48 protein-coding genes and 1 tRNA gene (2 of these 49 cut by a window edge) are annotated in these 57,671 nt (G+C 57.0%); 18 read left to right on the top strand and 31 right to left on the bottom strand.

The window, feature by feature from the left end; genetic code table 11:
* The 3 genes from ACAW74_RS17820 to pepT form a co-directional block, all read left to right on the top strand.
* Positions 1–401 carry the 3' portion of a MarC family protein gene (locus ACAW74_RS17820; RefSeq protein WP_015332793.1) on the top strand. The gene continues 181 nt to the left of window position 1, outside the view, so 401 of the gene's 582 nt are visible here — the last part of the coding sequence; its start codon lies beyond the left edge, outside the window; its stop codon occupies positions 399–401.
* A 111-nt stretch (positions 402–512) separates the two neighbouring features.
* Positions 513–980: a pyrophosphohydrolase domain-containing protein gene (locus ACAW74_RS17815; RefSeq protein ID WP_370699571.1), complete on the top strand. Its 468-nt coding sequence runs from the start codon at positions 513–515 to the stop codon at positions 978–980.
* Positions 981–1,177: 197 nt separating this feature from the next.
* Positions 1,178–2,437 carry a peptidase T gene (gene pepT / locus ACAW74_RS17810; protein WP_370699570.1) on the top strand — a complete coding sequence of 420 codons (1,260 nt, stop codon included), beginning with the start codon at positions 1,178–1,180 and terminating at the stop codon, positions 2,435–2,437.
* Positions 2,438–2,510: 73 nt separating this feature from the next.
* Here the strand turns inward: pepT and ACAW74_RS17805 are convergent, their stop codons facing one another.
* Positions 2,511–3,701: an ATP-binding protein gene (locus ACAW74_RS17805; protein ID WP_370699569.1), complete on the bottom strand. Its 1,191-nt coding sequence runs from the start codon at positions 3,699–3,701 to the stop codon at positions 2,511–2,513.
* Positions 3,702–3,900: 199 nt separating this feature from the next.
* On the opposite strand from ACAW74_RS17805, the gene ACAW74_RS17800 reads away from it, so the two are divergent.
* Positions 3,901–4,947 (top strand): DUF5700 domain-containing putative Zn-dependent protease, encoded by a 1,047-nt coding sequence (locus ACAW74_RS17800; protein WP_370699568.1) that lies wholly within the window; start codon positions 3,901–3,903, stop codon positions 4,945–4,947.
* A gap of 125 nt (positions 4,948–5,072) precedes the next feature.
* Positions 5,073–5,933 (top strand): M90 family metallopeptidase, encoded by an 861-nt coding sequence (locus ACAW74_RS17795; RefSeq protein WP_370699567.1) that lies wholly within the window; start codon positions 5,073–5,075, stop codon positions 5,931–5,933.
* A 2-nt stretch (positions 5,934–5,935) separates the two neighbouring features.
* Here the strand turns inward: ACAW74_RS17795 and ACAW74_RS17790 are convergent, their stop codons facing one another.
* Both ACAW74_RS17790 and ACAW74_RS17785 read right to left on the bottom strand, forming a co-directional pair.
* Positions 5,936–6,397 (bottom strand): hypothetical protein, encoded by a 462-nt coding sequence (locus ACAW74_RS17790; RefSeq protein WP_370699566.1) that lies wholly within the window; start codon positions 6,395–6,397, stop codon positions 5,936–5,938.
* Between the two features lie 213 nt (positions 6,398–6,610).
* Entirely contained in the window at positions 6,611–10,030 is a 3,420-nt protein-coding gene (locus ACAW74_RS17785) for a DUF7133 domain-containing protein (protein WP_370699565.1), read from the bottom strand.
* Positions 10,031–10,273: 243 nt separating this feature from the next.
* Here ACAW74_RS17785 and ACAW74_RS17780 point away from each other — a divergent pair, with 243 nt between their 5' ends.
* From ACAW74_RS17780 to ACAW74_RS17765, 4 genes are all read left to right on the top strand, one after another.
* Positions 10,274–11,452, top strand: coding sequence for a homogentisate 1,2-dioxygenase (locus ACAW74_RS17780; protein WP_370699564.1), 1,179 nt, complete (start codon positions 10,274–10,276; stop codon positions 11,450–11,452).
* A gap of 78 nt (positions 11,453–11,530) precedes the next feature.
* Positions 11,531–12,769, top strand: coding sequence for a fumarylacetoacetase (fahA, locus tag ACAW74_RS17775; RefSeq protein WP_370699563.1), 1,239 nt, complete (start codon positions 11,531–11,533; stop codon positions 12,767–12,769).
* A 117-nt stretch (positions 12,770–12,886) separates the two neighbouring features.
* Positions 12,887–15,259, top strand: coding sequence for a penicillin acylase family protein (locus ACAW74_RS17770; protein WP_370699562.1), 2,373 nt, complete (start codon positions 12,887–12,889; stop codon positions 15,257–15,259).
* A 125-nt stretch (positions 15,260–15,384) separates the two neighbouring features.
* On the top strand, positions 15,385–16,356 hold the full coding sequence (locus ACAW74_RS17765) for an ADP-ribosylglycohydrolase family protein (RefSeq protein ID WP_502918613.1): 972 nt from the start codon (positions 15,385–15,387) through the stop codon (positions 16,354–16,356).
* Positions 16,357–16,370: 14 nt separating this feature from the next.
* Here the strand turns inward: ACAW74_RS17765 and ACAW74_RS17760 are convergent, their stop codons facing one another.
* On the bottom strand, positions 16,371–19,106 hold the full coding sequence (locus ACAW74_RS17760) for a PAS domain S-box protein (RefSeq protein WP_370699560.1): 2,736 nt from the start codon (positions 19,104–19,106) through the stop codon (positions 16,371–16,373).
* A 337-nt stretch (positions 19,107–19,443) separates the two neighbouring features.
* Here ACAW74_RS17760 and ACAW74_RS17755 point away from each other — a divergent pair, with 337 nt between their 5' ends.
* Together ACAW74_RS17755 and ACAW74_RS17750 are read left to right on the top strand one after the other, a co-directional pair.
* Positions 19,444–21,141: a sodium:solute symporter family transporter gene (locus ACAW74_RS17755; RefSeq protein ID WP_370699559.1), complete on the top strand. Its 1,698-nt coding sequence runs from the start codon at positions 19,444–19,446 to the stop codon at positions 21,139–21,141.
* A gap of 120 nt (positions 21,142–21,261) precedes the next feature.
* The gene (locus ACAW74_RS17750; protein WP_370699558.1) at positions 21,262–22,194 is read left to right on the top strand and encodes a homoserine kinase; all 933 of its coding nucleotides are present in this window, start codon (positions 21,262–21,264) and stop codon (positions 22,192–22,194) included.
* Between the two features lie 80 nt (positions 22,195–22,274).
* Here ACAW74_RS17750 and ACAW74_RS17745 read toward each other — a convergent pair whose 3' ends face one another.
* The 5 genes from ACAW74_RS17745 to ACAW74_RS17725 all read right to left on the bottom strand — a co-directional run bounded on the left by ACAW74_RS17745 (position 22,275) and on the right by ACAW74_RS17725 (position 27,163).
* Positions 22,275–23,339: an SO2930 family diheme c-type cytochrome gene (locus tag ACAW74_RS17745; protein ID WP_370699557.1), complete on the bottom strand. Its 1,065-nt coding sequence runs from the start codon at positions 23,337–23,339 to the stop codon at positions 22,275–22,277.
* Positions 23,336–24,487 (bottom strand): FAD-dependent oxidoreductase, encoded by a 1,152-nt coding sequence (locus ACAW74_RS17740; RefSeq protein WP_370699556.1) that lies wholly within the window; start codon positions 24,485–24,487, stop codon positions 23,336–23,338. The genes ACAW74_RS17745 and ACAW74_RS17740 overlap by 4 nt, the downstream gene beginning before the upstream one ends.
* 30 nt (positions 24,488–24,517) lie before the next feature.
* Positions 24,518–25,279, bottom strand: a complete 762-nt coding sequence (locus ACAW74_RS17735) for a helix-turn-helix domain-containing protein (RefSeq protein ID WP_370699555.1) — start codon at positions 25,277–25,279, stop codon at positions 24,518–24,520.
* Positions 25,280–25,354: 75 nt separating this feature from the next.
* Positions 25,355–25,969, bottom strand: coding sequence for a DUF3267 domain-containing protein (locus ACAW74_RS17730; RefSeq protein ID WP_370699554.1), 615 nt, complete (start codon positions 25,967–25,969; stop codon positions 25,355–25,357).
* 15 nt (positions 25,970–25,984) lie between these two features.
* Entirely contained in the window at positions 25,985–27,163 is a 1,179-nt protein-coding gene (locus ACAW74_RS17725; protein ID WP_370699553.1) for a parallel beta-helix domain-containing protein, read from the bottom strand.
* A gap of 170 nt (positions 27,164–27,333) precedes the next feature.
* Between ACAW74_RS17725 and ACAW74_RS17720 the strand changes: the two genes are divergently transcribed.
* Positions 27,334–27,843, top strand: a complete 510-nt coding sequence (locus tag ACAW74_RS17720) for a DUF4385 domain-containing protein (protein ID WP_370699552.1) — start codon at positions 27,334–27,336, stop codon at positions 27,841–27,843.
* An 84-nt stretch (positions 27,844–27,927) separates the two neighbouring features.
* Here the strand turns inward: ACAW74_RS17720 and ACAW74_RS17715 are convergent, their stop codons facing one another.
* The 9 genes from ACAW74_RS17715 to folP form a co-directional block, all read right to left on the bottom strand.
* Positions 27,928–28,698 (bottom strand): YciE/YciF ferroxidase family protein, encoded by a 771-nt coding sequence (locus tag ACAW74_RS17715; RefSeq protein WP_370699551.1) that lies wholly within the window; start codon positions 28,696–28,698, stop codon positions 27,928–27,930.
* Positions 28,699–28,897: 199 nt separating this feature from the next.
* Positions 28,898–29,851, bottom strand: coding sequence for a glycosyltransferase (locus ACAW74_RS17710; RefSeq protein WP_370699550.1), 954 nt, complete (start codon positions 29,849–29,851; stop codon positions 28,898–28,900).
* A gap of 174 nt (positions 29,852–30,025) precedes the next feature.
* Positions 30,026–30,703, bottom strand: coding sequence for a glycosyltransferase family 9 protein (locus ACAW74_RS17705; RefSeq protein WP_370699549.1), 678 nt, complete (start codon positions 30,701–30,703; stop codon positions 30,026–30,028).
* The gene (locus tag ACAW74_RS17700) at positions 30,700–30,894 is read right to left on the bottom strand and encodes a hypothetical protein (protein WP_370699548.1); all 195 of its coding nucleotides are present in this window, start codon (positions 30,892–30,894) and stop codon (positions 30,700–30,702) included. The genes ACAW74_RS17705 and ACAW74_RS17700 overlap by 4 nt, the downstream gene beginning before the upstream one ends.
* Before the next feature lie 190 nt (positions 30,895–31,084).
* Entirely contained in the window at positions 31,085–32,095 is a 1,011-nt protein-coding gene (locus ACAW74_RS17695; RefSeq protein ID WP_370699547.1) for a type II toxin-antitoxin system HipA family toxin, read from the bottom strand.
* On the bottom strand, positions 32,092–32,421 hold the full coding sequence (locus tag ACAW74_RS17690) for a HipA N-terminal domain-containing protein (protein WP_370699546.1): 330 nt from the start codon (positions 32,419–32,421) through the stop codon (positions 32,092–32,094). Before ACAW74_RS17690 ends, ACAW74_RS17695 begins: the two co-directional genes overlap by 4 nt.
* 4 nt (positions 32,422–32,425) lie before the next feature.
* Positions 32,426–32,638 carry a helix-turn-helix transcriptional regulator gene (locus ACAW74_RS17685; RefSeq protein WP_370699545.1) on the bottom strand — a complete coding sequence of 71 codons (213 nt, stop codon included), beginning with the start codon at positions 32,636–32,638 and terminating at the stop codon, positions 32,426–32,428.
* Positions 32,639–32,934: 296 nt separating this feature from the next.
* A tRNA-Lys gene (locus ACAW74_RS17680) sits at positions 32,935–33,007 on the bottom strand.
* An 82-nt stretch (positions 33,008–33,089) separates the two neighbouring features.
* The gene (gene folP, locus ACAW74_RS17675) at positions 33,090–33,938 is read right to left on the bottom strand and encodes a dihydropteroate synthase (RefSeq protein WP_370699544.1); all 849 of its coding nucleotides are present in this window, start codon (positions 33,936–33,938) and stop codon (positions 33,090–33,092) included.
* A gap of 86 nt (positions 33,939–34,024) precedes the next feature.
* On the opposite strand from folP, the gene ACAW74_RS17670 reads away from it, so the two are divergent.
* The 3 genes from ACAW74_RS17670 (at position 34,025) to ACAW74_RS17660 (ending at position 36,509) form a co-directional block, all read left to right on the top strand.
* Complete coding sequence (locus ACAW74_RS17670; RefSeq protein WP_370699543.1) at positions 34,025–34,582, top strand: DUF1599 domain-containing protein; 558 nt, start codon at positions 34,025–34,027, stop codon at positions 34,580–34,582.
* A gap of 140 nt (positions 34,583–34,722) precedes the next feature.
* Complete coding sequence (locus ACAW74_RS17665; RefSeq protein ID WP_370699542.1) at positions 34,723–35,871, top strand: BT_3928 family protein; 1,149 nt, start codon at positions 34,723–34,725, stop codon at positions 35,869–35,871.
* 113 nt (positions 35,872–35,984) lie between these two features.
* Positions 35,985–36,509 carry a shikimate kinase gene (locus ACAW74_RS17660; RefSeq protein ID WP_370699541.1) on the top strand — a complete coding sequence of 175 codons (525 nt, stop codon included), beginning with the start codon at positions 35,985–35,987 and terminating at the stop codon, positions 36,507–36,509.
* 87 nt (positions 36,510–36,596) lie between these two features.
* Here the strand turns inward: ACAW74_RS17660 and ACAW74_RS17655 are convergent, their stop codons facing one another.
* Positions 36,597–37,277 carry an NUDIX hydrolase gene (locus ACAW74_RS17655; RefSeq protein WP_370699540.1) on the bottom strand — a complete coding sequence of 227 codons (681 nt, stop codon included), beginning with the start codon at positions 37,275–37,277 and terminating at the stop codon, positions 36,597–36,599.
* 112 nt (positions 37,278–37,389) lie between these two features.
* Between ACAW74_RS17655 and ACAW74_RS17650 the strand changes: the two genes are divergently transcribed.
* Genes ACAW74_RS17650 through ACAW74_RS17640 form a run of 3 tightly spaced genes read left to right on the top strand, consistent with a single transcriptional unit; the run spans position 37,390 to position 40,929 of the window.
* A complete protein-coding gene (locus ACAW74_RS17650) occupies positions 37,390–38,679 on the top strand; it encodes a hemolysin family protein (RefSeq protein ID WP_370699539.1) in 1,290 nt (429 codons plus the stop codon).
* A 37-nt stretch (positions 38,680–38,716) separates the two neighbouring features.
* Complete coding sequence (locus ACAW74_RS17645; RefSeq protein ID WP_370699538.1) at positions 38,717–39,859, top strand: hypothetical protein; 1,143 nt, start codon at positions 38,717–38,719, stop codon at positions 39,857–39,859.
* A gap of 29 nt (positions 39,860–39,888) precedes the next feature.
* Positions 39,889–40,929 carry a hypothetical protein gene (locus ACAW74_RS17640; protein WP_370699537.1) on the top strand — a complete coding sequence of 347 codons (1,041 nt, stop codon included), beginning with the start codon at positions 39,889–39,891 and terminating at the stop codon, positions 40,927–40,929.
* Between the two features lie 77 nt (positions 40,930–41,006).
* Here ACAW74_RS17640 and ACAW74_RS17635 read toward each other — a convergent pair whose 3' ends face one another.
* The 12 genes from ACAW74_RS17635 to ACAW74_RS17580 form a co-directional block, all read right to left on the bottom strand.
* A complete protein-coding gene (locus ACAW74_RS17635; protein ID WP_370699536.1) occupies positions 41,007–41,642 on the bottom strand; it encodes a Pycsar system effector family protein in 636 nt (211 codons plus the stop codon).
* Positions 41,643–41,713: 71 nt separating this feature from the next.
* On the bottom strand, positions 41,714–44,242 hold the full coding sequence (locus tag ACAW74_RS17630; protein WP_370699535.1) for an FdhF/YdeP family oxidoreductase: 2,529 nt from the start codon (positions 44,240–44,242) through the stop codon (positions 41,714–41,716).
* Between the two features lie 17 nt (positions 44,243–44,259).
* Positions 44,260–45,147 (bottom strand): formate dehydrogenase accessory sulfurtransferase FdhD, encoded by an 888-nt coding sequence (fdhD, locus tag ACAW74_RS17625; RefSeq protein WP_370699534.1) that lies wholly within the window; start codon positions 45,145–45,147, stop codon positions 44,260–44,262.
* A 132-nt stretch (positions 45,148–45,279) separates the two neighbouring features.
* Positions 45,280–46,080: a PepSY-like domain-containing protein gene (locus ACAW74_RS17620; protein ID WP_370699533.1), complete on the bottom strand. Its 801-nt coding sequence runs from the start codon at positions 46,078–46,080 to the stop codon at positions 45,280–45,282.
* A 237-nt stretch (positions 46,081–46,317) separates the two neighbouring features.
* Positions 46,318–48,105, bottom strand: coding sequence for a class I mannose-6-phosphate isomerase (locus ACAW74_RS17615; protein WP_370699532.1), 1,788 nt, complete (start codon positions 48,103–48,105; stop codon positions 46,318–46,320).
* Positions 48,102–49,052, bottom strand: a complete 951-nt coding sequence (locus ACAW74_RS17610) for an ROK family protein (RefSeq protein WP_370699531.1) — start codon at positions 49,050–49,052, stop codon at positions 48,102–48,104. The genes ACAW74_RS17615 and ACAW74_RS17610 overlap by 4 nt, the downstream gene beginning before the upstream one ends.
* 6 nt (positions 49,053–49,058) lie before the next feature.
* Positions 49,059–50,273 (bottom strand): glycoside hydrolase family 76 protein, encoded by a 1,215-nt coding sequence (locus ACAW74_RS17605; protein WP_370699530.1) that lies wholly within the window; start codon positions 50,271–50,273, stop codon positions 49,059–49,061.
* A gap of 45 nt (positions 50,274–50,318) precedes the next feature.
* Positions 50,319–52,679: a GH92 family glycosyl hydrolase gene (locus ACAW74_RS17600; protein WP_370699529.1), complete on the bottom strand. Its 2,361-nt coding sequence runs from the start codon at positions 52,677–52,679 to the stop codon at positions 50,319–50,321.
* Positions 52,680–52,713: 34 nt separating this feature from the next.
* Complete coding sequence (locus tag ACAW74_RS17595) at positions 52,714–53,925, bottom strand: glycoside hydrolase family 76 protein (RefSeq protein ID WP_370699528.1); 1,212 nt, start codon at positions 53,923–53,925, stop codon at positions 52,714–52,716.
* Between the two features lie 91 nt (positions 53,926–54,016).
* A complete protein-coding gene (locus tag ACAW74_RS17590) occupies positions 54,017–55,135 on the bottom strand; it encodes a SusE domain-containing protein (protein ID WP_370699527.1) in 1,119 nt (372 codons plus the stop codon).
* A gap of 18 nt (positions 55,136–55,153) precedes the next feature.
* On the bottom strand, positions 55,154–56,785 hold the full coding sequence (locus ACAW74_RS17585; protein ID WP_370699526.1) for a RagB/SusD family nutrient uptake outer membrane protein: 1,632 nt from the start codon (positions 56,783–56,785) through the stop codon (positions 55,154–55,156).
* 21 nt (positions 56,786–56,806) lie between these two features.
* Positions 56,807–57,671, bottom strand: partial view of a SusC/RagA family TonB-linked outer membrane protein gene (locus ACAW74_RS17580; RefSeq protein ID WP_370699525.1) — the end only. The gene runs 2,276 nt beyond the window's last position; only the last 865 of its 3,141 coding nucleotides appear in the window; the start codon falls outside the window, past its right edge; its stop codon occupies positions 56,807–56,809.

The following is a 57,671-nucleotide window of genomic DNA, read 5'->3' as shown; positions in this document are numbered from 1 at the left end:
TCCTGAAGCTGTTTGGCGTGGATGTGCAGTCGTTTGCCGTGGCTGGGGCGATCATCATCTTTCTGATCGGGCTGGAAATGATCCTGGGCCGGACCATCTTCAAGTCGGAAATCGAGGCCGACAGTGCGGCGCATATCGTGCCCATCGCCTTCCCGCTGATTGCCGGGGCGGGTACGCTGACGACGCTTATTTCGCTACGGGCCGAATACCAGATCGGCAATATCGTGGTGGGGGTGATTCTGAACCTGATCCTGATTTATATCGTGCTTAAATCGGCGGCCTGGCTCGAAGACCGGATCGGACCGGGTGGGCTGAATGTACTACGAAAGGTTTTCGGCATAATTTTGCTCGCCATTTCCATCAAACTGCTCAAGAGCAACCTGCTCCCAGCCAATTTTTAAGGAATGAACGCGAAGGGCGCGAAGGTTACGCAAAGGTCGCCAAGAGTTTAGATTAACGGCTTCGCGATCTTTGCGTAGCCTTTGCGCCCTTCGCGTTCAAAAATGTTACCTATGCAATCTCCTGATTCGCTTACTGCTGTCGCCGAGTTTCACCGCACGTTCCATGCGCCGGTGCTCGATACCCCCCAAATTCCCTCGGAAGCTCGCTGCGGCCTGCGTGTCGCCCTGCTGGCCGAAGAACTCGACGAACTGCGCGACGCTATTGCCGGGAAAGACATCGTGGCCGTGGCCGATGCTCTTTGCGATTTACAGTACGTCTTATCGGGCGCGGTGCTCGAATTTGGGCTGGGCGAGCACTTCAAAGCCCTGTTCGATGAGGTACAACGTTCCAACATGAGCAAAGCCTGCCTGACGGTCGACGAAGCCGAGGCGACGGTGGCACAATACACCGCCAAAGGCGTCGCCTGCCACTACGTCGAGTCGGACGGGAAGTTTCTCGTCTACCGCGACGCCGACCACAAAACCCTCAAAAGCGTCGGCTATTCTCCCGCCGATCTGGCCTCGCTGCTGGCTAAATAAGCCTTTTTCGTCATCCCGACCGGGGCGCGTAGCCGGCAGGAGGGATCTTACTGTGCCCTAACTCCCAAGTCATGATGCGTCAAGATCCCTCCTACCGGCTACGTGCCCCGGTCGGGATGACAAAAAAGGTACCCCAAACCGACTGTCCAGACTCCGGACTGATACTAATTCCGACTTCCCAGACTGCCATACGTTCCATGATCAACGCCCAGACCCTGACCGACCGATTTCTACGCTACGTGCAGATCGATACCCAATCGGACCCGCAATCGACGGCTAGCCCGACGACGGAAAAACAGAAAGACCTGGGCCGCGTGCTGGTGCAGGAACTGCACGAACTCGGTATCGCCGATGCCGAACTGGATGCCTTTGGGTACGTCTACGCGACCATTCCCGCCAACGTACCCAGCGACGTACCGGATCACCAGCTGCCTACCATCTGTTTCTGCGCGCACATGGACACCTCGCCCGACGTGACGGGGGCGGGCGTGAAGCCGATTATTCACCGACAGTGGGACGGTGCCGACATTGTATTGCCCGAACACGCCGACGCGCCCATCGTCATCAGTCAGCAGGATCACCCTGATCTGGCGCAGCAAATTGGCAACGACATCATCACGGCGAGTGGCGACACGCTGCTGGGTGCCGACAACAAAGCGGGCGTGGCGGCGATCATGGCGGCGGCCGACTACCTGATGGCCAACCCGGACGTACCCCACGGGCGCATCCGCATCCTGTTCACACCCGACGAAGAGGTGGGTAAGGGCACGGCCAATATCGACATGGCGAAGCTCGACGCCACCTACGGCTACACCATCGACGGCGAATCGCTGGGTACGTTGGAAGATGAGACGTTCTCTGCCGATGGTGTGCAGATCGTGATTCAGGGGGTGAGCACGCACCCCGGCTTTGCCAAAGGCAAGCTCGAAAACGCGCTGAAAATCGCGGGTGATATCCTGGCGGGGTTGCCCCGCACCGACTTGTCGCCCGAAACCACCGAGGGCATGCAGGGCTTCGTGCACCCGACCCACATGGAGGGCAATCAGGACCGCGTGGTGCTGCACTTCATCGTGCGTGATTTCACCACCGCCGGCCTGCACGAACACGAAGCACTCCTGCAATCGCTGGTCGATGAGGTGTTGGCCAACTACCCGCACTCATCGGCGACGCTGACCGTGCGGGAGCAATACCGCAACATGAAAGAAGTGCTCGACCAACACCCGGCCGTGGCCGAACACGCGCTGGAAGCCATCCGGCGGGCGGGCCTGTCGCCGCAGCGACGCAGCATCCGGGGCGGTACCGACGGGTCGCGGCTGTCATTTATGGGCTTGCCCTGCCCCAACATTTTTGCCGGTGAACACGCCTTTCACTCGCGGGAAGAGTGGGTATCGGTGCAGGACATGCAGAAAGCCGCCGAAGTGATCGTGCATCTGGCCCAGATTTGGGCGGGTAAGTGATTGGCTCTGGGTACGTCGGTATGGCCGAAAAGGGGCTGTTGTGGTGAACGCTTTGTTTACAGCAAGAGCTGAATTAACCAGGGAATAAAGCAGCTGGGTCGGCACGTAGAAAGTCTACCCAGGGTACCCCACTTTGGCCCACCAGCAGAACGCTGCTCGGACTTACCTTTTGTTGAAAACTAGCTATACCCGGGGCCTGTTGCTTCCGGCCACTTTTGACTTCCAGACCGACTACCTGCCTGCCTTTCTGAATAACAAAATCCACTTCGTCGTTGCCGTCTCGCCAGTAAAACAACTTGAGTTGATCCAGGTGGGCCGCCCGGCTTAGATGAACGCCAATAGCCGTTTCCACCCAGCGGCCCCACTCGGCAGGAGTAGCCCTGACCTGATCGAAGGAGTAAGGCGAAAAGACAGAAAACAAGGCGCTGTTTTGTACCTGCCATTTCGGAATCGAACTACGTTGCCGGGCTTTGTCTATCGTGTATTTATCCAGACTGCTCAACAGGCCTGCCGAGTCCAGTAGCTGAACATAGTGTGAGAGGGTCGTGGTATTACCCGCATCCTGAAGCTGCCCCAGCAGTTTGGTGTAAGACAGAATTTGGCCAGAGTAGCTACACCCCAACTCGAACAACTGTCGTAGCAGAGCAGGTTTGTCTACCCGGGTCATCATCAGAATGTCTTTCGAGACGGTGGTCTCGATCAAACTGTTGAGAATGTAGTCGCGCCAACGATCGGGATCATGAATCAAGGAGGCCGCCCCCGGATACCCACCATACCAGACGAACTCATCAGGCGTAAAACCAAAAGCGGTCTCCATTTCGGCCAGACTCCAATGCGTGAGTGGCATCGACTCGAAACGGCCAGCCAACGACTCCGTCAGTCCGCGCTGAATCAGCAAGCGGGCTGACCCCAACAGAATCACTTTCAACGGGATACTATTGAAGGTGTCCTGATCCCACTGCGCTTTGACTACTTCCGCCCAGTTATCGATTTTCTGGATTTCGTCGATAATGAGCAGCGCCTGAGTAGCTCCGCTGGTACGAAGTTGAAACCGGGCGGCTTCCCATTGTTGGGTAATCCAGACGGAGTTGGCTGCGCCTACTGCATCGGCCGACACATAAAAAGCGGGAAACTGTAACTGCCCTACCAACTGCCGAACCAGCGTGGTCTTGCCCACCTGACGCGGGCCAACTATCACTTGCAGGAATCGCCGTGGCTCGTATACGCGGGCTTTGAGCCGACTGAGTTCATTTCGTTCAAACATATTTTACTCAATGTATTGAGTAAAATTAAGAGATAAGGCACGTAAAATTAGAAACGCCGAGCGGTTTTGGTTAAAAAATCGGTAGTAAGGCGTTTGTGTAGATAGGTGCTTGTGCAGAACAGGCAGAAAGCTGCCGAGGGCATCCGACAACTGGCGCAAATTTGGTAATGGGCTAACAGTGAGATGAGGTGCTATTAGTATGAGTCGAAAGTTGCTGTTGAGTCTTTTAGGTGTGCTGATACAGAGCATTGTATACGCTCAGTCGTTCAACGCACAGCCCTGCTACGAGTACTGGAAACTGACCGATCAACTACGGAAAGGTATTCGTCCGGACGCACAGGATTGGGAACGGCTTCGTCAATTTGATGGGTATAAGCGAAAGAATACCACGAACTGGCAAGAGTTTGTCAGGCGGGTTAGTCTGGTTTATTGGCCGGGCAATGAAGCGCAAATCAGCGAGCAATTAAAAACCGATCTGGAACTGCGCTGGATTGTTCGGTATGCCCGCGAAGAGGCGAATCTGAAAAAATACCTGACCGAACTGGACCAGCTCCACCTGCTGGATAGTGCCCGTTCCCGCGCTCAGGCCTTTCTGCCTCCCAAATTCAAAAATTGCTCCCGGCTGCCTGTGGTCGACCTGATTCTGTATGATTACGATGCCAGCGGTACCAGTAATGGCATTGTGATGGATTTGCTGGTTTCATACGATACGGACCGCTACAAGCCCGGTGCGCTGCTGGGGCACGAATACATGCATTATGCGCTGGCCTATTGCCGCATCAAATTTCGCCATTTCAGGGAGATACGAGTGCCCGCGCACAGGGACCCTTTTCGGGCAATCAACGGCATCAGTGAAGAAGGAACCGCTGACCTGATCGACAAAGCCCATCTGGTGTTTGATAAACACTCGCTCTACATGCTACGCGATACGTTTTTAGTGCTCTATGACACAAAAACCGCAGCAAGCATCCGCAACCTGAATGACGTGTTCGAGAAACTGGCTGACGGTCAATCTGTGCCTATCGACTGGCCTTCAGTCATGCCCGTAAATGGCCATATTCCGGGCTTGTTCATGGGACAAACCATTCAGCAGCAAGGTCTGCAGGATAAGCTGATCAGGCGCATCGAGAACCCGTTCCAATTCTTTTACCTCTATAACAAAGCGGCTATTAAAGCGAATGCTCCCCAGTTCTCGCCGAAAGCGCTCAGTTTTATCAAGCTAATGGAGCGAAATTATTACCGATGAAACGGAAGGATACTGTCGAGTAAAGCTTACAATGTCAGGAGGTTATGATTCGGTCTAAGGACAGGCAGAGCGGACGAATCACTGGGAAAGCTTAACTATCTGTGTCGGTGCCGGTTGTAGGGGCTATGGATAATCTGTTTATTGCCCTTGGGCTGGTATTGGGGCTGGCGATTGCGGCGCTGCTCTGGTGGTTTCTCAACCGGAAGCGTCGGCCAACGACCGCTGAACCGGCCGCCCCGCTGCCGCCGAGTCTGGTGGAACTGTTGGCCGAGAATGTACCCTACTACGCCACCCTGCCCGCCGATCGGCAGTCGGTGTTTGCTGATCGGGTGAGTCAGTTTCTGGCCGAGGTACAGGTAGAAGGCGTCGATACCGAGGTCGATGATGTCGACCGGGTACTGGTGGCGAGCAGTGCCGTGATTCCCATGTTCGCTTTCGACGACTGGCAGTATCCCAACCTGACGACGGTGGTGCTGTACGAATCGACGTTCAACGAGGCCTATGAGACCGAAGGCGACGACCGGCGCATTATGGGGCAGGTCGGGACGGGTGGGGCCTTGCAGAGCACGATGGCCCTGTCGAAGTCGGCGCTGCGCAACGGGTTTATGAACAAAACCAGTAAGGAGAATACGGGCATCCACGAGTTTGTCCACCTGCTCGACAAGGTCGATGGTGAAATCGATGGCAGCCCGGATCTGCTGATGCCCAAAGAACACCTGCAACCCTGGCTGCGCCTCATTCACCAGACGATGCAGACCATGCAAACCGCCCACTCCGACATCAATCCCTACGGGCTGACCAACGAAGCCGAATTTTTCGCGGTGGTATCGGAGTATTTTTTCAAACGCCCCGATCTGCTGAAAACAAAGCACCCGGAGCTGTTTGCCCAACTCGAAGCGATTTTCCGCCAAAACCCATTGACCGACGAAAAAGTCGTGGATGAAACCGCCGAATCCACGGAAAACGAGGTGCCGGATAACCGGTAACGCTACTGGGAAGCCGACGTGTTACGCGCTTTTCCTTCTTCCGAAATGTGCCGCTGACGGGTCATGGATTTTATATACGCCACCCGCCGAAACCGCAACGCCGACCAGTCGCTGTCGATGGCGACCATCCGAACCGGCTCGAAACCTGCCTGACCAACTGTTTGCCAGCCGGTATCGCGGTTGAAGTCGCAGGTATAGTTTTTCGATGTGCCTTTGGGGTAAGCAAACCACAGCGTTGCATCGCCCTGAAGCCGCGACTCCAGTTGCGCGATGAGCGAATCGATCTGCGTTTGCTGCGTTACGAAGGCCAGTACGAACGAAACTGGCTGGTCAGTCTGACCGTCGGTCTGTACACGGCCGTCGGGTAACGCCTGTTGCAGCGCCTGTGCCAAAGCGGCGGGCGCATCGAGTAGCAAAAGCGGTTGCTGCCCGGTATAGTTCAATTTTTTGAGGAGGTCCTGCATGGGTAACTGTGGAACGAACAGGGTAGAGTGACGCTGAATAGCTGCCCTAACTTAACGGTTTTAGGCTTTGGGTAAGGGAATGATAAACGGACTTCAAAAAGAAGAAAAGACTAAACGGAACGCCCGGCTCTGGCCAGGCTGCATAGTAAACTCAATGAGTTGGTTTACAGTACAGCCCGGCTAGAGCCGGGCGTTACGGATTTAATCTGCCGGTCAGTGCTCGTCTTTCAGCGTCGAGAGGAAACTGACTACATCGCGGATTTCGCGTTTTGTGAGCAGGTATTTCATCTCCGGCATACTCGACGGATCGTTGGTGCGCTTGGCAATCTGATCTTTCGCGATGGTGTGGGCCGGGTCGTTGCCAATCTTGATCTGAAGCTCCTTGTCGGTCTCGCCCGCCAGAATACCCGACAATGATTTGCCATCTTTCAGCGTCACCGATACGGTGCCGTAACCGGGTGCGAGCCGGGCGCTGGGGTTGATAACCGCTTCGAGCAGTTGTTCGCGGGTGAGGCGGCCAGCTACTCCGTTGAGCCGTGGCCCTGCATTGCCACCCTGATCGTTGTACGAGTGGCAACGGATACACTGCGCCGTTGGGTGCCGGAAGAAAATGCGGCGGCCCTTGTCGGCCACCCCGCCCATTAGGCTTCCCTTGAAGGCATCGGCATCAGAAAGCTGCCCGCTGAGCGTTTTGTAGCGTGCCGTCAGGGCCGCCGATTTGCTGCTTTCGATGGCTTCTTCCAGTTCCAGATACAACTCGGGCGACAACGTACCGGCCTGCATCGAGCTAAGTAGCTTGTCAAAAACGGGTTGTGAGTTGGCAGCGGGCAACGTACCCAGCGTCAGCAGGGCGGCCTGTTTTTCCTCAATCGGGCCATTGTCGAGCACGTTGGTCAGCAGGCGCACCATCTGCTCTTTCGGCATGGCCGCTTTCCCAAGCAGATCAAGCCCCGCCACCCGGACCTCACGGGCTTTGTCAGCCAGCGCTGTTTCGATGGCGGCATTCAGTTGCGGGGCATTCAGCGCCGCCAGCCCGCGCAGGGCTGCTTCGCGAACAGCGGGGTCGGCATCCGTCGATACCAGTTTAGCCATCGCCTCGTCGGCCGATGAAATACCTAGTCGGCGAATGGCCGAAATGGCACTGAGACGTACCTGACGCTCCGATTGGGTCAGCGCGCCGGTATAGGCCGAAGCCGTCGCATTCCGAACAGGCGCCAGATCACGCTCGACAGCCCCCCGATAGCGCCCATCGACGCGGTCGAGCACCGACGGCTTGGCCCAGGTGCTGAGTGCATCCATTGCCTCGGCCCGCATGGCGGCTGGGTTGCCCGTGCTCTGGAAGTAGCCGATCAGCGTTTGCATGGCCTCGGGCGTACCCACGCGCATGTTGGCGTTGATGGCCCGGCGGATCAGCGCCTCATTAGTGAATTTGGTCGTTTGCAGCAATTTGGCCAACGCGGGTAGCGCAGCGGGAATCGAGAGGTCGTCGTTGATCCCACGGGCGGCTTCGGTGACCACAAACTCATCTTTGTCGTTCAGGAACGACGCAATACCGGGGCTTTGCATGCGGCGCAGGGCTACCACAGCCCCCACCCGAACGGCTTTCGACTTATGGTTGGCCAACGAAATAAGCGGATCGGCTTTCCCGATCCGGGCCAGCGCGAGGCTCGCCCCGTGGCGGAGATAGGCGTCTTCGTCGTTGTTGTCGTCGAGCAGTTTGATCAGCGGCTGAATGGCGGGTTCGTAGGCAATGCGACCCAGGGCTTCGGCGGCGAAGAACCGCGTGCGGCTGTTGTCGTCGGTGAGCAGGGGCAACAGGGCCGAACCCGCCTCGGCATAACGCACGTCGCCCAGCCAGCGGGCCGCCTGCGCCCGGATTTCGGGGTCGCTGTCGGTCAGCAGGGGTAGCAGCAGTTTCGCGTGCGTCTTGGTTTGGCGGGCCAGTTGGCTAATGCCCCAGATACCGTGAATGCGCGCTAGTTGGTTGGATTTCTGGCCAATGGCCTGCTGGAAAATGGGGAGGCTAGCGGCACCCCGGCGGGCCAGTTCAAACTGCGCTTTCTGACGTACCCGCATGTCGGGGTTGCTCAGCAACGTACCCAGGCTGGCGGCGGTGCGAGGCCGGAAATCGGCCGCCAGCAGCGCTTTCGTGCGTTGACGTTCCTCGGAAGCGGCACCGCCCTGCACATCCATCTTCCAGATGCGGCCATAGTTTTTGGTGTCCCAGCCGTTGATCCAGTCGGCCACGTAGAGCGAACCATCGGGCCCGAAGTCGATACCCGTCGCCAGTACACCGCCGACGATTTTCTTCGTTTCACCCAGTTCAAAACCGGCGCCTTTGGGCTTCAGCTTGAAGGCGTGAATGCCGGAGTTGGTGGGGCTGCCGATAAACTCGGCCAGAAAGAATGTGTTCTTGTACTGCGGCCCCAGCGCCGTGCCGGGGTTGTATTTCATGCCCGCTGGCCCACTTACGTAGTTGGCAATGGTGGGCGTGATGTAGGCCGCCTGCCCTTCAAATTTGGGCTTGAACATATTCTCGTCCATCCAGACTTTGTAGGTATTGTTGAGCGGATCGCGGTATTTGCCATACTGCCAGTTGCTCCGCCAGCCCGTGTCTGACCCGTCAACGATGTACACCAGTCGTTCTTTCTCGCCGGGGTGGTCGCCGTCGTTGTCTTCGCTGATGAGGTTACCGTATTCGTCAAACACAAACTCGTGCGTGTTCCGAACGCCGTAGGCAAACACTTCGAAGTCGGAGCCGTCGGGGTTGGCCCGCACAATCACGCCGCTGTTGGGGTGTTCCCACTTTTTGCCGTCGGGGCCTTTGCCGGAGAAACCGATGTCGCCGATCTGCCAGTAGATCTTGCCGTCGGGGCCCATCTCGATGCCCGACATACCGTGACCGCTGAAGCCAACGTGTACGCCGTAACCGTGCGAGATCGACGTTTTTTCGTCGGCAATGCCGTCGCCATTTTTATCGCGCAGTCGCCACAGGTCGGGCGCTACGGCTACATACACATCGTTGCCGTGGGCCATCACGCCGCCGGCCACGTCGGTGATTTCTTCGTGGAAATCGCTGGTTACCAGCTTCGACTGATCGGCCACGCCGTCGCCGTTGGTGTCTTCCAGCCGGAACACGTCTTCGCGCTCTACGGTCAGGTCGCGCCAGTCGTGCGAGCCGTCGCCGTTTACGTCTTTCAGCCACTCGTTTTTGGCGCTGTTGGCCGGGGCAAGCACTTTCCGCAGAAAGGCCCGCCGGTCTTCAACGGTCTGCAACCGGATCGACTCGATTTCCCAGTCCTGATGCCCGCGAATGTCGAACTCCGAGTTTTTCTGGCGGTTGGTTCTATTGTAATAAAGCCGCCCCTTGTCGTCGACGTCGATACCGATCGGGTCGGACACGAGCGAGTCGACGCCCCACAATTTGAGCGTGAGGCCCGGTGCCAGTTGGGGGGTGACGGTGGCTTCGATGGCTTTGGCCATACGAACGGCCTTCTCGGGCGCCAGTCGTTTAATACGCCGGTCGATGGGCGCTATGGACTGTTGGTAACCGGCCAGCCCCAGCAGCGTAACCAGACCCGCCGACCAAAGCGCTTGCTTGCGGGTAAAGACCCGTATGCGGTGTTGTTTCATGTAATGAACCCGTTAAGCAGTTAGCCATACGGACGGCGTATTGGTAACCGCCCGAGGCATTACAGGCTAAAGGCCGTAGAGGCCGCTTTTTACCAATGTATAAAAGGGCAGATAAACCCCGTTGCGCGGATTCATATAAAGAAGCTGATGGCCTGTTGATCGATTTATAACGCTGACTTGTTGTTCTATGACAAAACCGGGATAAATTTGTTGTCTTGACAACTAACTCATCAGCAAACCGCCATGCCGCTCTATCATCGACTGGGTACGTTGCCACCCAAACGGCACACTATCTTCAAGAGTCCAAGCGGGGCGTTCTATTATGAACAACTCTTTGGCACGGTAGGCTTCGATGGCATGTCGTCTCTACTGTATCATTTGCACCGGCCCACACAGGTAAAAGCGATACTCGATCCGGTCGATCTGCGCCCGCAGTTGGCCGTGGAGCACAACATCCTGTCGCGCAAGCTGATCGGGTTCGACGTACCCCCGGCCGACGATTTTCTGCAAAGCCGCACGCCGCTGCTGGTCAACAATGACGTGGTGGTGGGGGTGGCCGCGCCCCGTCAGTCGCTGACCGACTACTTCTATAAAAACGCCGACGCCGACGAACTGCTGTTTGTGCACCGGGGCTCAGGTACGTTGCGGACGTTGCTGGGGAACATCCCCTTCGTGCCGGGCGATTACGTGCTCATCCCGCGGGGCATGATCTACCAGATTCAGTTTACCTCAGTGGGCAACGAAACGGGTCAAACAGCCGAAAACCGGCTGTTTTACGTCGAATCGACCTCCCCGATTTACACGCCCAAGCGCTACCGCAACTGGTTCGGGCAGCAACTGGAGCATTCGCCCTATTGTGAGCGCGACTTCAAATTGCCGCAGGACCTCGAAACACACGACGAGACCGGCGACTTTATCCTGAAGATCAAAAAGGAGGGTATCCTGCACACGCTCATCTATGCGACGCATCCGTTCGACGTGGTGGGCTGGGACGGCTACAATTTCCCCTACGCGCTCTCGATCCACGATTTTGAGCCGATTACGGGCCGCATTCACCAGCCGCCGCCGGTGCACCAGACGTTCGAGACGAAAGCCTGCGTGATCTGCTCGTTTGTGCCGCGCCTGTTCGACTACCACCCGCAGGCCATACCGGCCCCCTATAACCACAGCAATATCGATTCCGACGAGGTGCTGTATTATGTCGATGGCAATTTCATGTCGCGCAACGGCATCGGGCCGGGTGTGCTGACGCTGCATCCGGGGGGCATTCCGCACGGGCCGCACCCTGGCGCGATGGAGCGCAGTATCGGTAAAACCAGTACCGACGAACTCGCCGTGATGGTCGACACCTTTCGCCCGCTGCGCCTCACCACGCAGGCCATGGGCATCGACGACGGCGTTTATTTTCAATCGTGGCTTTAAAAGCGTGGGGCATGGGGCGCGGGGCATGGGGTGAATAGGTTACCCGAGTTCCACGCCCCGCGTCTCGTGCCACTTCCAATGACCTGGCTACCCATTCCTGCTGATTCTGATTTTTCAATACATAACCTGCCGTACGGTGTATTCAGCACGGTGCAACGTACCCAGCCGCGCGTGGGCGTGGCCATTGGTGATCAGATCATCGATATGGCGGTTGCGGCCCAGCTGGGTACGTTCGATGCCTGCCTGACCGATGCGCAACGGCCCGTCTTCAGCCAGACGTATCTGAACGACTTTATCCGGCTGGGGCGACCTGTCTGGCAGCAGGTACGTCGGGTGCTGCAACACGAACTGAGCGATCCCGCGTCGCGGCTGAAGGCTAACGCTCAACACGCGCTGGTGGCGCAGGCCGACGCGACCATGCACCTACCGGTTCAGATTGGCGACTACACTGATTTTTATTCGAGCATCGACCACGCCACCAACGTCGGGAAGATGTTTCGCGACCCGGCCAATGCGCTGTTGCCCAACTGGCGACACTTGCCCGTTGGGTACCACGGGCGGGCGTCGTCGGTGGTCGTATCAGGTACGCCCGTCCGGCGACCGCTGGGTCAGCGCCTGCCGAAAGGAGAGAGTCAGCCTATTTTTGGGCCGAGTCAACGGCTTGATTTTGAATTGGAAACGGCGTTCATCGTGGGTAAAGACACGCCGCTGGGTACGTCGGTAACACCCGCTGCGTTCGATGACCACGTTTTTGGGATGGTGCTGTTCAACGACTGGTCGGCGCGCGATATTCAGCAGTGGGAGTACGTACCGCTCGGGCCGTTTCTGGGCAAAAGTTTTGCCTCGTCGGTATCGCCCTGGGTGGTCACGATGGAAGCGATGGCCCCATTTCGGGTGGCTGGGTACGTTCAGGAGCCCGCGCCGCTACCCTACCTGCATGACCCCAACCCACTGCCCAATCTCGACATCAACCTGACGGTCGAACTGACCGATGCAGATGGCGTAAAAACGGTCCTTTCGCGCTCCAATCAGCGGTTTTTGTACTGGTCACAGGCACAGCAGCTGGCGCATCACACCATTAACGGGTGCAACCTGCGGGTGGGCGATCTAATGGCGTCTGGCACCATCTCCGGCCCCGACCGGTCGTCGTGGGGGTCACTGCTCGAACTATCGTGGGGCGGTACCGAACCCCTTACGCTGGCCGATGGCAGTACGCGCACCTTTTTGCAGGATGGCGATACCGTCACGTTCCAGGGTTGGGCAGGCGAAGGCGACCACCGCGTCGGTTTCGGTGAAGTAACGGGACGAATTTCGTAGAGACGCAATCCCTTGCGTCTCATTTGCGCCCGCAAAATACAACCGGTATGATCTGTTGCTGACGCCGAATGAGACGCAAGGGATTGCGTCTCTACGGGAGAACGCCTATCTTCCCTCATGCGCTTTGTCATCTTTCTATTGCTTGCCCTGCCAGCCTTTTCTCAGAACCTGACTGTTAAAGGGCTCAAACAACCTGTTGAGGTACTTCGCGACCAATGGGGCGTCAATCACATTTACGCCAAAAACGAACACGACCTATTTTTTGCGCAGGGGTATCTGGCGGCGCAGGATCGGCTGTTTCAGTTCGAACTGTGGCGGCGACAGGCCACTGGCACCGTGGCCGAACTGCTGGGTCCGCAGGAATTGAAGCGCGACATTGGCACGCGGCTGTTCAAATTTCGGACGACTAACCTCGACGCTGAACTGAACCACTACCACCCCCACGGCAGCCTGATCGTGTGGGCGTTTGTGGCGGGCATCAATGCCTACGTCACGCAGATCAACCAGACGCCGGAGAAACTGCCGTTTGAGTTTAAAACGCTGAACACCCGCCCCGGCCTCTGGACGCCCGAGGTGGTCATCAGTCGCCATCAGGGGTTGCTCAGCAACATCCGTGACGAACTGAACTACGGGCGGCTGGTGCACCTGATCGGAGCCGACAGCCTACGGATGCTGCAATGGTTTCATCCAAAATCGAAAGCCAACGACCCCGACCTGACGCTGCACGTAGACGGGAAAGGGCTGATGCAGAATATTCTGGAGCTGTACGAAGCCTTCCGTCTACCCATTCGGTTCAGTAAAACCGATAAGTCGATGGGCGTGACGATGGAAGATGAGGCCCTGCATCAGCACGAGAAGGACGCCTGGTTTGAGGCCGAGAAACAATTTGTCGGTTCCAACAACTGGGTGCTGTCGGGGAGTAAGTCGGCGAGTGGGTATCCCATGCTGGCCAACGATCCGCACCGGGCCCAGTCGGTGCCGTCGCTGCGGTATTGGGCCCACCTCAATGCACCTGGCTGGAATGTGATCGGTGCGGGCGAACCCACGTTGCCGGGTATTTCCATCGGCCATAACGACTATGGTGCCTGGGGGCTGACCATCTTCGACACCGACAACGAAGACCTGTATGTCTACGAGATCAACCCGGCCAATCCGAATCAGTACCGTTACAAAGGCCGCTGGGAAACGATGCGCACCCTGCGCGAAACGATTCCGGTGAAAGGGCAGGCCCCGAAAACCGTAACCCTGAAATACACCCGCCACGGCCCCGTGGTCTTCGAAGATGCGAAAGCGCACCGGGCTTATGCCGTTCGGGCGGGCTGGCGCGAACCCGGCTGCTCGCCGTATCTGGCCAGCCTCCGCATGAATCAGGCGCGGTCGTGGGCCGAGTTTCGGCAGGCGTGTCTGGCTAGCCGAGTGCCTGGCGAGAACATGGTCTGGAGCGACCCTAAAGGCAACATCGGCTGGCAGGCAGTGGGGTTGGCACCAATCCGAAAAAACTGGACGGGTCTGGTGCCAGTGCCGGGCGATGGCCGCTTCGAGTGGGCGGGTTACCTGTCCATTGCTCAACTGCCCCATGCCGAAAACCCGACGTCGGGCTATATCGTCACGGCCAATAACAACCTCACGCCGACGGATTTTCCGCACCGCAATGCCATTGGCTGGGTGTGGGCCGGGCCGTCGCGGGCGCAGCGGATCGAGGAGGTGCTGGCCGACTCGCGCCGTAAAACGCTGTCGGATTTCATGCGCCTGCAAGCCGATTACGTAGCCCTGCCTGCCCGCACGTTGGTGCCGTTGCTGGAACCGCTGGCCTCGGAGGACGTACCCACCGAACAGGCGCTGGCCTACCTGCGCAAATGGAACTACGAACTGGCCCCGTCGTCGGTAGCCGCTTCAATCTATGTAGGCTTCGAAGCGGCCCTGCGCCGCGCCTTCACCGACCTCACCCTGCCGGCCGACGCCAGACCCTACCTGCGCACCATCCCGACGAAGCGTATTCTCGATTGGGCCGTATCGCCGCAACTGGCCCTGAACCGGCCCATTGGGCGGGATAGCCTCTTGCTCGCCTGCCTGACGCAGTCGGTGCAGGAACTGAGCGCGCGGCTAGGCCCCGACATGGAAACGTGGGCGTATGGGCAACGCCGAAACAAGCACATCACGCTCACGCATGCCCTGAGCGAGCTGGTCGGCGATGAGCAGCGGCGGCGCATTAACCTTGGGCCAGTGGCGCGGGGTGGCTACAGCGAAACTGTTAACGTGACGGGGAGCGGCCTGAATCAGGAGCATGGAGCCACCTTCCGGATTGTGGTCGACACCGAAGACTGGGACCGTACAATGGGCATCAACAGCCCCGGCCAATCGGCTAATCCGGACAGCCCACACTACCGCGACCTGTTTCCATTATGGGCCGAGAATGGCTATTTTCCCGTTTTCTTTTCAAGAAAGAAAATTGAGCAGGTGACGGAACAGAAGCAGGTGCTGCGTCCGTAAGCAACCATTCGTCCCGAATAATAGCTCGTTGGTCATTAGTCACTGGCTGATGTCGGCGTGATTGCCGGTACTTAGCGTTATACCGCATTATGCAGAGTAAAGCCATTAAGTCCCGTTAATGAACGATGAATAAACCTGTACTTAATAAAATAATGGCAGGGTTACTGGGGCTGGCAGTCGGGGACGCCCTGGGTGTACCCGTTGAGTTTCAGGGCCGGGTTTTTCTAAAGCAGCGTCCTGTCACCACCATGCAGGGGCACGGCACCCACGATCAGCCGGCGGGCACCTGGTCGGACGACAGTTCGCTGTCGTTTTGTTTGGCCGAAAGTCTCTGCAAAGGTTATGACCTGAGCGACATCGCGCACCGGTTTATCAACTGGAGCGACCGGGGCTATTGGACGGCCCGCGGGCGCGTGTTCGACATCGGCATGGCTACCAGCACGGCCATAACCAAGCTACGATTTGGCGTAGCCCCGACCCTGGCCGGTGGCCGTGCCGAAACCGACAACGGTAACGGCTCGCTGATGCGCTTGTTGCCGCTGGTGTTCTACATGTACGAGCGGCCCGTCTCAGACCGGTATCGGCTTGTCATGGAAGTATCGTCGCTCACACACGGGCATATACGCTCGGTATTGGCCTGCTTCATTTACACCGAGCTAGCCCGTTGCCTGCTTGTCGAACCCGACAAAGAGCAGGCGTTTGCGCAGATGAAAGAAACCGTCAACGGGTTTATCAATGAGTTTGCTGTTGCGCCTGCCGAGGAACTGGCGCATTTTCAGCGTATTCTAGAAAATCCGGCGCTACCTGCCCCGGCCAAGCCACTGGCCCAGTGCCATGAATCAGACATTCAGTCGTCGGGCTATGTGCTGCACACGCTGGAAGCCAGCCTCTGGTGTTTCCTGACCACCGATTCGTTTACGCAGGCAGTGCTGAAAGCCGTCAACCTGGGTGGCGACACCGATACAACCGGCAGCATTACGGGTGGGCTGGCCGGGCTGCGTTACGGCGTCAGTAGCATTCCTAAACTTTGGCTGTCGGTGTTGGCCCGCCGTACCGACATCGAGGACCTGGCCGAGCGCCTGAGCGAACGCCTATAGCCTGCAAACGATAGTTATGGCCACACGGGCAAATACACGCTGAAGGTGGCTCCCTGATTGGGTTGACTAGTCGCGGTGATGGCCCCTCCATGGTTGGCCGCCACCTTCTCGCAGATGGCCAGCCCAATTCCGGTGCCGTCATACTGACCCCGCCCGTGGAGGCGCTGGAATACCTGGAAAATCCGGTCGGTGTATTTCTCGTCGAACCCGATGCCATTGTCAATCACATCGATGCGATGATAGGCCGTTGCCGGGCGCGTCGGGCGCACATCGGCGGGTAGCTGATCGGCGGTCATCGTCTGGGCACGTACCTGAACCCGGGGCGGCTGGCTGGGTTGGTTGAATTTCAGCGCATTGTTGAGCAGATTCTGAAACAGCTGCCCCAACTGGGAGGTGTCGCCCTGAACCTTAGGGAGCGGCCCAATGTCGATCACGGCCTCGGTTTCCTGAATGCGCAACTCAAGATCGGCCAGTACGGTGTCGATGAGTTGTGCTAAATCGACTGAGGTGGCCGTCTCCTGCCGGGTCGAGATGCGCGAAAACGTGAGCAGATCCTGAATCAGAACCGACATCCGGCTGGCGGCGGCCTGCATCCGGTTGAGTAGGTCGTTGCCGTCGCCCAACTGATCGCCATACTGGTCGATCAGCAGATTCCCGAACGACCGAATCTTGCGCAGGGGCTCCTGCAAATCGTGCGACGCCACATAGGCAAACTGTTGCAAGTTGGCATTAGAGCGTTCCAGATCGCGCACCAGCGCCTGAAGCAGCTGGGTACGTTCCTGCACCTGCCGTTCCAGCTCCTGTTGCACACGCCGTTGCTCGGTTACGTCCTGCGCGGTGCCGCTGATCTTCTTGGGTCGACCCTGCTCGTCAAACAGGGCTTTGCCGTGGGCGTGGATAATGCGCTCGTACCCACTCGGTTCAATCAGGACGTATTCTTCGTCATACACGCCGGCTCCCCCGGGTGTTAACGCCGCGAGGATAGCCTGCTCTACCCGGAGGCGATCTTTCTCGTGGATAACGCTGTAGAGCGTGTCGGCCTGCGTCTGATCGTGCCCAAAGCCGAACCAGCCTTTTATCCGATCCGAATAGGTTACCTGCATGGTGGTTGCGTCGAGCTCCCAGGCACCCAGTTCGGCCAGTTCAATCGCGCCGCGCAGGGCCGCTTCGGTTTCCTCGACCTGCTGTTTGGCGAGGGCCAGATCGGTCACGTCGGCGGCGGTGCTCATGACCCCATACACGGTACCGTCTCCATCAAAAAGCGGGGTGAAGCTGTAGTTGAAAAAATAGGGCCGGGTCTCGCCATTCACCAGTATGTTGAGCCGTCGGTTCTTGGCATGAAACGGCACGCCGGTGGCGTAAACCTGCTCCAACTGACTAAAAATAGCCTGATCGCTCAACTCGGGAAGCACATCGGTATAGCGTTTGCCAATCACGTCGGTACCTTTTCCCCAGATCGCCATAATCGCCTGGTTGGCCAGTTGAATCCGCTTTTCCGGACCTACGTAAACGCCGATCGGAAACGGCGCGCTCTCGACGACACTGCGCAAGTTCTGCTCACTCCGTTCCAGGGCGCGTTGTGTAAGCACCTGTTCGGTTACGTCGACAGACGTGTCCAGAATGCCATACACCTCACCCGAAGCGTTGCGTAGCGGTTTGTAGGAAAACGTAAAGTAAAACGACCGCAACTGACCGTCGATGACCAGTTGCGCTTCAGCGGCCTCCGCTTCGTAGGCAACCCCCGTGGTATAAACCGTATCCAGTATCTGTAGAAATGGTTGGCCATCCAGTTCGGGGAGGACTTCGATGAGTGGCTTGCCGATAATGGACGGGCCTTTGCCGAGGTAGCGAATCATGGTTTCGTTGGCCACCTCGATGTAATGCTGCGGACCAACGAAAAGCATGGTGGCCACCGACGCTTCCTCAATAATGGACCGGAAGCGGCGCTCGCTGAGAAGCAGGGCTTCTTCGGCCTGTTTGCGGTCGGTGATGTCGACACACGAACTGATGTAGCCCGCAAATGACCCGTCGGGGCGGAAGCGGGCCGGGCCATTAGCCAGCAACCAGCGGTAATCGCCCGTTTGGCTCAGGAGCCGAAACTCGCCCGTAAACGGCACCCGCCTGGCAAAAGCCGACAGGTAGATGTTGACATACGCCTTCCGGTCATCGGGATGAATAAGGTCTGCCCAGCCAAAGGCGAGCAGTTCGTTCATCGATCGGCCCGTCAGGTTGGTCCAGGCTTTGTTGAAATAGGTGGCGTTGCTGGTTTCATCGGCGAGCGCAATCAGTACATCCGTTCCCTCGGCCAGCGTCCGGAAGCGTTCTTCGCTTTCGCGCCAGATCTGATCGATGCGGTACTGCTCCGTAATATCCTGTAAAATGCCGTTGAAGCGTTGGGCTGTCTTGTCGGCATTGAACTTGACTTTACCCTTAGCCCGCACCACCCGCTCAACCTGCGTCTTCGGATTGATGATGGTATAAATGGTGTCGTACTGCCCGCCCGAATCGAACTGCATAGCCCGCCAGATAGCTTCGGTAACACGAACCTGATCGGCGGGGACAATCACATCCAGGGCCAACGTAAGGGGGATATCGTCGTCGGAGCCTAAGCCAAACCACTCTTTTAACCGTGCATTGCCCTTGAATGTATTACTGACTGGGTTGAGGTCCCAAATGCCTAGTTCAGCCGCATCAATGGCAAACGCTAGTTCGTCGTAGAGTTCGTCGGCCGACGAATACACGGTTTTCATGAAGGAAAGGGGAAAGAAACAGCAAGTTAGGCCCGTCTGGCGTCAAGAAGTACTACAACCGCTATTTTCAATCAAATGGGACAAGTTACAAGATGTTATCAATTAATCGCTGATAGACTACCAGAATACGGGCAGCTGCCGGTTTGCTAACGAAATTCTTTTCCGAATAGAGTTGAATCACGACGTTTCTGCCTTTGCCTATCGGGCTTCAGCCAATTGTGGCCATATTCATTCGCTTTTTATGCAGAAAAAAGCAGCTTTTGGTCACGATAGTCTATTTTTAACCCCGTTAAATACAAATCAACTCTTACGGTTCTAAACCTGCCACGTAGTTTACATGAATCAACTTGTTACGACGGATTACATTGTTTTCCTGCTCTACTTTATTGGTGTCTCGGCCTATGGCTACTGGATCTACAAACGGAAACAGACCACGAGCATGGACACCAAAGATTTCTTCCTGGCCGAAGGATCGCTGACTTGGTGGGCCATTGGGGCCTCGCTCATCGCGTCGAACATCTCCGCCGAGCAATTTATCGGTATGTCGGGCGATGGGTTCCGGTTTGGGGTGGCGATTGCTGTCTACGAGTGGCTGGCGGCGATCAGCCTGATTATCGTGGCCGTGTGGTTTATTCCGATCTACCTGAAGAATAAAATCTACACCATGCCGCAGTTCCTGAACACGCGCTACAACGAGACGGTGAGTCTGATTATGGCGGTGTTCTGGCTGTTTCTTTACGTATTCGTCAACCTGACGTCGATTCTGTTTCTGGGTGCGTTGGCCCTGAGTAACCTGATCGGCGGCGACTCGTTCCATGTGATCGTCATCGGGCTGAGCATATTTGCCGTTTTCATTACACTGGGTGGCATGAAAGTGATTGGCTACACCGACGTGGTTCAGGTACTGGTGCTCATCATCGGTGGTCTGGTAACTACGTACCTGGCCCTGACCAAAGTGAGCGAAACCTTCGGGCTGGGCAGCAGCGCCATAGCGGGGTTGGGTGCCATGATGAAAGATGCCGACGATCACTTCCACATGATTTTCCCGAAACCTGGTCCCGGCGCGTCGCAGGGCGAAATCAACCGGTACCTCACCCTGCCGGGCATTCTCATGTACCTGGGTGGGCAATGGGTCGTGAACCTCAACTACTGGGGCTGTAACCAGTACATCACGCAGCGGGCCCTGGGTGCCGATCTGCAAACGGCCCGTACGGGTATTCTCTTCGCGGCTATCCTGAAGATTTTCATGCCGATCATCGTGATGCTGCCGGGTATTGCTGCGTACGTGATCTTCAAAAACGGCGGTATTCAGGCTGAAATGATGCGCAATGGGATGGTATCGGGTGATAATGCCTACTCGGCCATGCTGACGTTCCTGCCTACCGGCCTCAAAGGGGTCTCGGTGGCGGCACTTACGGCGGCGATCGTAGCCTCACTGGCCGGTAAAGCCAACTCCATCTCGACGATCTTTACGCTGGATATCTACAAGAAATATATCGACAAAGGAGCCAGCGAAAGCAAGCAGCTCTGGGTGGGCCGGTTTGCCATCCTGGGTGCCATGCTCATCTCGATCATCTTTACCTGGAAAGATACGCTGGGTATTGGTGGCGAAGGCGGCTTTACGTACATCCAGAAATACACGGGCTACATTAGCCCCGGTATCTTCGCCATCTTCATCCTGGGCTTCTTCTGGAAGCGCACCACCGGCGCGGCGGCCATCGTTGGCATCCTGGCGGGCTTCGGGTTTGCGCTGTTGTTCAACAACTTTGCGCCAGCGCTTTTCGGCCCCGAAACGATCATGTATACGGCTTTCCCCAACGGAAAAGGCGCCTACGAAATTCCGTTCCTCGTCGCAATGGGCTGGGCGTTCTTCCTGACGGTGGGCCTGATGGTGCTGGTGAGTCTGGCCGGTCCGAAGATCAACCCGAAAGCCTTCGAGATCGACGCCGCTATGTTCAAGCTATCGAACACCAGCATTGCCATGATCGTGGCCATTCTGGTGCTGTTCTCGATGCTCTACGTTCGGTTCTGGTAGAAGGAAGAAGTTTAGAGTTAAACGTTTAGGGTTTCGAGTTGACTGTCGCGCTTGTAGATGTACGACAGTCAACTCGAAACCCTAAACGTTTAACTCTAAACCTTAACCTATATTTGCCCCGTGAACGAAATACGAGTATTTGCGCCAGCTACGGTGGCCAATGTGGCCTGTGGCTTTGATATTTTCGGATTTGCCGTCGATCAACCCGGCGATGAGGTATGGCTCAAGATCGCCGATCAGCCCGGCGTCCGCATCATCGACATTATCGGTGATAACGGGCGGTTGCCGCGCGAAGCGGCCCGTAACACAGCGGGTATCGCCATTCAGGTGTTCCTTCAGAAAATTGGCCGGACCGATGTCGGGTTCGATATGGTCCTGACCAAGCATATGCCCCTGGGCAGCGGGCTGGGATCGAGTGCCGCCAGCGCCGTAGCGGGTGTGTTTGCCGCCAATGAACTGTTGGGTCGCCCCCTGACGACGATGGAACTGCTTCCCTTCGCGATGGAAGGCGAGCGCGTGGCCTGTGGTTCGGCCCATGCCGACAATGTGGGGCCGTCGCTGCTGGGTGGGTTTGTGGTGGTGCGGAGCTACTCGCCCCTCGACGTTATCCGAATTGACACACCCGCCAGTCTGTTTGCGACCATCGTCCACCCCGATGTGGAGGTGAATACCAAAGACGCCCGGTATATCCTGAAAAACGAGGTGTCGCTGAAGAACGCCATCACCCAGATGGGCAACGTGGCGGGTCTGATTGCGGGCCTCACCAAACCCGACTATGACCTTATTGGCCGCTCAATGGTCGACGTCATTATCGAGCCCGTCCGGTCGATTCTTATTCCCGAATTCAACGAAGTCAAACAGGCTGCCCTCGACAACGGGGCGCTGGGATGCAGCATCTCGGGTTCTGGCCCGTCGATGTTTGCCCTCAGCCGCGACCTGCAAACGGCACAGGCTGTCGGCTCGGCCATGCAGCACGCCTTCCTGTCGGTGGGCATTACCGGCGAAGTCTACGTGTCGGGTATCAACACCGTCGGGCCGAGGGTGATTGAATGAATAATGAATAGTGAAGAATGAATAATGGGGCTCGGCATCTTTCTCTCGCGTCAGCCCCATTATTCATTCTTCACTATCTATTATTCATTCATTTTCTCAATCCACTCCCGGATCAGCGCAATGCCTTCCCGGTGCGCCACTTTGCGGGCAACTTCGGGCATCATCACGCCGGGGTCGGTCGATTCCATTCGGTAGAGTAGAATCGACTCGTTGGGTTTGCTGGGTACGATGTCGTACTGATGGCCGCCCGAGCCTCGCCCGGCGGCGACGGGTGTTTTGTGCAAGCCCCAGGCCGTTGGGTTCTGTTCGTGCATCGTCAGGTTCAGGCCGCTGGTACTGGCGGGGCCGTCGGGGCGGTGGCAGTGCGCGCAGTTGATGTCGAGGTAGATACGGGCGCGCTCGGCCAACGTACCTGTGGCAGGGTCGTTCCAGACCGGGGCGCGGGGCGCAGTAGCCGGGTCGATTGAGGAAGCCTGCCCCGCTGAGGCGGGGTCGGTGAGCAGGCTGGTTTTCTGCCAGTGCGTAAGCTGGTTTTCGGGGCCGGTGCCGTAATCGAACGGGCCGTTGAGTTGCCGGGCGGTGGGGCCGATGGGCATCAGCACCTCGTTGCGGTTATGGCAGCTCTTACACTGATTGAGGTTGGGCATCACGTAAAGCTGCTCGTGGGTACGTCCGGCGGCATCGACGTACCTGACCGTTTTGCGGTCGCCCGCTACCTCCAGCACGGCGTCGGTCTGGGCGTCGTTCCAAACGTATTCCAGCGCCTTCCAGCCCGACTCGTTGCGGATCAGCAGCCGCGTTTCCATCAGCCGCCGCCCTTTGGCCGCATCCCGGAAATCGACAGGAAAATAAAACGTTTTGATGATCGTCGTGCCTACCGGAAAGTCCATCACCTCGCGGGCATCGTACCGGGCCGACAAACCCGCCGGTAGCTTCACAAACCGCAGTTTCTCGGCATAATCCGAGAACAGGGGCGTGTTGAGCCGGTAGGGCACTACCCCCTCAGCGGGTTGCTGATCGGCCAGATTCCCGACGAAGAAACCGTATTCCGACAGATTTTGGGGAATAACCTGCCCGGTTGGCTCAGCGTTGTTGAGCGAAAGCAGCAGGCAGGCTAAGGCCGCCATCAGCAACAGATACTTCATGAGTCAGTCGGACTAAACAGAGCCAGCAAGTCGGGAATGGCCTGCGGAGAATGCATCGACGCCGTTTGTTCCAGTGTGAGGCGGGCTATCTCAGCCGCCCGCTGGCGCATCCGGGTTTCAAAGGCGGCAATGGCTGTCTGAATATCGGCAAATTTATCGTTGGTCAGACACTGACTGAGTTCCAGGGCATCGAGCATGGCCATATTAACGCCTTCACCAGCATAGGGTGGCATCAGATGGGCCGCGTCGCCAATCATGGTCAGGTTAGGCTGCGCGTCCCACTGTTGGTCGAGCGGCATACAATATTGGGGCCGTACCATCAGCGGTAGGGTTGCCTGCTCCAAAAGGGCTAGCCACATATCGGCCCAGTTGGCAAACGTCTGCCGAAACCAGTTTTTTAGCTGCTGACGGTCGTTCAGTGCCGGGGCTAGTTTATTATGCCAGTTGGCAGGTGTTTTACAGCCGAAATAGAACACCAGGCTACCGTCGCCTTTCGAACTGATGATGAGCGATTTTTCGTCGCCCATCGCAAAGATTTTGCCGCCTGCCAGCAACTCGTGAATGACCGGAACGGTGGTGGCTGAGTCAGGTACGTTCCCCTCAACGATGGTTACGCCCGAGTAGAAAGGCTGGATGGGGGTCAGGTACGGGCGGATGAGCGAGCGGGCACCATCGGCAGCAATAACCAGATCGGCCTTGGCTGTAGCGCCGTTGGCAAACGTCAACGTCCAGGCGCCATGTTGCTGAGTCATCGATTTAAATTGACGGTCCCACAATACGGTACCCGGCTCAAGCGAGTCGAGTAGCAGTTTGCGCAAAGGCCCCCGATCAATTTCGGGCCGGAAAAACGCGTCGGGATCGTCGCCAGTCTCTTCATGCAGCACCTGTGCGTCTTTATCGACAATTCGCAGCCTGTCGGCACCGGGGCGGTAGTTGGCCCTGAAGGCGTCCATCAGGCCGGCCTCTTGCAGCGCCAGCAGGCCGGAGTCGAGGTGCAGATCGAGGGTAGCGCCCTGAACCCGCACATCAGGGTGCTCGTCGCGTTCGTATACGTGCACGCTGGCGCCGCTGTGTTGCAGCAGCCGGGCGAGGGTGAGGCCGCCGGGACCGGCCCCAATGATGGCGATGTGTTTGTTGGTGAGCAACATACAAGAAAAGTTAGTTTGTGTGTTGCAAACCTATGGCTTCGTCAGGGTGCTCAATTGTATAAATCGGTCATCGGCATTTTGAGCCAGTCCCCGGGGGGTAACGCCCGCGTATTTTCGCACTTCCCGGATAAAATGGGCCTGATCAGTGAAATTTTCTTCGGGAAACAGGCGCCCTTCCCGCAGGTGCTGAAACGACGCTCGAAAGCGCAACATGGTGCAATACGTTTTTAACGACACCCCCAGTTGTCTGGTGAAGTAACGGTTGATCTGGCGGCTACTCCAGCCGGTTTGCTGCGCCAAGTCACCAACCGGAATGGACCCGTTGGTGGCGTAGATGAGCTGCTGTAACGTTTGTTTTCTAGGGTCGATCTGCGCCGGGATGCGTTGTGCAAACAAGTGAGACAGCCGGGCGCTGAAGCGGCTTAAATCGCTCAGGTCGTCGTCGGTAATACCCCAAAAATCAGCTGGCAATATCTGCACATCGTTGCCCAGATTGGCGATGCTGGTTTGCAACAGGTACTCGAGCGCCAACAGACGGAAACTGACCGCATACATGAGGGTACCCGCTTCCACCCGTTGTTGTTCCGGCTTGCTACCCAGCCCCGTCAGGATGGTACGGCGCGGTTCGGCTGGCGAGAACGAGTAGATGACATCGAAGCGGCCATCGGGTAGCACTATCACGGGTACAGGCTGATCCGTGGGGTTGGTTAGCCGCCAAAAGCTTTCCACAAAATTGGCCAATTTAGGCGGTGGTTTTTCGATTTGGTAGGTGAGGCCGCTGGCAGTCTGCATGGTCGTGGAAAAGAACGGATGGTTACCAACGCAGCCTGACCGGGTTGGCATCTCGCCACTATGGACGGTGAAGCATCAGGCCTTTACGAAGAAAAATGATTTGTGGAGTTGGGCGTCGTCGTAGGTGCAGGGGTTTCGGTGCCGGTTTGTATAAAAATAACTAACCATGCCGAAATCACCGAAACAACCACCCGTGTGCAGAATCAACGCGCCAAAGAACATCCAGAATAACGGCGGCGAGGCCAGCGCCATACCGACGATCAGCAGGGTATTGATGACGACGAAGGGCGTGAGCGCCACCAGCCGTAGCTCCGTTGCATTGGCCACGAAGCGGTCGGCCAGGCAATAGAAAACCAGTTGCCGCCATTGCGCCACAATCGATATGCGCGTGGCACCCAGCAGCTTATAGGCCAGTCCGTGGAGCAATTCGTGAACGGGAAGCAGGACAACCAGAAAAAAGGCCATTCCCAACGAAGCCTGATTGAGGCTGGTTGCTATCGTGCCGCGTGGCTGGCGGTACAGAAACACGAGAAAGAGCACGACGAGGACGATATTGAACGCCCAGAAGAAGACGGTGTACGGGTTCCGTTTTCGGCAATAGGTCTGTACAAACGGCACGAGCTGCTCGTGCGGCAATTCTTCGTCGAGGGTATAACCCAAGTCAGAAAGCACTTCGGGTGAAACAGTCATGGAGAGGGGGGCGGGTTAGCGCACGGCCTCCAGGGCGGGTAACGTGCACCGGTAGGGCGTATCGTCTCGACTGATGTTCTTGAAATTATTGGCAGCGTCGATGTTAGCAAACTGGGCGTTAGTATTGTTGGTCAGGCAAACCGGCGGCTGGGTACGTGCCCCTTTTTCGTCGGTGACGCCGTCCCAGAGAATGTCAGGTACGTTCTTGCCGAAGCGAAGTTTGAACCGAAACATCAGGCCCATGCGACCCTTCCGCGTGGGGTATACGGCCGGGCGGCTATACGTATTGTCGTGGATCGAAATCTGGGTGGGGTAGGGGTAATACTCTTTGTCTTTGATCGGCTCTTCGGTCATGAAATAACTGATGATCCCCGTGCCGAGTGACTTGTTGTTGCTGATCTGATTACGAAAAATTTCGACCTGACTGGTCGCCAGCACGAGCACGCCCGTACCGGCCGGCACCCGCGCCACGATGTTGCCTTTCGGGGCAAAGTTGTCGAGGTTGTTGTTCTCGATCCGATTGTTGAAGACACGTACCTGACCGCCCCGTTTCTGCACCAGATCAGGCAGGTCGAACACCAGAATGCCGCCCGTGTTTTCGTAAGCGTAGTTGTCATAAACGTCGGCCCCGATGGAGTTTTCAATTTCAATACCCGCTACATTATGCCAGGCTACGCAGTTTTTCACCACAATCTGCTTCGACTGCCCCACGTAGATGCCCGCATCAGACGCCCCCACGGCTGTGCAGCTTTCAATCGTCACGTTCTGGCATTGTACCGGGTACAGGCCGTAGGAGCCATTGGTTTCCTTCGGCTCGCCCGTCCATTCAACCCGCACGTTACGGAAGGTGATCCCGTCGACGTTCATCGTCTTGATGCAGTCGCCTTTCGAGTCCTGGATGGTCAGGTTTTCGATCACGATGTTACGCCCGTTGCTCACGCGCAGCCCCTCGGCGCCTTCGGTTTGCCCTTTGAACGACAACACCGTTTTACCGACGCCCGCGCCCCGGAGGGTGATGTTTTTTTTGTCCTGCAACGACAGGCTGCTCACCAGTGCAAACGTACCTGTGGGCAAGTCAATGGTCGCGCCGTCGTCGGCCAGGATGAGGTCGGTTTGTAGTTTTTTCTGCACGTCGGGCTGGGCCAGCAGCGGGAGGGCGAGCAGGTAAAAAAAGAGGGGGAGAAGGCGATGCATGGTTTAGGTAGTTGCTGGCAAGAAAGGTACACAATCTGCCGAAAAAGCGGTAGGCCAATTGCCCCATTGGACTGCCCATCTGCTGAATGGAAAGCAGTCGTTGGCTAAGCTTACGGGCCATCGCCCGCGCTTACTCGTTAACTAGCTAGTCATCAACGATTCCTTCCCCCATGCCTAACGCCATTAAAAACGACCGACAATTCAACTACGATCTCGATTACCGCAACCTCGACCTGCGGCAGCAGCCGGAGCTATACCGCGTGGGTAAAGGCGAGATGGGTGTGTTGCTGGTGCGACCCTACAAAGACGAAATTCTGCCCCACTGGCGCTTTAAAACGCCCGAGATTGCCCGTGAGTCGTCGGAGAAAATCTACCAGCTGTTTCTCGATTACAAAGCGCAGGGTGATTTTGTGGGCATGGATATGGCCCGGAAGTTTTTGCAGATGGGCTACACGCGCGCCCGGCGGTACGCCAATCATGCCTCCGGCCAGAAATACGACGGCCCCGTACCGGCCGACAAGAAAGGGCAGTCGGGTGCGCACGGGCGCGAGCAACTGCCGCGCGTCGAAGACCCGGTCAAGGCCGAATCGGCCCGAATTTTCTATGGTGTTTATTTAAAAGCCCGCGAAGACACCGAGTACAAAAAAAAGCGAAAAGCCTGGCAGGAGAAATATGGCTAAAACGCGCTCACAGACTGCCATAAAACGCCAACAGCGACCTCACTGAGGTCGCTGTTGGCAAAGGAAGATTCCCGAAAAGTTAATCTAAATACCCAGCGGACCGCCAGCCGTAACGTCCCGACCAGCTGTGTACCCTGAGCTACCCGTCGTTGACGTACCGCCTACCGATGAGGGGCCGCCCATGGTTGAACTACCACCGCTGTAGGTTGAACCGCTACCCACCAGGTTCCCCTGATTGAGGTCGTCGTCATCGTCGTAATAGTTCCGGCGGTTAGGGCTTGAGTAGGCTGGATCATCGCCCCGGCCTTCTGATTTAGCCCGTTCGTTTACAAACGACTCCGCTAATTGAGTTAGCTTTTTGTCGGTTGCTTTTTCTTCCTGTAACGACTGCTCAATCAGTTGAGCTGCTTCCGTATAGCCTAGCAGTTGTGCCAGGGCATGTAGCGATCCGTACGCTGCGATTTCGTGGTGTTCTACTTTCTGACCGGCGATGATCAGGGCGGCGTCGCGGGTCAGCGAACCCGTTTCGGTAGAGCTGATGGCTTCGTCGCCGTCGTCGGCCAGGCCATCGATGGCATTGCAGGTTTTGCTATCGGCTTCTACACCGATGCTATCGAAGATTCGCTCGATGCGGGTCACCTGGTTACGGGTCTCCTCCAGATGTTGCTGAAAGGCCGCCCGTACCTGATCGGTCGTAGCCGCATCAGCCATGTTCGGCAGGTTGTCGACAAGCGCTTGCTCGGCGTAGTAGATGCCCCGCAATTCGTTTACAAACAAGCCTTTAAGGCCTTCGTCATTGTCGGTTGTTGAACCACCTGAGAAAAAATCAGCGATTTGTTTGCCAATCGTTGCCATAACGTAAGTTGGGTTTTTTACTTGTTGATTACGCCATCTGTTGTACAAGCACTGTACCAGTTGCTGATCTTCTGCGAGTTAGCTTTTGCGGTGAATAAATGTTGAGTAATTAATTCTACAGAAATAGTAGAATATCGTTCGTTTTCGCCCTGCCCTTCCCCATCGATCAGCGAAGGGCAGGGCGGGCCATCGAGGGAGGCTACAGGTACCAGGCGCGGTACGTAACGGCTCCGTGCAGTCGCCAGTACACCGATAGAAATGGCGTAGCCACACTAGTCAGCAGCGTTTGACCGAGCGCGACGGGGGTAAGTTGGCTGGGCATTCGCTCCACAAACAAGAGGATGGTGAGCGCACTCCAGACGGCCAGCCCGATCAGGGCCACCTGCGGTTGGCCGAGCAGCAGCCCTACGGCCCCGCCCATCAGCGCGATAATGGAAAAATAATACCGCCGAATCCGACCCGTATAGGCGGGCATATGTTCGCGAAAGAGATGCGGATGGCGCTTATAAAGCAAGGCGTCGTATCGGTTCCGGCGTTCGTCGCGTAGGGGGCCATACCAAGGAGCGGGCGGCGTCGAATGAACCACCACTGCCTCGGGGCAGGGGCTTATGCTGATACCTGCCCGGATGATTTTGAACTGCAATTCGCGGTCTTCGCGCCAAACGCTATCGAAAGCTTCGTCGAATCCGCCCACGAAATCCAGCACGTTTCGGCAGCAGAACAGATTGGCCGTGATCGAATCGGGGTTTTGAGGGAGCTTGGTCTGATGACGGTCTGGCGGCATAACGACCTGACCCGTCAGCACCTGAGCCCCCTGTTCGAAACGGGCCAGCGCGGTAGCCAGCCAGGTACGTTCGGGCTGGCAATCGTCGTCGGTAAAGGCAATCAGGGGGGCCAGGGCAACCCGCCAGCCCCGGTTACGGGCGGCTGCCGGGCCGCGCCGCTCGGGTTGCGCCAGATAACGTACCGTCAGGCCGGTTTGCTGCGCCATCTGCCGCGTAGCCAGTGCCGTGGGTGGGTCGTTGCCGTCGTCGACAACGATGACTTCGAAGGCCATTAAGGAGACCGTCTGCTCGGCCAGCGCAGCCAGGCAGGTACGTAGCAGGCCGGGTCGCTTATATGTGGGAATGATGATGGAAAGCTGAGGCGTCATATGTGTTGTTGTGTTTACCGGCAGCAACGCATCCCGGCCACGCCCGTTGGTGAGCGTTATAGGCTGTACCGACAGGCGGAATAGCCTCCGCAAGGTAGACGGTTTTGTTGCTGCGGACTGTGTTCATATCGTGTATGCTCTGTCCGATCGGACAGTTTTGTGCAAGAGGGGCGGCTAACAGGCGACCGACTTCTGCCCCCTGACCAGCGCCAGTACGGCGTCGACAAGCCGTTGAAGGGGTACGCCCGGGGGCAGTTGCTGGCGCGTACTGTGTCTTGCCTGCGCCTGACTGGGTACGTCGGTAAGGACCGGCAAGGGGTGAGGCAGCGGTGTTGGCTGCGCCGTGACGTCGTCTGCCATTACCACGACCGGTGTTTGTAAAGCCGCCGCCATATGGACCGGCCCCCGGTTGCTGGTCAGCAACAGCGGGGCTTCGGCGAGCAGGGCGGTTAGGGGCCCCAGTGCCAGCTGACCCGCCAGATTTACCACCCGACCTGTAAGGTGCTGGGCTACCGAATCGGCGAAAGATCGTTCGGCCGCTGAGCCGGTCAGGATCAACTGGTATTGATGCTCGCGAATCAAGGTTTGGGCAGCTTCGGCAACGTACCGGGCCGAATAACCACTTTTTTCATCGCTGATGCCCGGATGTAGTATGAGCCAGGGCAGCGTCAGGTCAATACGATGCAGGGCCAGGAGCCAGCGGGCCATGTGGCGGTCGGCCTCGGAAATACAAAGCGACAGTCGGGCGCCAGCGGGTCGTTGGCTGCCTGCTGTTTCGAGTAGCGTCAAGTAACGGTCTGTGTCGTGGCTGTGAGCCAGCAGCACGTCCGGGTTAGGTGTCCAGTCGGTCATCGGTTGAGTTGGGTTTTGTTGTACTCGCCACCATGAGCAGGGCTGTGTGCGGCGGCAAAAACGACTGGTAAACGGTATTGATTACGTCGGCAAAAAAGCTGACCGACCAACGTCGACAACACCCATTGCCAGGGTGTCGTTGGCGACACGTCGCGAAGATTATCACGCCCGGCGCGCAAAATGTTTTCCATACTTATCCTACCGCGCAAGGGCTGAGGTAGCAGGTCAGGCGTTCTGCGCCGGACGGAAGATGGGTGTTGGAGGCAAGGCTCAGGGGGCGAGTGGCCGCTACCAACTAATAGTCAGAATGTTAGGTCGATAGAGCCAGAGGGGCGGGAATAAGTAAGAGCGGAATAAGCGATTGCTTGCTATGCCCTTCTGTCAGCGCGGTAGCTGATTTAACTGATTCCGCTTGGTGTTGTAGGCAAGCAGGTATGCCCGCTTACCGGCTTCGTTGAGGAAGGAATTGCGGACTAGTCTGTCGACAGCCGCCTGCCGTTCCCGGAACGGCAACAGTAGTTTCCCGGCCCGTTGTGTCGAGATGCCGATCCGTCTGCCAAACTCGATGAAATCGAGCGCGGTCGGGTGATCGGTTCGGTTACCGTTGGGCGACGAATAGCCCTCCGCAAATAGCCCTTTTTCCAAAGCCAGGTCCGTATCGTCTATGTGCAGCCGCGTGTTGAGCAGATCGTAGGCCGGGCTCAGCAGGTAATCACCATTGACGGATTCCATCAACGAAAAATTCTTCAGATGAGCGTCGCCGTTAGAGAACAGGTAATTGAAGATCACCAGCACAAAATAGCGTTCGATCTCCACGCGCCACGCAGGTACGTATCGTTGAAGGAGCAGGCCCATTTCTTCGTAACTGTAGGCATACTTGAAGTTAGGCCCCGCGTTCTGATCCGTTTTTCCGGCCAGCGACGCAAAATCTTCCACGGCCCATTTGGTGCCATCAGGCTTTACATCGAACCGTTTGGTGAGGTAGGCGGGCGACCCATCGCTGAAGAAGATCAGGGCGTTGGCGGCCGTAGCGATCTTATAGACCTGACGGGCAATCTGCATGGTCAGATGCTCATTGGCCGGTACTAGTTCTACCTTCCTGACATCGCGCGGAATAGGTTTTAAAATATACGTTCCCTGTTCACCGGGTTGGGTAAGCCGTAAGTTGTTCTTCTCCAGCAGCATACTTTCCTTTTCCTGCACGCCGGAAATGGATATCCGTTTACGGTTCTCTAAAAACAGGGCAGCATCGGCCTCCGTGTGCGGTAAAGCGTAGGGCAGCACGTGGCTGACCTTCTTCCCGTTAAACACCGACCGCAGACAGGAAGCGCTGTAGGAAGCGAAGCCTTCGGCCAGCGTACCGGGGCAACAAAGCAGGGTCGGCAGGCTCATAAGGCAGATAAAGGCCGAACTGTGATGGCTCCGATTGTATCGGATTGCGCCGTGGCCAGCAGCAGGCCAAAGCTATCGGCTTCGTCGATGTGCAACAGATTGCTTTGCAGCCGCCGGTTGACGCCCTCACTAAGCAGGCTGGCGAAGAACGGGAACAACGTGTCGCTTTGGTGCACCTGCTGGCTTTTGGGGAGAGTGAGGCTAATGGCGGGTTTGTTGGCGTTGATAAACCAGGAATCATCGTAACGAAATTCATACTGCCGACGGTCTGCTTCGGTGAGGTAACCCGCCAGTTCCCCATTGTGGTATACGGCTGCCTGACGCATGGGATTACAGCGTTGGTTGTTTTACAGCCAGTCGCAACTCCATACCCAGCACATCGGCTAGTTTCATCAAGGTGGCCACCGTTGGGTTGCCTTTACCCGACTCGATGGCCTTCACCGTGCGGAGGCCCACCCCCGACAACTCGGCGAGGTGTTCCTGCGTGATGCGCAGCACATCCCTGCGCGCAGCCAGTGATTTTGTTAACGCCTGTTGGTGCATTATATAGCCCTTTTGTGTGCATCTAAAGTTAAATATAATACCAGTAATTATAAAAGAGCTATATAATGCACTTTTTGAAAGAAAAGTAGTGGTATGTAGTCAACTAATGGCTTGAGTTCTGCTACATAAGATGCGAGACTAATAGCTTGGCTTGCGGCATCGGGTTACGCTATCACAGGTACGTTTCAAGTTGGTTAGTGAAATAAGAGTTCGGTTTTTCCTTGTCCATTCGAGAGGGCATTATCTCGCCTGAGTGGACAAAAAAAAGCCGACAGCAAGGCTATCGGCTTTTCGGGTGATCCGGCTGGGATTCGAACCCAGGACCCATACATTAAAAGTGTATTGCTCTACCAGCTGAGCTACCAGATCGTTTTTCCCAGTTTTTTGCACTAGGCGGCGCGTTTTGGGACTGCAAAAGTCGTAATTCAGATTGAGTAACGCAATACCTGAGTCAAACTTTTTTTAATGCCTGCGTCAGCATAACCGCCTCCACGGCCTCCCGGACGTCATGAACCCGCAAAATCGACGCTCCGCGAAGCAGTGCTACGGTGTTCAGGACAGTGGTGCCGTTGAGGGCCTTGTCGGCGGTGGTTTGCAGTGTTTTCCAGATGGTTGTCTTGCGCGAGAGCCCCACGAGCAAGGGTTCGTCGAAGGCCGTTACCAGCGCATCGAGTTCGTTCAAAAGCTGGAAATTATGCGCGGGTGTTTTGGCGAAACCAAATCCGGGATCGAGAATAATATCCGCTACGGGGCCGAGAGCGCGCAACCGGGCCAACTGCGAGGCGAGTTCGTCGATGACTTCGATGGGTACGTTGGTATACTGGGCCTGCGCCTGCATGGTTTGCGGCGTCCCGCGCAGGTGCATCAGCACATAGGGCACGCCCAGTTCGGCCACTGTCGCAAACATGGCCGGGTCGAGTGTGCCGCCGGCTACGTCGTTGATTAAGGCCGCGCCCTGCTCCACGGCCTGCCGTGCTACATCGGCCCGGAAGGTATCGACCGAAATCAGCGCGTCGGGGAAACTATCGAGGATGCCTTCGATGACGGGGAGCACCCGGTCGGCTTCTTCGGCGGGGCTGATGTCGGCGGCGCCGGGGCGGGTCGAGTAGCCACCTACGTCGAGAAACGTGGCGCCTTCATCGAGCATGCGGGCGGCGGTTTCGACCTCCTGACCTACCGAGTACCGGCTGCCTGCGTAGAACGAATCGGGCGTAATATTGAGAATGCCCATGACCCTGGGTACGTTCAGATCGACTAATCGGCCCCGGCAGTTCAGCGTTTTCTTCTTAATTTTAAGCATTCAATTGGTTTGGTGTTTGACGTTTAAGGTCTGACGTTATTGTCGCCTGGAACGTCAAACGGTAAACGTCAAACAGTAAACTCGTTTTGTCTACAGAAACCCAATATCGGCAGGTTGTTCAACGCTGCAAAGACCTGTTCCTGAAAAAGAACCACGATTACGGTACGTCATGGCGCATTCTTCGGCTGCCCAGTATCACCGATCAGATTTTTATCAAGGCGCAGCGCATCCGCACCTTACAGGAAAAAGGCGTCAGTAAGGTAGGGGAGGGCATCGAACCCGAGTTTGTGGGGATCATCAACTACTGCGTGATGGCCCTGATTCAACTCGAATTGGCCAGCCTCGCCACTACCAACGACGACAAACCGGCCAGCCTCGACCTGCCCATCGACGAACTGGAACGCCGCTACGACGAACAGATGAACCGGGTGATGCATCTGCTGTTCGCCAAAAACCACGACTACGGCGAAGCCTGGCGCGACATGCGGGTGAGCTCGATGACCGACATCATCCTGATGAAACTGCTTCGTACCAAACAAATCGAGGATCATGGTGGCAATACGCTGGTGTCGGAAGGCGTTGAGGCCAATTATATGGACATGATCAATTACGCTGTCTTCTGCCTGATCAAAATGAATGAATAATGCACGATGGATAATGTACAATGCACAATGCGGTGTGCAGGGGGCAAGCCGCGGCGGTACAATTGCCTGGTGCAGACTGAGTATGCCTCCTGTTTATTTCATTGCGCATTGTCCATTATTCATTGTTCATTCTAAAACTTATGAACACGCCTTCTTCTACGCAACAGCCGCCCGTTAAATCCGGTACGCCCACGATGCTCATCATCGCCCGGATTGCCCGGGTGCTGGTCGGGCTTATCTTCATCGCATCGGGGTTGATCAAAATGAACGACCCTGTGGGGACGCAGATCAAAATGACCGAATACTTCGAGGTATTCGCGCAGGATCTGCCTTCGTTTGCGCCGCTCTTCCACGGCTTCATTCCCTACATGCTCTATTTCTCGGTGCTGATGTGCGCCGCCGAGGTGGTGCTGGGCGTGGCGTTGCTGGTGTCGTACCGGCCCAAACTGACTACCTGGCTGCTACTGCTGCTGGTTGGCTTCTTCACGTTTCTGACGTTCTATTCGGCCTATTTCAACAAGGTGACCGATTGCGGTTGTTTCGGCGAAGCGCTGAAACTGAAACCCTGGACCTCGTTTACCAAAGACGTGGTGCTGATGGTGCTGATCCTGTTCATTATCGGCCATCGCAACCGCATGAAAAACCGCCCGACGGGCTGGCTAGTCTTTACGGCCTTTGCCCTGTCGGTAGGGCTGGGGGTATACGCTGTGCGCTACCTGCCACCCTGGGATATGCTGCCCTACGCCGTTGGGAAGAGCATTCCGGCGCAGCTGAAACCCTCGGAACCGCTGCGGTTTGCCTACATCATGACCAAAGACGGCAAGGAGGAGCGCTTCGAAAAGTACCCCACCGACACGACCTACAAGTTCAAGGAGATGGTTACCCTGAATGAGTCGGCCAAGCCCAAAATCACGGATTATCGCCTCTGGAACGACGCCGAAGGCGATTTCACCGAGCAGAGTTTTCAGGGCAGCAAGCTGTTTGTGATCGTGAAAGACGCCAACGTGGTCGATGCAGGTAGTATCCCGGCGATCCGGTCGCTGGTGAACGAGTTGAAAGGCACCACTGTAACGCCGATTCTGCTCACGTCAACCGGCGACGAAACCATCAACGCATTTAAACAGAAGTTTCTGCTCGACCTGCCCGTGTACAAAGGCGACGCCACCGTGCTGAAAACCATCATGCGGGCCGACCCAGGTACGTGGTTGCTCAAAGATGGGGTCGTCAAAGGCAAGTGGGCCCACACCCAAACGCCCACCAAGGAAGAAGTGCTGGAACTGGTGAAATAGACGAATTTATTGAGTGCTTGCGTGACTTGAGTGAAACGCCCTGCTCAGCCTGACTACCGCGGTTGGGTCTATAGTTCACTCAATCGCTCAAGCCACGCAAGCACTCATTGCTCATGAAGAATATTTACCTGATCGGGATGCCGTCGTCGGGCAAGAGTACGCTGGGGAAGCGGCTGGCCCGCGAGCTGATGTATTTTTTTGTGGATACCGACCGGATGATAATTCGGGAAGAAGGCCGGACGATCCCCGAGATTTTCAGTCAGTCGGGGGAGGTCTACTTCCGGGAGGCCGAGGCGCGGGTGTTGCGAACAATCCGGCCGGGGGGCAGTCAGGTCGTTGCCACGGGTGGCGGCATGCCCTGCTTTCACGATAACATGGCGTACATCAAAGCCACGGGCGTATCGATTTTTCTGGATGTCTCGCCTGAAGCCATTCTGGCCCGGATGCAGGTGCACGCGCAGGAGTACCCCGCCGATGCCACCGACCGGCCGCTGTATAATCCGTACGACGATGAATTGCTGGGTACGTTGCGCCAGAAGTACGAAGACCGCATCGATACCTACCGGCAAGCTGATATCATTATCGCCGGCGACGCCACCGTGCAGGATGTCCTGAACCGGCTGGGGGATTGGCTTTAGTTTAGGTTCAAGGTTCAACAGCCAACGTTCAAGGTAAACCGATGGAGCACTACCTTGGACATTGGGCATTGAACCTTGAACTCAATCTTACTTCACCGCGATCAGCGCCTGCTCCACGACGTGGCGGATGGAGCTGAAGGAGCTGGCGAGGGCAATCTGGGCCTGTTTCGGCTCCATAAACACAACTTTCTCGATATTCTCTTCAGCCTGAGGGGCCAGGTTGGTCGCGTCGATGAGGTTCATCCGGTACCATTTTGTCCGTTTCAGGATGCGGTTTCCGTTGAGCGTATAGGTGTGGTATGTCGTGCAGATTTTATCGCCGAGCGACACCACCGCGCCGGTTTCTTCTTCCACTTCGCGCACGGCCCCATCCTTCGAGGATTCGCCGTCGTCGAGTTTACCTTTGGGCAAATCCCAGACGCCCCGCCGGAAAATCAGCAGCAGTCGCCCGCCCGACATCACCACACCGCCACCGGCTTTGACCACTTTATAAAGGCTTTTGATCCGCGTTTCGACGGCGTCTTTATCCAGACATTGCATCGTCACCGACAGCAACGGACGGCTATCGGCCTCTTCGAGCAACCCGATAATGCGCTCGGCCGACGCTGGCGTGGCGTTCAGAATGAGCAGGTGGCCGTGCAGGGCATCGGCCTTCAGTGTCTCGAGGCGCGCGTCGATAATGCGGTCGTAGTCGGTAAGCGACGCCAGTTTATCAACGGCTTTAGGGCCAATTAACCGCAGCGGGCGGTCGTCGATGAATACAATCATGGAGTTGGGGAAAGGCACAGGGCCGGGAGAAACCGAGCAAAAATAGCATTCAACCACCCTTTTCTGCCCCGATAGTTCTGCTATTTTTGCGACAGGACTATTTGTCTATTACGTGGAGATACTTATCATCCTGGTACTGACGATTCTGAACGGCATCTTTTCGATGTCGGAGATTGCGTTGGTATCATCGCGCCGTTCCAAACTCGAAACAGCAGCAAAAAACGGCGACAGTCGGGCCCAAACCGCTCTTGACTTAGCCAATGCCCCCAACCGATTCCTGTCGACCGTGCAGATTGGCATCACGCTGATCGGCATCTTGCTCGGTATTTTTTCGGGCGACAAGCTCACCACCGACGTGCAGGAGCTTATCGCCCAGATCAGTTTTTTGCAACCCTATTCGCGGTCGGTGGCCGTGGTGGTGGTGTTGCTGCTGCTGACCTACGTATCGCTGGTACTGGGTGAACTGGTGCCCAAACGTATCGGCCTGTCGAATCCCGAAGGCATTGCCAAGACCATGGCCGCGCCCATGATTTTGCTTTCTAAAGTGACGTCGCCGTTTATCGCCCTGCTCAGTGTGTCGAGCGATTTGCTGATTAAACTACTGGGTATCAAGCCTAACGAAAGTGCCGTTACGGAAGAAGAGATCAAGAGTCTGGTGCAGGAAGGCAGCACGGCGGGGGCCATCGAAGAGATCGAACACGAGATTGTGCAGAACGTGTTTCAACTGGGCGATCGTAAGATTACCTCGCTGATGACCAACCGGCAGAGCATCGTGTACCTGGATCTGGAGGCCGACGTGGCCGAAAACAAGGCGCAGATTCTGGAATACAAACACGCCGTTTATCCGCTCGTCAATGGCAACGTCGATGAAGTGGTGGGGTTGATTCACTCGAAAGACCTGCTCGGCAAAGACCTCGACACCGAACTGACTAAGCTCATCGACCTGAAACGCGACGCCCTGTTTGTGCCCGAAAACAACCGGGCCTATCAGGTGCTCGAACGTTTCCGCGAACGGCGGCAGTATGCCGGTATCATCGTCGATGAGTACGGCGGTGTGCTGGGCATCGTCACGCTCAACGACATTCTGGATGCGCTGGTGGGCGATATTTCCGACGAAAGCGAATTCAACTACGACATTCATCAGCGCGAAGACGGCACGTACCTGATCGACGCCGCGCTGCCCTTCGACGATTTTGTTTCGTATTTCGACATCACGTTGTCGGCGCAGGCCCGGCGGGATCTTACCGATTTCGACACGCTGGGCGGTTTTGCGCTGCACATCCTGAAAGATATTCCCAAAGAAGGCGAGACCTTCCGCTGGCAGACGTTCGATTTTGAGATCATCGATATGGACAAAAACCGCATCGACAAGATGCTGGTCCGCCCCATTCAGGAAGAGTAAATCGCTGTTTTCCGCGGCACGTCGTAACTTAAGCCCTATGGAACGAAACAATGCCATTTGGTTGCTACTGGGCCTCGCGGGGATGCTCCGGGTTTTGCCAAGTGTGGCCCAGCCGGTTGTGGCCCAGCCGGTTGTGGCCCAGCCGGTTGTGGCCCAGCCGGTTGCAGCCCAGCCAGTTGCAGCCCAGGCAGGCGCGGCCCCTGCCGACTCGGTCAGGAAGGCCGATCTGTTTGCCGCTGACGCGCCTCTGTCGTTTACGCTCGCGGCGCAGATGAAGGTGGTTGTCGACGACCGGACGATGCCCAAAGCCGATAGTCTGGCTACCCGGCACCCGGCGGAACTAACCTGGCAGGATGCCAGCGGTGAGCTGCAACCCCTGCCGGTGGCGCTGATGGTGCGCGGCAACTTCCGGCGCAACCAGACCAACTGCGCGTTTCCGCCGCTGTACATCGACTTTCCGAAGAAAAAAGCAAAAAGCACACCCTTTGCAGGGCAGAATAAGCTCAAGCTGGTGACACACTGCCAGGGCGACGAGTACGTAGTCCGCGAGTATCTGGTATACAAAGTGTACAACCTCGTGACGCCCTACAGCTACCGCGCCCGCATGGCCCGCGTGACCTACGTCGACTCCCTGCAAAAGCGCCCGAACGAAACCCGCTGGGGCTTCCTGATCGAAGACGAAGACAACGTGGCGAAACGAAACGGCATGCGTGAAACGAAGACGACCGTGCAGACAAGCGAAGTCGATTCGCTGAATATGGCCACGATGGCGGTCTTTGAATTCATGATCGGCAACATCGACTGGTCGGTACCCTACCGGCACAACGTCAGACTGATGGCCGTGCGGGGCGACGAATCGCCCAAGATCATCCCCTACGACTTTGACCACTCGGTGCTTGTGGATGCGCCCTACGCATCGCTACCTGACGAAGACGGACGTACCTACCGGGGAGCGTTGTATCCCGGCTGGCTGATGAAGCGCGTCTTCAACCGGTACAACGAACTGAAACCGGCGATTTACAGCCTGTATGAGTCAGACAAACGCCTGACGCGTTCGTATGTAAAGCAGGCGACCCGGCATCTGGATAAGTTCTACGCCCTGATCAACAACCCGGCGCAGGTGAAGGCCTACTTCTTCAATGGCGATACGGGCGGTAAGCTGTTTGCGAGTTTCAACTAACGTTTTTCCCTTCGCCTCCCCGCCGTTCCATGATCCGCCTGCTCGCCTCTCTGTTTGTTGTGTTGCTGCCGGCTGCGCTGCTGGCACAGGCACCGAAGCCGCTCTTTACCGACGATGCGCCGCTGTCGCTGACGCTCACGGCCCGCATGGTAGCGATTAACCGGGATCGGGTGAAACCCAAAGCCGACAGCCTGGCGACCAAACACCCCGCCCGACTCACCTACAGTGGCCCCGCCGATGTACAGACCATGCCTGTGACGCTGTCGGTTCGGGGTAATTTTCGGCGCGATGGTGCCAATTGCAAGTTCCCGCCGCTCTACCTGAACGTACCCAAGAAGGCCACGAAAAACACCCTCTTCGCGGGGCAGAACAAGCTGAAGCTGGTGACCCACTGCCAGCTCGATGAATACGTGGTGCGGGAATACCTAGTGTACCGGATGTACAACCTGCTGACCGACCTGAGCTTCCGTGCGCGGCTGGCGCAGGTGACGTATGTCGACTCGGCGCAGAAACGGGATACGGAAACCCACTGGGGTATTTTGCTCGAAGACGCCGACGATCTGGCGAAACGCAACCACGCCCGGACTACGAAAATCAGGACGAAAGCGCAGTTTGCCGATACGATGGCGATGGCTACGGTGTCAATCTTCGAGTACATGATCGGCAATACCGACTGGTCGGTGCCGTTTCAGCATAATATCCGCACGCTGATCGATTCGACGAAACCTCGGCCGCTGGTAGCTCCTTACGATTTCGACCACGCGGGGATCGTCAATGCCCGTTACGCCCGCCCCGCCGAACAACTGAATATCGAATCGGTGCGTGATCGGGTGTATCGCGGGCCCGCCTTCACGCTGCCCGCCCTGAATCGGGTGCTCGACCGGTTTATTGCTCTGAAACCGCAGTTCTACGCGCTCTACCAGAACAATCCGAACCTCGCCCCCGACTATATCCGCGACACCCTCCGGTACCTCGACGAGTTTTACCAGACCATTACCAACCCCAAATACGTGCAGCGGGCGTTTGCTCCCAACGAAACGGCCAGCGTGCAGATCAAAGGGCTGAAGTAGAAGAAAGTCATTAGGCGGCGCCGTCATTAATTGTTTTTTACAACGAATGACGCGAAGCAAATGATCACGAATGACCACTACTTATTCCCCATAATCAAGGCGACGACGCTGCTGATGACCACGATGGAGAAGCCAATCATAAAGAAGGTATAGGCAACCGTGAGCAGCCGGTATTTTTTGTGCAGCACCTTGCCCTGCGCGTAGATGTTATTGCTCAGGCTTTCATACAGGCGTTTTTCGTCGCTGGTGAGGTCGCGGACAGCCTCGCGGTATTCCTGGGCAGTCAGCTGTGTGTAATCGCCGAAGAAAAGCAGGTCGAGCGGGCGATCGCCTACGTTGCGGGTGGCCGGGGGGGCGTAGTTGGGCTTGGTCGCAAACAGCGAAATAACGACCGTGACGAGGCTCACTACAAGCAGCATGATCTCGGGAATGAGCAGATGCTCCATACCGCCCACCGGCTTGAAAAACGACGACATGATGATCGACACCAGAATGGTATTGATCGAGATCATCAGGTTGGCTTTCTGGTCGGCCATTTCGCTCAGCCGCAGGTGATTGGCCAGGGTCGTGCGGTACATGGTTTCGATACCCCGACTGGCTTTCTTCTTCTTTTTCTTCTCCTTGTCCTTTTTCTCCTTTTTTCCGGCGGTGTCGTCGGGCAGCGGCGTGGGCGTTACGTCGCTGATCGGCAATGAAGTATCAACTGGATTCATCAGTAGAGGGGTCTCGCGGGGCATTTTGTCAAAGATAACAGACAGCCCCGCGAGTTGCACACCAATGTCGGTTAAGCGGATGTGAAGTTCGCTGAAGGGTACATTTCGCGGGTCGGCGTCAGGGTAATCACCACAAACTTCGACGTGGGTGTGTTGCTCACATCGGCCACGCTGCCCACCGGCACCAGCGGGTTCACCTCGGGGTAATAGGCCGCCGCATTGCCCTTCGGAATCGCGTAGGGAATCGCCACAAACTTGGCCAGGTGCCGTTGCTGCCCCTCAAAATGACTCGTGAGGTCGACGAGTTCCTGCTCGGCAATGCCTTGCGCTTTCATGTCGTCCGGGTTCAGGAAAATCACCCGACGTTCGTTGTATACACCCCGGTAGCGGTCGTTGTAGTCGTAGATCGTCGTGTTGAACTGATCATGGCTGCGGATGCTCATCAGCACCAGTTGACCGGGTTCCAGCCGGTGCGGTTCCAGGTGGGTGACCGTAAAATTAGCCTTGCCGTTTTCGGTCGTGAACTTGCGCTCGCGGGGGCCGTTGGGCAGGTAAAACCCACCCGGCTGCCGAATCTTTTTGTTAAAATCCTCGAAGCCGGGAATCACGCGGGCCACGCTGTCGCGGATGGTATCGTAGTTTTCGGTGAACCCCACCCAGTCGGCGGTGCTGCGACTACCCAGTGTAGCAATGGCAACGCCCGAAATGATAGCCACTTCGCTGAGCATTTCCCCCTCTAGCGGTTCCAGCACACCCTTGTTCTGACTGACAACGCCCATCGAGTTTTCGCAGGACGTAAACTGCTGCCCCGACGTCTGCCGGTCGATGTCGACGTGCGTCAGGCAGGGCAGAATGAGCGAGGTGCGCCCCGTGGTGAGGTGGCCCCGGTTCAGCTTGGTGCTCACAAACACCGTCAGGCTTTGTTTGCGCATGGCTTCGGCCACAAACTCCGTGTCGGGGCCCGCCGCCAGCAGGTTGCCGCCGAGGCTAAAGAAAACCTTCGTTTTGCCTTCGTGCATCGCCTTGATCGAGTCGACGGTGTCAAGGCCGTGTTCACGGGGCGGCTCAAAGTTGAACTCCTTTTTCAGGCTGTCGAGAAATGTCGCCTCGGGCCGCTCCCAGATACCCATCGTGCGGTCGCCCTGCACGTTGGAGTGGCCCCGCACCGGACACGTACCGGCACCGGGAATCCCGATCGACCCTTTCATCAGGTGTAGGTTCACAATTTCCTGAATGCACATCACCCCGTTTTTGTGTTGGGTGATGCCCATCGCCCAGCAGGTGACGTATTTCTTCTTCGGCCCGATCAGGTCGGCGGCTTCTTTCAACTGCGCTTTGGTGAGCCCGCTGATTGCCTCGATGTCGGCCCAGCTTGTTTGCTGAATCGTGGCGACAAAGTCGTCGTAATGAGCCGTGTATTCCTCCACAAAAGCGTGGTCGATTACCGTACCGGGCGCGGCAGCATCGGCGTCGAGCAGGTGCTTCATAATGCCCCGCAGTGCCGCCAGATCGCCGTTGATACGTACCTGTAAATACAGATCGGCGATGGGCGTACCCCGCCCCAGCAACGTACCCACAGCCTTGATCGGGTTCATAAAATCCTGTGGATTCTTGAAGTGGCTAAGCCCGGTCTCGTGCAGAGGGTTCAACGCGATGATTTTAGCGCCTTTCTTCTTGGCAATTTGCAGGGCCGTCAGCATCCGGGGGTGGTTGGTGCCGGGGTTCTGGCCCATGATCAGGATCACTTCGGCCTCGTGAACGTCGTCGAGCGTCACTGACCCTTTGCCTAGCCCCAGCGTCGGGCTAAGGGCCGACCCCGAACTTTCGTGGCACATGTTGGAGCAGTCGGGCAGGTTGTTGGTACCAAACTGCCGCACGAAGAGCTGGAACAGGTAGGCCGGTTCGTTGGGCACTTTTCCCGAGGTGTAGAACACGGCTTCGTCGGGCGATGGCAGTGCGTTCAACTCACTCGCGATCAGATGAAACGCCTCGGTCCACTCGATCTGGCGATAATGCGTATCGCCGGGCCGCCGCACCAGCGGGTGCGTAAGCCGCCCCGAATTGTTCAGGTCGCGATCGGTCATGTGCGACAGGTCGACGAGGCTGTGTTTGGCGAAAAAGTCGGGGTCGGCGCGGCGGGTATCGGCGTCGGAAGCCGTGGCTTTGGCGCCGTTTTCGCAGAACTCGGCCACCGACCGATGCCCATCGGGGTCGGGCCAGGCGCACGACGAGCAGTCGAAGCCGTCTTTCTGGTTCAGGTTCAGCAGGGCCTTAGTGCCCCGGCCAACACCGTCCCAGCCCCAGCTATACTGCGCTGATTTGAGCACGGCCGTCAGGCCAGCCGCTACCTGGTAGGGCTCGCCGAGTTTCAGGCCGGTGAAAGTGAGGGGGGGCTGGGCTAAAATGGGGTCGTTGGCTTGTGACATCGTGGTAGCGGGAGGGGAGAGAACACGTTTGTCCGCGTTGGTTCGGCCGTGCGGATCGTAATTATTGTCGGGTGAGGGCTGACCTGCCTGGGGAGGCGCCTCGTTTTGCTGCTGATCGGGCGTTTGGCCAGGTACGTTGCCGGATGTGTTCGGGCTGTTGGATGCGTCATTCATAGGAAAGGGGTTCGGCACTAGGCCGACGTTGAGTAACTGAGTGATGATACGGCCGTTTCAGGCTGGGCCACCCGACCGGGGTGGGTGTAAATGTTGAACGACCCATTTCGCACGAAGCCCAGTAAGGTCATGCCCACGTCGTTGGCCATCTGCACCGCCAGACTCGACGGCGCGCCCACCGCCGCCACCAGCGGGATGCCGGCCATCAGGGCCTTCTGTACCAGTTCGAAACTGATGCGCCCGCTGAGCAGCAGGAGCGAATCGTGTAGCGGGAGCAGGCCCTGTTGCAGCGCGGCACCAATCACTTTATCGAGCGCGTTGTGCCGACCGACGTCTTCGCGTAACAGGAGTAACGTACCTGAGCGGTCGAACAGGGCGGCGGCGTGGAGACCGCCCGTATGGTCGAAAACGGCCTGCGCGGCCCGCAGTTGATCGGGCAATTGGTGGATTAAATCGGGGTCGATAAACGGCTGCGCGGCGGGCAGGAGGGGGCAGCCCGTGTTGCGCACGGCGTCGATGGAGGCTTTGCCGCAAACGCCGCAACTGGAGGTGGTGTAAAAATTCCGCTCCAACGTACCCAGCTCCACCGACACATCGGGCTGAAGCTCCACCCGAACAATGTTACCGAGGGCTTCCTGCCGCCCAAGATCAGTGCAGTGGCGCACGCTGTGGACCTGCCCGCGCGACCGGATAACGCCTTCGGTAAACAGAAAACCCAGCGCCAGTTCAAAATCGTGCCCCGGCGTGCGCATCGTGACCGAGAGGGGGCGCTGCTGCCGGTCGGTGACCTCGCCGTAGCCCAGCCGAATCTCCATCGGCTCTTCTACGGCCAGCAAATCGGGCTGGGGCTCACCCAGGGTGGTGGCCTTAAATTTTTGTATAGTTACGGGGGCGACGCGGTTCATGGGATCGAGCGAAAGGCTAACAGCAAGATAACTACGAATCGACCCATTATGTCTAACCTGAAAGATCGTATAAATGCAACGCGCCAGCGATCGGCTGATCGCTGGCGCGTTGCGTTTTATTGCCAGGAAAGACTACCGCCGACCGGGGCGGGCCTGTACAAACGTGCCATCGGCGGCAAACGACAGCTCGATCAGCTTACCGGCGCTCGTCTGGATAAACACTTTGTACGCGCCCGACGTGCTTTTGGCGGCCAGTTTCACGCTCGATCCGGCGTAGTTGGTCGTGATGTAGCTCGTCACGTTGGCGGGCAGTGTGCTGGCAGCGACGATGCTGTAATCCATCTTGATCTTGCGGACAACCTCCTGGTTGAACGAGCCATCCAGGTTGAACAGCAGCGCTTTCTTCACGTCGTTCTGCGTGATCATCACCACGTACCCACGGTTGGCGTCTTTGGCGGCTACGTTGATCGTAGCACCGGCATAATTGGCCGTGATGTAGCTCGTTATGGCCGCAGGCAGATCGGTAATGGCGACCTGCGTGATGCTGTCACGACCATGACCCGGCCCTTTGGGACCACCCGGCCCACCACCCCGGTGTGCAAACTCTTTGTTGAACGAACCATCGGCGTTGAACAGCAGGCTCTTCCGCGTCCCGTTCTGCGTAATACCCACCAGGAAGTTTCCGGTATCGTCTTTGGCCGCGTAGTCGACAGTGGCACCAGCATACGTAGCCGTGATATAGCTCGTTACGGCGGCGGGTAAGTCGGTCGTGGCAATCTTGGTCAGCTTGCTTTTACAGAAGAAGCCGGTTGTGTCGGCACCCGCACGGGCGGCTGATAGCGAGTCATCAGGCGTAACGTTCTGCGACGGGTTGCATCCCCACACAAACAGGCCCACAAGGGCAATCAAACTGGCAAGGCTAATCGTTTTCATGGTTTTCATCGGACGTTTTGCCTTAGATTACGCCACGCCCCAGCGCGCCGTTGCAAACCCCATAAAAAGATTTGCTGAGGCTATGAGCGCCACGCCGTTTGCGCAGTAGTACCTAAAATAAACTGCATGAACGTGGCCTAAAAAGTGATCCGTAGCGGCATACCCATCAAAACTTCCTTCGCTGCCTGTGCATGGCGTTTTGGCGGTATATCGCTGCGGATCACGTTCCGTCGGCGCCTACTTTAGCGTCTGACCGTGTAGCTTTTCTGTTTGTATGTAAGCTTTCAACGTACCTATTTCCTGGCCTTCGCTCAAGCCAAACGGCCTGATGGTGTAGGAGCCTACCGCGGCCGGTACAATGAATGTCTCGGCATAGTGAACCACGAAAGGAGCGAACGTACCTGATGGACTTTCGACGACGGCTTCCTCGCCTTCGATCAGGTTGATCACGTTCACGACGCCCTGCGTATGGTGCGTGACCGTCGATGAAAACCAGTGCCGGCGGGTTTCGATAAATGAGTCTTCGTCAAGCCCCGTACGCTCTTCCCGCCAGCCATCACCGCGACCAATCTCCTCGATTTGGTTGAGCAGGTTAGTCTTCGTCCACCCGGTTGTGCGGTCCCACTGAATGTTGTTTTTGCCGTGTTCCAGCGAAATGGGGCGGGGCTTGCCGTCTAATCCCGTTCGGCCCCAGTCCCAGAGCTTGAAGGTGAAGTTGAAGGGCGTCGCGCTGATTTCGAGCACCACGCTGTTCGCCCCCGAACAGTGAACCGTACCGGCGGGAATCAGGGCGTGGTCGTGCTTTTTTATTGGCCACTTTTCGACGTACTTCTCGGCGTCGAAATCGACGCCGCCGCGCTGCGCTTTTTCCAGATCACCGATCATTTCGGCGGGGTTGATCGCTTCCTTCAACCCCAGATATACACAGGCATCCTCTTTGGCTTCCAGAAAATAATAACTCTCATTCTGGGTATAGCCCATGCCGAACTTCTCGCGCATGTACTCGTGAAGTGGGTGGACCTGTAGGCTGAGATTGCCCCCCTCAATGGTGTCCAGAAAGTCGAACCGGATAGGGAACTCGGCACCAAACGCCGCAAATACATCCTCGCCCAGCAGCTCGACCGGGTGACTGAAGACCACGTCGATAGACGGAATTTCAACCGTCTCGCCGTCAAAATTGTACAGCAGGCTATTTTCTTCGGGTACGCAATCGAACCCCCAGGCGTAGTTAACCGCCGACCGATCCAGATCGCAGACTTCTTTCAGCCACTGACCGCCCCAGGGGCCCGGATCGAAGAACGGCACCACCCGGAAGGGGCGATGAACGGTAAGCGCCATGGCTTTGCGCAGGGCCGATCCGCTGATCAGTTTAGGCGTTCCTTCGAGGGTGGTGTCGACCAGATAATCCCAGCGCTCCATGTACTGCTTTTTGTGGCGATCCAGCACCTTCCAGTCCACGTAGAACGCCCGTTTGTACAGGTAGGCAAACGCCGCGTCGGCATTCTGAGCCCCCAGATTTCCCACCCGGTTCTTCCTGAATCGAAGCTGAATCTCCCACCGGGGCATATCGGCGTACAGCAACAGATCGGGTTGGTCGACGAACAGGGCGGCCCCCACGCCAACGACCAGCACCACGCCTTCCGTAACGGCCTGAATCGTTTGCCGGCACGCCGCCAGTTTCGTCTCGTCGAAAAAGGTCGGTAGTTCAAACGGGCAAACGTACCCAAACACCGGATCGTCGGTCACGAAGTCGTCGACGAGAGCATCGATTTCGGACTGGCTACGCAGGGCCTGGCTCGTTTCCACGATCGTCAGCTGCTCTGACAGGGCGCGCAGGCCAGCGATCATCTCATCGGTATACACGCCCAGGTACGTGTCTACGGCCACGATGGTTTTGGCTTGACCGGCAGGCCGAATGCTGTCTCGCAGGACTGAAACGATGGGCTCCCAACCCGTAGTGCAGGTCTCCCCGTCTACGGCAATGCTGGGAAATTTGTCGAAAATGGATGGTGTTAAAACGTTCATATATCCAGGTTGTATGCTAAAGTGGCGACGCCCAGCAAGGCTGCGGAGTCGGATAAAGAGCCGGGTACAACGGCCACGTTGCCCCAGGTTGCCCAGGCATTCTGGTTCAGACGCGCCTGAATAGGGGGGATGATCGCGTTGCGGCTGGCCATAACCCCTCCGCCCAAAATCAGGACTTCCGGGTCATACGCCTGCACCAGGTTGTACGCGCAGGCGGCCCAGGTGTCTACGCTTTCGTTTCGCAGCGTGATCGCCAGCGCATCACCCTGTTGGGCACAGCGGAACACGGCTTCGTAGTCAACGGCATCATACTGGCCAAGTAAACTTTGTGGGTACGTTGCGTGGGCAGTTGCCCGCTGATTCAAACTCCAGGTCGACGCTTCAGCCTCGGCGCAGCCAACCGTGCCGCAGTTACATTGGTTACCGTGGGTGTTGATGACGACGTGCCCCCCCAGAATGCCCGCCTGAAAATGCTTGCCGCGCAACAACCGACCTTCGATCACCGCCGAAGTGCCGATGCCCGTGCCGAGCGTCATCAGGACAACGTTGTCGTAGCCCTTCCCGCTGCCGTGCTGCCATTCGCCGAGTAGGGCAGCACGAGTATCATTCTCTAGATACAGCGGTAAACCCCAGGTCTGACTAGCCCAGGCAGTCAGATCAAGTTCCGGCGCATCACCGTATTTGCCATTGATTGTCAGGACTCGTTTGTCCATCGGGTCAACAATGCCCGGAATGGCGATGCCCACGCCGATCAGATCAGCAGTAGACAGCTGTGCTTCCGCTAACATCGTGTTGATGGCGGTTTCAAGCTGAGGTAGCCGGGCCTGTAACCCCTGACCTGACTGCGAATCCATCTGGCTCGTCAACAGGATGGTACCGGCTCTGATAAGCCCCAGTTTGATACGGGTACCTCCCAGGTCGATGGCGATGACCGCTTTTTCTGCCATGTGGGTTTATCGTTTTGTTTCGCGTTCTTTTTCCAGCAGACTCAATCGCGCATATAATTCGGCGATGCAAGCCTGGTCCAGCAACCATTTCGGTTTGGCCAGCTCCTTAGGGTCGGGCATCCAGCTATGCGTGACCAGTCCGTATTGGTCGCGGGAATGCTGCCAGGCATAGTCGAGACTTTTCCTGATCCTGGCCACGTACTGATAATCACCATTGACCCGGTACAGCGCGTCGTAGCCTCTGAACAGCACCGTAACAAACCAGGGCAGGTCGATCTGAATGGCCATTGGAGCCGGATGCGGCCGCTTTGCGAAGTGCACAAACGAATCCTTCGCCAGCTGTTCGGCCTGGTTGAGGTATTGCTTATCACCGGTAAACTGGTAGAGCAGTACGGCCGCTTCGAGCATGGAGCCGGAGTTATAGGTATAGAAAACCCGGTTCAACGCACCCGTGGCTTTGCGGTCATTGGCGTACACACCGGTTGAGTCGAGCAGGCTGGCGTGCATCCAGTTGTAAAATTTCTGGCCCCATTGCAGGTAGTAGGGGTCTTTGGTGCCCTGATACAGCTTTAGCGCGGTGAGGGTCGCCATCCCGTTGGAGCAGGCCGGTTTCTGATCGCGATGCCCCTCCAGCCACGTTACGCCACCGCCCAGCTCGTCGTCCCAGCCGCTGAGAATGAACGCAAAAACGGTTTTTGCCCGCGACAGGTACAACGGATTCCGGGTGTTCAGGTAGGCCTCCATGTAGTCGATGCCCACCAGCCCGTTGTCATCGTAATACCGGTCGGCTTTTTCAAACTGAACCGGATACGCCTGATAGCCAACGGGCGAGCGGTTCGTGTCGCGGTAGGTTTCCATCCCGGCCACCAGGCTGTCCAGATAGCGCAGTTGCGTTTTACGCTCCGACGGCGTTTTTAGCAACACATTAGTCGCCGAAAACAGGCCGGAAAAAGGCCAGAGAAAACTGACCGCTTTTTCCTTGACGCCACCACCCTGCATGTACGTCAGCGAATCGGCCTGATTCGACGGGTAGTTCTCGGAAAACAACCCGTAAGCAGGTACCCGGTATCGATTCCATACGTTCTGGTAGCTTTCCCGAGCCCGGCTCAGGTAAACAGCCGACGGTTTCGGCGATTGACCCAGCGCCGGCTGACCCGCACCAAACCCGCTGATTACCGATAGCCCGACAACGTACCTGGCCCATTTTTGACTTAAACGCATACGTTATTTATGATTTGTTGAGCATAGTCCCCTGTACCGCTACCCTTATTGGGCCGAAGGCGGGGGCGTCTGACTTCCCCAATTCGTGTTGGGCTGGCTGCCCATCACAAAGGTGAGTTTGCCGCCTTTCATCAATTCATCGCGGTAGAGCCAGCAGTTCGACAGGGCTTTCCCGTTGAAGGTGGCCGACTGCACGTACACGTTCTGGGCGGAGTTGTTTTTGGCCTCAATCTGTAGTTGTTTGCCATCGCCCAGCCGGATGGTGGCCCGGTCGAAGACGGGGCTTCCCAGCTCAATGACTGGTCGTAGATCCGTAAACCCTTTGACGTCGAACAGGCCAAGGGCGGCCATCACGTACCACGAACCCAACTGCCCCTGATCTTCGTCCTGCCCATAGCCGTAGCCGTGAATGGGTTCCGTGCCGTAGAACTCGTCGCAGATGGCGCGCGTCCATTTCTGGGTAAGCCAGGGCTTTTTCGAGAAATTAAATAACCAGCTGATGTGCAGGTTGGGCTGATTGCCGTGGTTATAGATCGATTTGATCCCGGCAAACGCATCGATCTCTTTACCACCCCCAAAGCCATTTTTCTGCGCTGTCGTGAAGATGCTGTCGAGCCGGTTGTTGAAGGTGGTTTCGCCGATGGCCTCAATCAGCGCCTTCGGGTTCTGCGGCACAAAAAAGGTGTATTGCACGGCATTGCCTTCCTGAAAACCACGCCACGGTTCATAGGGATCGAACTTGTCAATGAACGTGCCATCCGCCTTTTTGGGCCGAACCAGTTTCTGACTCGGCTCATACAGCAACTTCCAGCCATTAGAAGCCTTCATGAACTGCTGATAGTCGGGTTGTTTGCCCATCGCTTTGGCCAGTTGGGCGGCCGCAAACGCGCTGAAACTATATTCCAGCGTGTGGGAAGCTGAAAAGTGCGAACCCGTCGAATCGGTTTTATCGGCGTCGAGGTAGGGAACGTACCCACGCTTCACAAAGGCTTCTACGTCCAGTTTACCCGACCCCACGGGGCGATTACGCCCGTTAAGTTCGTTGGCCCGGATGGCCTGATAAGCCAGGTTGGTATCGTAATCCCGGATGCCCGCTTGATACGCCCCGGCAATGGCCAGCCCGACGAAATTAGTGCCCACACCCGACACAAAGTTGCTGTTGGCAATGCCATCGCCAAACCAGCCACGCTCTTTATAAACGGCCAGTTGGGTCTGTACAAAATCAGTATACCGTTCGGGATAAGACAGCGCCCATAACTGGGTCAGATTCCAGTAGGCGCCCCAGATGGCATCGGTGTTGTAAAAATTGTAGCTGAATTTCCCGTTTTTGTCGCGGGGCAACTGGCCAATCCCACCGTCGTGCCGGGGAAACGAGCCGTTTACGTCGTTGGCGATACCACGACCCAGCAGGGCATGGAACAGGCCGGTGTAGAATTTCACCTTGCTGGTTTCATTCCCCACTACGGCCAGCTTGCCCAACTCGGTTTGCCACGTTTCCTGCGCCTGCTTTCGGGCTTTCTCAAACGTCAATCCGGTTGCTTCGGCCTCAAAATTTGCTTTCGCGTTGGCGATCGAGGTGTAGGACAGCCCCACTTTCAGCTCGATGGCTTCGTTGACGGTGGTCGTGTATTCCAGGAAAAGTCCGGCTCCCTTTCCTGTCGCTTCGCGGCTGTTGGGTCGAATGCCACTATCCGAAAAGGCGCCGACCGACCGGGGTTTTTTGCTCACTTCTCCCCAGATATACATCGACACCTGCCCGTTCACGTCGTAGGTCTTCACGTATTTTGGGTACGTTGTCACGGAGCCTTCGAAGTGGGTATCGTCGGTCATCCGGATAGCTGCGGTCCGCACGTCGCCGCTTTCGCCCTGCACATTGCCAATGTCCAGTAGCACCCGCGACTGGTCGTTTTTGGGGAATGTATACCGGTGGAAACCGACATGGCTGGTCGCGGTGAGCTCGGCGGTAATCTGGTAATCGTCCAGTAAGACTTTGTAGTAACCCGGTTCGGCCACCTGATTCTTGCGATCGAACCGCGACCGATAACCGCTCGTGGGGTTTTCAAGAAGGCCGGGTTTTACGTTCAACTCGCCCGTGGTCGGCATGACGCTTACGCCACCCACCTGCCATTCGTGAAAGTGCACAAACCCTTCAATGGAATTATGCCGGGTATCGTAGCCTACTGCTTCCCAACCCTGATTATTGCCGTAGTGACCGTTGGTCGACGGAGCCAGTTTGGCCATGCCGTGGGGTACGGCTGCGGGCGTGTAGAAGAACCAGCGGCTGTGGGCTGTGCCAATGTTGGGATCGACGTACCGGAGCACGTTGGGCCGCTTTACCGCGCAGGACGTCAGCAGGGCAATGAGGATCAGTGAAGGAAAAAGGGTGATGCTTTTTAGGTATTTCATTCCAGAATAGATTGAATGGAGGCTGGTTAACGGGTTATCTATAGGTGGACAGCATCGCTTGCAGGCGTTGCATCCAGGCCACATCGACGCCTTCGATGTTGGTATATCGTCCGGCACCGTCCAGACCGGCAAACTGGTAGTAACCGCCTGAATTGGGATCCCTCAGGACTGTATTGATGGCGTCGATATTGCCTTGGGCATACCCCAGCCACGACGCGTTTTTATCCGATTCGTACAGCTTGATCATCGCCTGTGATCCCCACCCGCACCAGGCGGGGCTGATTCGGCGGTCGCTCGTATTGAAAATGTAAACGTTATGCGTTTTATCCCACAGTGTCCGGTTCATGGCAGTGCCCAGCGCCTGCGCCTTCACCTGATACGACGGGTCTTTCATAGCCTCTGCATACAACAGAAAGGCTTCGACCATGATCGCGTTATCGTAGGTGAATTTTTCGGTGAACCGCTTGCCCGACTGATCAATCTGCCAGACGAACAGGCCGGTGCTGCTTTCGTACAATTTATTCGACAACCACTTGTCAACGGCCGTCGCCCAGTCGCGGTAAACCGACTCGCCGGTGATCATGTACAAGCGCGTGAATAGCTGCATCGCCAGCCCGTTGGACTGGGTTGGCTTCACAGTCTTGGCCGTGTTCCACCAGAAACCCCCGTCGAAAGTGTTATCCCAGGTGCCGCTTTTGATCAGCCAGTTGGCACAGGCCTTTGCTTTGTCAAGGTACGTCGTTTTCTGGGCTCCGGTGCTGACCTCGTAGGCGTCGAGGTAGATGACGCCCGACAGCGAATTGTCGTCGATGTATTGCAGCGGATCGGAGCCTTTGCCGGTACCATCAATGCGCACGAAAGCAAAGTAGCCACCGTTGGGGCTGGCGTCGTCCCAGAAGTGGCTCATCCAGTTGAAGCTATCGTTCATGTAGGTCGCGTACGTCGTGTCGCCCCGCTTCACCATGGCGGCATCGGCGTAGATCTGGCTCACGTTGTACCACTCAAACGCGGAGTTGGGGTCAGTGGTCGTGTTGACCCGGTAGCTCTTGTAGGGCGTCAATAAATTAGCCAGCACGTAGTCATGCGTTTTCTGGGCCGTCGTCAGGTACCGCGACACGGTCGGGCTGGGTACGGTAGGCTTGGTTGTGTCTGGTCCACCGACGGGGACGGGTTGCTTGTCATCACAGGCGGAAAAGAGGGTAACGAGTACGATGAGATAAAGCCCAGTGAAAAAGAGACGGTTCATAACGGGAGTCGTAAACCTGTGCCAGCTACGCTACCGCAGCCGGCACAGGGGGTGTTGGAAGCGAATCAACAGCGTGCTGGAAAACCCGCGCTTATTTCAGCACGGTCACCTGGTGGCTGTAGGGGGTCGTTGCCCGCAGGAAAAGGTCGACTTTCACCTTTTTCAAATCGGCCGACGGATCGAATTTGTACGTATTGTCCCACTGGGCGTTGGAAACCGGCTGGAGATAGAAATAAGACGCCGGGGCTCCGGCCGGGCTGTTGTTATTCACGTTCGAGCTACCCATATACTCTATACCGGTGGCGGTGTGAATGGCAAATTTGTAGCGCTCATCCCGGCCCCACGAAAACTGATAAAACTCGACAGGGATACTGGCGGCTGTCCAGGTACCGTTGCCGGCATAAGCCAGCGTGCCGATTTCCTTGTTATAGGCCGACATGAACAAACCAACCGACTGTATTTCGGTCGCCTGGGTAGAGGCTATGTTAAAATCATACCGCAAGCGGTACGTTTTCGCCGGACCGGTCAGGGTTGTGCGCGAGTTGCCTTCCCGGATGGTGTCGTTAGCCACGTAGTACTTCTTGCCCGCGCCCGTCTGCTTATCCGTCAGGTAGTACGTACCGGCCTTCAGGGACGTATAGACCTCAAAGATGCCCGCCTCTACTTTTTTGAACCGGACACTTTTGGTTACGTCGTCGCCTCCTTCGGTAGCCGTGCCGGTTAAGTACAAGCTGTCGGGAAGCTCGGTGAACCCGGCGGGTCGGGTCATGGTGAGTACGCGGGTGGACGTACCTGCCTGCCGATTGAAGGCAACCGACGCCAGTACGGTCCATTTGACGCTTCCCGTTGACGAAGCGCCTATGCCGCCCAGAGCCGCAATCTTCTTCAGGTCATTGTGGCTCAGGGTCAGCTGTGGCTGTACCCCCAACCCGTCGGATACGGTCTTGTAAAAGGGCTTGCTGAAGTCGCCATCGGTTTTGTCGAAGGCCACCTCGTAGAGCACCCCTTCTGCCGCCTGGGTCGGCTCCCATTTAAACTGCACACTGGCGGGCGTAGTGGGTTCCAGCTTGACGCTGGCATTGTTGGCGGGGGCCGTCAGGGTGCTGACGGGTGTAACTGCCGGGTTCAGTTCCCGAACCGTCTGCTTGCAGGATCCGATTGATAGTAGCGCGAGCAAGGCCACACCACCATAAGTGAACGCATGTGTCATTGGATAGGAAGAATACGGTTAGAAACCAGGATTTTGGGTCAATGCCTTGTTTAAATTCAATTCTGAGGCGGGCAACGGCCACAGGTAATTTTTAGTCTTGTCGAACTGACGACGTTGCGCCCGGATATAGCCGTTGTCGATTGACGGGTCACCGAATTTGGCCCCGTGGGCGTAGCCGTTGAGTACCGTCTCCGCGATCTTCCACCGACGGATGTCGTCAATCCGTAGCCCTTCCATCGCCAGCTCCGCCCGGCGCTCCCGCCGGATGATCTGCGTCAGATCGCCGCTGGTGGGGAAGTTCAGGGCCTCCGTGCTGGTGAAGCCCGCCCGTTGCCGGAGTGGCCGAATCGTTTTGTCCCACACATCGGCCGTCAGTTGTCCCAGGCTCTGTTTGGCTTCGGCATACATCAGCAGCACATCGGCATACCGGATCAGGTGCAGATTCAGGCCCGATGCGAAACCGGCCAGGCTGTTGGGATCGTAGTATTTGCGCCAGTAGTAGCCCGTAGGCGAACCCTGCCCATTCAGCGTGTACTCATTCAGGGCGGGGCGGACGGGGTCTGAGCCGGGCTTGATGTAGATAATCTGGGTGGTCCCATCCGCGTTGCGCCAGACGTACTGGTCATAAACGACCGTCGCCGTCAGCCGGGGGTCACGATTGGCGTAGGGCGTGCTTTCCGAATAACCCGAACCCGCTTCGGTAATGCCTTTGCCGTTGAGCGTGACGTACTCGTTGACCAGTTCCTGTGTGGGGGCCAGTCCGTTGGTACGGGCACCGGCTGAACGAGGGGCGAAATCGAAGTACTCCGACCAGGTACGTAGGCCAGGTACGTATTGCAAGGCCAAAATCGACTCATTACTGGTTTTATTGACCGTCGGGCTGCTGAACAGATCGCTGTAGTTGGCCGCCAGGCCGTACTGGCCGTTGGTGGCCTGGTCGTTGATCAGCTTTTCGCACAGCGTCACGACCTCGGCCATCCGGTTGCCTTCGTAGAGCAGCACGCGGGCTTGCAGGGCCAGAGCCGCCCCTTTCGAAATCCGGCCGTTATCGGCGGGCGCGTAGGTGTCTTTGGCCGGGAGCAGGGTGGCCGCCGCCGTCAGTTCGTCGGTAATAAATTTCAGCACCGTAGCCCTTGGCGAGCGGGGAATCACTTTGGCCTCGTCGGGCGTCAGGTCGCGGTCGAGCAGGGGTACGTCTCCGTACCATTTCATCAGGTTGAAGTGATGCCAGGCCCGCACGAAACGTACCTCACCCTTCATCCGCGACAGGTCGGCCGCCGACAGCGTCGTGTTCTGATCGACATTGGCCAGAAAGATGTTGCAGGACTTAATGCCCTGGTAATAAAAGGCCCAGTCGTTCTGGATTTTCGGCAGCGTCGAGGTGAAGCTACCGCTGGCGATGGCTTCAGGGTTGCCCGCGCCCGATCCCTGGGCCGTGTAGGCGTTATCCGACAGCGCTTCGTTGTAGAAGTACAACGTGCTGGTATACATGCCGCTGTAAATGTTGTTCAGGGCATTGTTTACGTTCTCGCTCGTGGTCCAGAAATTGAGTTCGGTGAAGCGATTGACCGGGGCAATATCTAAAGGCCCGCATCCGGCGACCATGAGAAGCACGACGCCCAGGCTACCTAGCTTTTTGAGAAAATTCATGATGAGTAACAGGGTAAAGGGTTAGAAGCTGAGGTCAAGACCAAACCCGTAAAAAATGGGCAACGGATAACTACGGGCGCTGTTTGACGACGACCCCAGGCTGAGGTTGTTGTTGAACTCGGAGGTTTCCGGATCAATGAATTTGAGGGGCGAGAGCGTGATCAGGTTCTGACCGATCAGCGATACGCGCAGGCGTTGAACGCCAATTTTCTGGGTCAACGTACCTGGCAGGGTATAACCGATCTGCACGTTTTTCAGGCGGGCGTAGGCGGCATTGTACCGATACACATCCGAGCCGTATCGCCAGTTGTTGGTGTTCGAGGGCGAGCCAATAGCCGCCAGCCGGGGGTAACGCGCATTGGGGTTGGTGGGCGTCCAGAAATCCGTCTGGTGTTCATACATGGTCGCGCCGTAATTGTAGTGGAACGGCTCAACCTCCTCACCCCGCAGCATGACATCGCGCTTGCCCACCCCCTGAATAAACAGGTTCAGGTCGAAGCCTTTTACGGCGAGCCGGTACGTAAAGCCGAAAGTGTAGCGGGGAAACGGATTGCCCAGCACGATTTTATCGTTGTCGTCGATTTTGCCATCCTTGTTAAAGTCGGTAAACTTCAGGTCGCCGGGGCCGACCACAACGCCATCCGGTTTAGGTGAATTATCGACGTCAGTCTGGTTCTGGAAGTAGCCGTTTGTCTGATACCCCCAGTACTGTGTGATGGGCTGTCCCACTTTCCGGATGAACCCAAAGGCGTCGACGTTGGCAATCTGCTGATCGGATCCGTAGGTCAGCGCCAGTAAGGTATTCTGGTTATCGGCCAGATTCACACTGAAGCTTTGTTTAACCGTGTTGGTGTTCAGGTTATAGGTAGCACTGACTTCCCAGCCT

The sequence above is a fragment of the Fibrella musci genome (genome assembly GCF_041321105.1).
Lineage (GTDB): Bacteria > Bacteroidota > Bacteroidia > Cytophagales > Spirosomataceae > Fibrella > Fibrella musci.
Note: the sequence above shows the minus strand (reverse complement) of the source record. Positions and strands in the feature narration are given on the sequence as shown.

Bases quoted from the DNA above. Each gene is read 5' to 3' on its own strand.
- ACAW74_RS17815 (WP_370699571.1), top strand. From the start codon at position 513: ATGCAATCTCCTGATTCGCTTACTGCTGTCGCCGAGTTTCACCGCACG.
- pepT (WP_370699570.1), top strand. From the start codon at position 1,178: ATGATCAACGCCCAGACCCTGACCGACCGATTTCTACGCTACGTGCAG.
- ACAW74_RS17805 (WP_370699569.1), bottom strand. From the start codon at position 3,701: ATGTTTGAACGAAATGAACTCAGTCGGCTCAAAGCCCGCGTATACGAG.
- ACAW74_RS17800 (WP_370699568.1), top strand. From the start codon at position 3,901: ATGAGTCGAAAGTTGCTGTTGAGTCTTTTAGGTGTGCTGATACAGAGC.
- ACAW74_RS17795 (WP_370699567.1), top strand. From the start codon at position 5,073: ATGGATAATCTGTTTATTGCCCTTGGGCTGGTATTGGGGCTGGCGATT.
- ACAW74_RS17790 (WP_370699566.1), bottom strand. From the start codon at position 6,397: ATGCAGGACCTCCTCAAAAAATTGAACTATACCGGGCAGCAACCGCTT.
- ACAW74_RS17785 (WP_370699565.1), bottom strand. From the start codon at position 10,030: ATGAAACAACACCGCATACGGGTCTTTACCCGCAAGCAAGCGCTTTGG.
- ACAW74_RS17780 (WP_370699564.1), top strand. From the start codon at position 10,274: ATGCCGCTCTATCATCGACTGGGTACGTTGCCACCCAAACGGCACACT.
- fahA (WP_370699563.1), top strand. From the start codon at position 11,531: ATGACCTGGCTACCCATTCCTGCTGATTCTGATTTTTCAATACATAAC.
- ACAW74_RS17770 (WP_370699562.1), top strand. From the start codon at position 12,887: ATGCGCTTTGTCATCTTTCTATTGCTTGCCCTGCCAGCCTTTTCTCAG.
- ACAW74_RS17765 (WP_502918613.1), top strand. From the start codon at position 15,385: ATGAATAAACCTGTACTTAATAAAATAATGGCAGGGTTACTGGGGCTG.
- ACAW74_RS17760 (WP_370699560.1), bottom strand. From the start codon at position 19,106: ATGAAAACCGTGTATTCGTCGGCCGACGAACTCTACGACGAACTAGCG.
- ACAW74_RS17755 (WP_370699559.1), top strand. From the start codon at position 19,444: ATGAATCAACTTGTTACGACGGATTACATTGTTTTCCTGCTCTACTTT.
- ACAW74_RS17745 (WP_370699557.1), bottom strand. From the start codon at position 23,339: ATGAAGTATCTGTTGCTGATGGCGGCCTTAGCCTGCCTGCTGCTTTCG.
- ACAW74_RS17740 (WP_370699556.1), bottom strand. From the start codon at position 24,487: ATGTTGCTCACCAACAAACACATCGCCATCATTGGGGCCGGTCCCGGC.
- ACAW74_RS17735 (WP_370699555.1), bottom strand. From the start codon at position 25,279: ATGCAGACTGCCAGCGGCCTCACCTACCAAATCGAAAAACCACCGCCT.
- ACAW74_RS17730 (WP_370699554.1), bottom strand. From the start codon at position 25,969: ATGACTGTTTCACCCGAAGTGCTTTCTGACTTGGGTTATACCCTCGAC.
- ACAW74_RS17725 (WP_370699553.1), bottom strand. From the start codon at position 27,163: ATGCATCGCCTTCTCCCCCTCTTTTTTTACCTGCTCGCCCTCCCGCTG.
- ACAW74_RS17720 (WP_370699552.1), top strand. From the start codon at position 27,334: ATGCCTAACGCCATTAAAAACGACCGACAATTCAACTACGATCTCGAT.
- ACAW74_RS17715 (WP_370699551.1), bottom strand. From the start codon at position 28,698: ATGGCAACGATTGGCAAACAAATCGCTGATTTTTTCTCAGGTGGTTCA.
- ACAW74_RS17710 (WP_370699550.1), bottom strand. From the start codon at position 29,851: ATGACGCCTCAGCTTTCCATCATCATTCCCACATATAAGCGACCCGGC.
- ACAW74_RS17705 (WP_370699549.1), bottom strand. From the start codon at position 30,703: ATGACCGACTGGACACCTAACCCGGACGTGCTGCTGGCTCACAGCCAC.
- ACAW74_RS17700 (WP_370699548.1), bottom strand. From the start codon at position 30,894: ATGGAAAACATTTTGCGCGCCGGGCGTGATAATCTTCGCGACGTGTCG.
- ACAW74_RS17695 (WP_370699547.1), bottom strand. From the start codon at position 32,095: ATGAGCCTGCCGACCCTGCTTTGTTGCCCCGGTACGCTGGCCGAAGGC.
- ACAW74_RS17690 (WP_370699546.1), bottom strand. From the start codon at position 32,421: ATGCGTCAGGCAGCCGTATACCACAATGGGGAACTGGCGGGTTACCTC.
- ACAW74_RS17685 (WP_370699545.1), bottom strand. From the start codon at position 32,638: ATGCACCAACAGGCGTTAACAAAATCACTGGCTGCGCGCAGGGATGTG.
- folP (WP_370699544.1), bottom strand. From the start codon at position 33,938: ATGCTTAAAATTAAGAAGAAAACGCTGAACTGCCGGGGCCGATTAGTC.
- ACAW74_RS17665 (WP_370699542.1), top strand. From the start codon at position 34,723: ATGAACACGCCTTCTTCTACGCAACAGCCGCCCGTTAAATCCGGTACG.
- ACAW74_RS17660 (WP_370699541.1), top strand. From the start codon at position 35,985: ATGAAGAATATTTACCTGATCGGGATGCCGTCGTCGGGCAAGAGTACG.
- ACAW74_RS17655 (WP_370699540.1), bottom strand. From the start codon at position 37,277: ATGATTGTATTCATCGACGACCGCCCGCTGCGGTTAATTGGCCCTAAA.
- ACAW74_RS17645 (WP_370699538.1), top strand. From the start codon at position 38,717: ATGGAACGAAACAATGCCATTTGGTTGCTACTGGGCCTCGCGGGGATG.
- ACAW74_RS17640 (WP_370699537.1), top strand. From the start codon at position 39,889: ATGATCCGCCTGCTCGCCTCTCTGTTTGTTGTGTTGCTGCCGGCTGCG.
- ACAW74_RS17635 (WP_370699536.1), bottom strand. From the start codon at position 41,642: ATGAATCCAGTTGATACTTCATTGCCGATCAGCGACGTAACGCCCACG.
- ACAW74_RS17630 (WP_370699535.1), bottom strand. From the start codon at position 44,242: ATGAATGACGCATCCAACAGCCCGAACACATCCGGCAACGTACCTGGC.
- fdhD (WP_370699534.1), bottom strand. From the start codon at position 45,147: ATGAACCGCGTCGCCCCCGTAACTATACAAAAATTTAAGGCCACCACC.
- ACAW74_RS17620 (WP_370699533.1), bottom strand. From the start codon at position 46,080: ATGAAAACGATTAGCCTTGCCAGTTTGATTGCCCTTGTGGGCCTGTTT.
- ACAW74_RS17615 (WP_370699532.1), bottom strand. From the start codon at position 48,105: ATGAACGTTTTAACACCATCCATTTTCGACAAATTTCCCAGCATTGCC.
- ACAW74_RS17610 (WP_370699531.1), bottom strand. From the start codon at position 49,052: ATGGCAGAAAAAGCGGTCATCGCCATCGACCTGGGAGGTACCCGTATC.
- ACAW74_RS17605 (WP_370699530.1), bottom strand. From the start codon at position 50,273: ATGCGTTTAAGTCAAAAATGGGCCAGGTACGTTGTCGGGCTATCGGTA.
- ACAW74_RS17600 (WP_370699529.1), bottom strand. From the start codon at position 52,679: ATGAAATACCTAAAAAGCATCACCCTTTTTCCTTCACTGATCCTCATT.
- ACAW74_RS17595 (WP_370699528.1), bottom strand. From the start codon at position 53,925: ATGAACCGTCTCTTTTTCACTGGGCTTTATCTCATCGTACTCGTTACC.
- ACAW74_RS17590 (WP_370699527.1), bottom strand. From the start codon at position 55,135: ATGACACATGCGTTCACTTATGGTGGTGTGGCCTTGCTCGCGCTACTA.
- ACAW74_RS17585 (WP_370699526.1), bottom strand. From the start codon at position 56,785: ATGAATTTTCTCAAAAAGCTAGGTAGCCTGGGCGTCGTGCTTCTCATG.